The organism is Rhodanobacter sp. A1T4, assembly GCF_014207185.1.
GTDB lineage: Bacteria > Pseudomonadota > Gammaproteobacteria > Xanthomonadales > Rhodanobacteraceae > Rhodanobacter.
This window is the reverse complement of record NZ_JACHCP010000006.1, coordinates 57,065-114,735: the sequence shown is the minus strand read 5'-3', so window position 1 is coordinate 114,735 and position 57,671 is coordinate 57,065. Positions and strand designations below refer to the sequence as shown.

Genomic DNA, 57,671 nt, shown 5'->3' with positions numbered 1-57,671 from the left:
ATGCAACAAGTCAGCGGTATCGGTCCAGCTGGCCGGTTGCTGCAGAATTTCACGCACAGTGTCGGCGTAACCACGCTCCCGCTGTTCCGCCAGCGGGAGCGCAAGCAGCGTTCTCAGCCCGGCCAAATCTTTCGTTTTATTGTTTAATATTGACATTTCGCCAGATACAATTGAATGTGAAAGCATATAACCACTGAATCGAGAGTATTCGAAATGAAACAAAACTTACAAGAGGTTTCGAACGCCGCCAGCCCACTTTCCCGGCTTGCCCTGTCCCACGGCAAGCGCACCCGCCTGTGGCGGTTGTTGTACGGCCATGGTCCACGCAATGGCAGCCTGCTTGTATTACCGCTCGATCAGGGCCTGGAACACGGACCGACGGATTTCTTTCCGAACCCGCCGGCAGTCGACCCGGAGTACCAGTTCCGTCTCGCCGTCGAAGGCAATTTTTCCGCCATCGCGCTGGGTATCGGCCTCGCCGAAAAGTACATGGGCGAATACTGCGGGCGGATACCGTTGATCCTCAAGCTCAATGGCAAGACCAACATCCCCGACGACGGCGAAGCCACATCGCCGCTGTTCGCCTCGGTCGAGGATGCGGTGCGCATCGGCGCCGATGCCGTTGGCTACACCATGTATGTCGGCTCACCGCGCCAGCATGACGAATTCCGCCAATTCGAAAAGGTGCGCCAGGACTGTGAGCGTTACGGCATGCCACTGGTGCTGTGGTCGTACCCGCGCGGCAGCGCCGTCAATGCCAAGGGTGGCACCAATACCCTGTATGCACAGGACTACGCCGCACGCGTCGCATTGGAACTGGGCGCCGATATCGTCAAGCTGCACGAGCCCAACGACAGCACCGCCAATGTGCCTGCACCGTATAACCAGTTGCAGGAAGATGCCGCCGCGCGCTGCGCACGCGTCGTGCGTTCGGCAGGTCGTACCATGGTGCTGTTCTCCGGCGGCGTAAAAGACGATAACGATGAGGCCGTGCTGCGCCAGGTCGAGTTCTACATGCAGTCCGGTGCCAGCGGCGTGATGTTTGGCCGCAACATGTGGCTACGTCCGTTCGAGCAGGCGCTGGCGCTCGTGCGGCAGGTGCACGACATCATGGCGAAGTACCCACGCTGACCTGACTCCCATTCCCTACGGAGAGCAGAACGAACTCCGGTGAACCGAGACGACACCGCATGAACTATCGCAACGCCTGCCTCTGCTGCGCGCCGCCCACCGGCGCCGGCACGGTGCGCATCGAAAGCAGCAAGAATCCGCTGCAGACGCAAGTGGATTCTGGCAAGAGCGAGCTGCGGCTGGCGGACTTCCAGCCACGCAGCATGCTGCATGTGCCGAAGACGCGGATCGAGCGTCCGCGCTTTCCGGTGATCGACATGCATACGCACCTGACCTGGTCGAGCAACGTGCGCAATGGCATCTCGGTGGGTGAGGAAATCACCCTGTTCGCCCAACCCCAGGACCTGCTGCCGGTGATGGACCGCAAGGGCATACGCACGCTGGTGAATCTCACCGGCGGTGTCGGCGCAGGTCTGGAAGAAAGCATCCGCAGCTTCGATCATGTCGCGCCGGGACGCTTTCTCACGTTGACCGAACCGTCCTTCGCCTGCTTCCCCGAGCCGAACTACGCGCAACTGCAGGCTGACGCGATCGCGCATGCCAAACGTGTCGGTGCGCGTGGCCTGAAACTGCTGAAGACGCTGGGTCTCTATCTGCGCGAACGGATCGATGAAGGTCCGCTGGTGGCGGTGGACGACCGCCGCTTCGATCCGATGTGGGAGGCATGTGCCGCACTTGATATGCCCGTCTTTCTGCACGTCTCCGATCCGGAGGCATTTTTTCTGCCCACCGACGCGACCAACGAACGCTACGAAGAACTGAGCAACCATCCGGACTGGTCGTTCTATGGCCCGAGCTTTCCCAGCAACGCGGAGTTGCTCGCCGCGCGTGACCGGCTGATCGCGCGCCATCCAAAAACCACGTTCGCGCTGCTGCATGTCGGCAACAACGCCGAGAACCTCGCCGCCGTCGCCGCCTGCCTGGATCGCTTTCCGAACACGGTGATCGACATCAGCGCGCGCATCGGTGAGCTTGGCCGCCAGCCACGCACCGCCAAGCGCTTCTTCGACCGCTATCAGGACCGCATCCTGTTCGGCACCGATGCCGTGCCCTCGCCGTACGGTGATGATGTGCCACAGCAGTTGTTCGGCGACGAACTCTACGAGATCTATTACCGCTTCCTGGAAACCGAAGACGAGTATTTCGACTACGCACCGTCATCCACGCCACCGCAGGGGCGCTGGTCGATCTACGGACTGAATCTCGCGGAGGACGTGCTGCGCAAGGTATATCATGACAACGCCGCCCGACTTCTGCATATCTAAGAGCCTGTCCATGATCTCCCCGTACCTCGCGTTGTCATCGAGCGGTCGTCAGGTGATAGGGCGTGGTGCCGGCTTGCCTGGCTGGCAAGCCAAGCCGCGCGCTGCCGCCTGGCGGCCGCTCGGTGACAACCCTCCGGGCCGGGGCTGTTTGCCCCCATCCCTGCGTCATCACTCAGTCGTGGACCGACGTCCACTCCTTCGTTCTTCCTTGGTCTGCGCGCAAACAGCTCCCGGCGCGAGGCACGGGGAGATCTTGAACAGGCTCTAACCATGAGTGAAACCCCCACTGCCTCGCCGCGACTACTGGTTGAAGAACGCCGCCGCCTGATCGTCGAACTGGTGGAACAACAGGGACGGGCCACAGTGGATGAATTGGCGACCCGCTTTGGCACCTCGGCCGTCACTATCCGCACCGACCTCGACACGCTGGCGCGCAGTTCGGCAATCGCCCGTTCGCATGGCGGTGCGCTGCCGGTCTCGGCGGCGACGAATGACACGCCGCTCAACATCAAGGAAACCCGCTGGCACGCGCAGAAGCTGCGCATCGGTCAGGCCGCGGCAGGAATGATCCAGGACGGCGAAACGATCATCCTCGATTCCGGCTCCACCACGGTGGAGATTGCACGGCAGATCCGTCAGATGAAGTTCGAGTCGCTGACCGTGATCACCAATGCACTGAATATCGCGATGGAGCTGTCCGGGCTGCCGCAGATCCGCGTGATGATGCTGGGCGGCCTGCTGCGGCAAACCTCGTATTCGCTGGTCGGTCCGGATGCCGAGCAGGCATTGGCGAAACTTTCCGCCGACCGATTGTTTCTCGGCGTCGACGGACTCGATCCCGAAGTAGGCGTGACCACACCGGACCCGCTTGAAGCCGCATTGAATGCACTGATGATCCGCGTCTCGCGCCAGACCATCGCCGTGCTCGATGCCAGCAAGCTCGGCCAGCGCAGCCTGTCCGTAATCACCCCGGTGCGGAACCTGCACGTGGTGATCACCGACAACAGCGCCGCTGCCGAAACCGTCGAGACATTGCGTGCTGCCGGCGTGCAGGTTGTGCTGGTGTGACACTCGTGCGGCTGACTGCCGACCGCGCATCCCCGGCACAGCGTGGACAACTCCCGATCAGAACGCCAGCTTGTAACTCACCATGGCCATATTTCCGTCCTGGTACTGGTCGTAGTCCTTTTCGAGATCCAGCTGCAGGCTGGATTTCTGCGAAAAGCTCCAGTTGAGCGAAGTGGCGGCTACGCCACCGTAACGTGACAGACCGATACCTCCCACCGGGGCCCATTGCGTCAGCCCGGTGAAGCTGGCATCCGGTATCTCGCCATGCATGGCGAGGGCACTCTGCCACAGCAGCCGGGTCTGCAAGGTCAACGCGGTGCCGTCATCCAGCAACCAGCGATGCATGGCACGCATACCCACGCCGGCCTGCCAGCGTTCGATGTTCTGCGCATCGGACATCAGGCCGAAACCATCCGCACCGCCCTCGTTGAAGCCGTCACTCTGGATCTGTGCGTATTGCAGGTTCACATAGGGGGTCAGCTGCATACCGCCGAGCGTGAAACGGTAACCACTCTCGCCATAGGCCAGACCGTAGCGGCCATTGCTCAGGCTGGACACTCTGGAAAATTCATCGCCGAGCTCGAGTTCGCGCTGCATGTTCTCGCGATAAGTGCCGATGCCGAAACGCCCCATCGTGTACCAGTTTCCGTTGACCACGCCACCATAGAGCATGCCTTCCAACGCGTGACTGTTGCCCTGGTCGCCACTTTCGACGAGCCGGCCCAACCCCTGGCTCTGACTCACGGCATAACCCAGCACGCCATTCAGGCCGAAGCGAATGTCCTCGCCGACCATGATGCCGCTCAGGTCATAACCGACATCGCTGTAACCGCTACGCGACATGCTGCCCTGGGAGCCGAGGTTCTGCGTCCAGCCGCCACCCAGCCTGGGTGCGTCGAGCAACTGATCGAAGCGACTGGACAAGGCCTCGGTGCCGGCGTCGATCGCCTGGAACGTCATCGCCGCACTGGCCGCATGCAACTGGCCGGATAGAGTGCTGAGCGAATTTTGCGCGGTAGCCAGCGTGGCCGATTGCTGCAGGCTCGCAGCACCAGCGAAAAAACCGCTGGCGACTGCCGTGGAAGTCGGCGTCAGCGTGCCCTGCGTGATCTGGCTGTTGAGTTGACCGAACGCGCTCTGCACGCGCTGCGCAGCGGCGTACGAGGCCGCCGTGTAACTCGCGCCTTGTATCGCCGTGACATTTACCTGCTGCACATTGAGCCACGCATCGTTGGCGTCGTAATTGAGCGTGGCGGTCAACATCACATTGGACGCCGTGTTCAGTGCCGAGAACGTACCGGTGAGACCGCCAGCGGCGGTCAGCACATCGGTATGCGAGTTGACGACATAGCCCGTGTTCGTGCCGGTCACGAACAGATCGCCACCGCTCAGGTTGGCTGTGCCGGTGACATTCAGCGCCGAGCCCAGCGACACCGCCAGCCGACCAGCACCCTGCTGGATATAGTTGCCGCCCACGGTGACGTTGCTGCCGCTGACGCCCAACACACCGGCATTGGTCACGCTGCCACCGATGGTCTGGGTGCCGCTCACCGTGGCGCCGGCGCTGATGCTTACGCTGGATGCCAGCGACTGGGCGGTGAGTGTGCCGCCCTGCACCTGGGTCATGCCGGTATAGCTCGATGGTTGGGTCAGATTGAGCGTGCCACTGCCCTGCTTGATCAGGCCGCCAGCACCGGAAATCGGGTTGTTCCAGCTGGAACTGCCGCTGAAGCTGACCGTGACATCACCCCAGTTGAATTGCTCGGGACCATTCACCGCTTTGCCGACATCCAGCTCGCCATAACCGAAGGTCGTATTCGGCTGCGAGCCGCCGAGCGGATCAGCCGTGCCAAGCAGGGTCTGGCGCACCAGATCATTGGTGAAGTACGGATAGGCCTGCCACACCAGTGCCGCCGCACCGGACACCTGCGGAGCAGCCAGTGACGTGCCCTCCACGATGTAATAGCTCGGGTTGGTGGTACTGGCGGTGGTGTCCTTGTCCAGAACGATCACATCGCCCGGCGCTGCCAGGCAGTAGTCCATCGCGATGCCGCACTTGTTTGAGTAGCCTTCCAGCTGGGTCGGGTTATTGCTGTTGACGGCGACGACGGTCAGCCAGCCCTTCGCCAGATCAGGCGCAAGACTGGGCAGTGCAGCGATCGTGCTGGGGTTGGCTTCCGAGTCATTGCCTGCGGCGAACACCACCAGGCCACCCCAGGAATTGACGTATGTGCTGTAGGCCGCGTCGAAAAGCTGCGTGGTGGCCGTATCGGTGGCACTCCACGTTATGCCGCCCCACGAATTGTTCATGATCTTGGCGCCGCCCGCGATCAGGTCAGCACTGACCTGCGGTAGCGGATCAGCCGAGGTGACCGCTGTTGGCGGGGTGGAACCGTTGTCGTCACTCGAGGTGTCATCGATGATGCGCGCCGAGATCAGATCAGCACCCGGCGCAATACCGCCGGGGAATTGTCCGAACGGGGCACCCGCCGCGATCTCCGACACCCAGGTACCGTGACCCACGACATCATCGATGCTGAGGTTGTTGGTGGTCGGGTCGACATAGGTCAATTCCTCCAGCACCCGTCCGGACACCGCCGGATTGGTGGCCATGATGCCGGTATCGACCACGCCAATGGTCACGCCAGCGCCGGTATAGCCCTGATTGTGCGCCGCGTACGTATTGGTGATCGAGAGCTGGGCATCGATCGGTGGCTGCGGCAACGTCGATGACGATGATGATGACGATGGTGGCGTAGTCGGTGCGGTCGACGTGGACTTGACGTTGCTGCCACCTCCGCCGCCGCAGGCGTTCAGGCCAAGCGCGATGGCCACCAGCAACGCCAGTTCACGACGCCGTAACCCGGAATCGAACGTTTTCATGATGTACCCCGTCACCGCACCCCAATCCTGGTATCGCGTGCGCGCCGGGCACACCGCGATGCCTCCCTGCGCGCATCTTGACACAACGAAAATCCAATGAAACACCGCGCAAGTCACATCCTGCGCCGAATCACCACCGTTTGCCGTGGTTTACGGCGGACTGCGATAATCCCGGGGCTATATGTCAGGCGTTCGCGCCCCTACTGTCTTCAAGTGGAGTTACCCATGTCGGATGTCAGCGTCGTCATCGTCGGTGCCAAGCGCACGGCCATCGGCTCCTTCCTCGGCCAGTTCACCGGTGTGCCCACGCCGAAGCTCGGCGCCACGGCCATCCGTGCTGCGCTGGAACAATCCGGTGTCGCGCCTGCCGATGTCAGCGAAGTGATCATGGGCTGCGTGCTGCCAGCCAATCTCGGCCAGGCACCCGCGCGTCAGGCCTCACTGGAAGCCGGCCTGCCCTTTGGCACCGGCGCCACCACGATCAACAAAGTGTGCGGTTCGGGCATGAAGGCGATCATGCTGGGTAATGACCTGATCAAGGCCGGCTCGGCCAGCATCGTGGTAGCCGGCGGCATGGAGTCGATGACCAACGCCCCGCACATGGTCAACGCGCGCACCGGCATTCGCTACGGCGACGGCCAGCTAGTCGATCACATGGCGTGGGATGGCCTGACCAATCCCTACGACGGCAAGGCGATGGGCGTGTTCGGCGAACTGTGCGCCGACAAGTATCACTTTACCCGCGAAGAGCAGGACGCCTACGCGATCGAATCGGTGAAGCGCGCGCAGGCTGCGCAGCAGAGCGGCGCGTTTGCCGACGAAATCGTGCCGGTCACGGTGGCTGGCCGCAAGGGCGACGTCGTGGTGGATACCGACGAGCAGCCCGGCCGCTCGGATATCACCAAGATCCCGACCCTGCGCCCGGCCTTCCGCAAGGAAAACGGCACCATCACCGCGGCCAGCTCGTCGAGCATTTCCGACGGCGCTGCCGCCGTGGTGCTGCTGTCGGGCGACGAGGCAAAAACGCGTGGACTGAAGCCGCTGGCGCGCATCGTGGCGCATGCCACGCACTCGCAGACGCCGGAGTGGTTCACCACAGCGCCAGTCGGCGCCATCCAGAAAGTGCTGGAGAAGGCCGGCTGGAACGTGGGCGATGTCGACCTGTTCGAAATCAACGAAGCGTTTGCCGTGGTCGCGATGACACCGATGCGCGAACTGGGTATTTCGCACGACAAGATCAACGTCAACGGCGGTGCCTGTGCGCTCGGTCATCCGATCGGTGCCAGCGGTGCACGTCTGGTCGTGACCCTGCTGCACGCGTTGAAGAGCCGCGGCCTGAAACGCGGCATCGCTACATTGTGTATCGGTGGTGGTGAAGCGACAGCTGTCGCTGTGGAACGCATCGACTGAACTAACCTGGCTATCTGAAAAGCGCTGAGCATCTACACAGCTATCAAATAAACAGACTTTCAATGTGCACCCCGGCTTCACCATAAAAAAGTGGCATCGTCACGGCTTACCGGCTAAAACTACGCGCGCCCTACCAAAGGCCTTCCATTGCAATCAGGAGATTCACCCATGAAATTGACGCGCCCCCTTCTCGCCGCTGCGCTCGTTGCGTTGATGGCAGCATGCAGCAACAGCGCGCAGGATTCCGCTCAAGAAGCGCAGAAGTCAGCCGACGCTGCCCAACAGGCTTCGGATCAGGCACAGCAGGCTGCCGCCTCGGCACCGACCCCGACGACCCAGCAGGCTGCCGACCAGGCCAAGACCTCGGCTGACGCCGCCGGTCAGGCCGCCGACCAGGCTCAACAGGCCGCTGCTGCGGCTTCGTCAAATACACCAGCCAACAGCAACTCAGCGATGTCGATGTCCATGTCGAAGGATGCCGCTTCCAACGCCGCCTCGCAGGCTGACAAGGCTGCGCAAGCTGCCAAGGACGCCGCCAGCAATGCGAAAGACGCTGCAAAGGACGCTTCCAAAGGCAATTGATTCTCGCCATTGGTCCTTGCAGTAGTGATAAAAAACGGCCGCGTAGTGCGGCCGTTTTTTATGCGCGATCCGCCGAACGATCAAGACAATCCCGATCCATGGCCGGCGCCGGTTATCATCGGCGACTGATCAGTGATGGCACTGAATGATGAGCCTGTTTCTATGACCATGATCGTTTCGCAGATCGATCCACGCTCGGCCGAGTTCCAGGCCAGCGCTTCGCAGTTGCGCGCCGTGACCGACGATCTGCACCGCGAACTGTCGCGCAGCGCCGAAGGTGGTGGTACGAAAGCCCGTGAGAAACACGAAGCACGCGGCAAACTACTGCCACGCGAACGCATCCGCGCCCTGCTCGATCCCGGCTCGCCGTTCCTCGAACTCTCGGCGCTGGCCGCGCATGGCATGTATGACGATGCCGCACCCGCTGCGGGCGTTATTACTGGCATCGGTCGGGTCAACGGCATCGAAGTCGTGGTGGTCGCCAACGATGCCACCGTCAAGGGCGGCACCTACTTTCCCATGACGGTGAAAAAGCATCTGCGCGCGCAGGAAGTGGCTCTGGAAAATCATCTGCCGTGCGTCTATCTGGTCGATTCCGGTGGCGCGTTCCTGCCACTGCAGGACGAGGTATTTCCGGACCGCGAGCACTTCGGCCGCATCTTCTACAACCAGGCACGCATGTCAGCGCTGAACATTCCGCAGATCGCCGTGGTGATGGGCTCATGCACCGCCGGTGGTGCCTACGTGCCTGCGATGAGCGACGAAACCATCATCGTGCGCGAGCAGGGCACGATTTTCCTCGGCGGACCGCCGCTGGTGAAAGCTGCCACGGGTGAAGTGGTCGATGCGGAAACGCTGGGCGGTGCGGACGTCCATACGTCCATCTCCGGTGTCGCCGATCATTACGCCGAGAACGATGCGCATGCGCTGTCGATCGCGCGTGACATCGTCGCCAGTCTCAACCGGAAAAAGACCATTCCGCTCGCGCTGCGCGCGCCAAGCGAACCGAAGTACGCTGCCGACGAACTCTATGGCGTGATTCCGCAGGACACGCGCAAACCATTCGATATCCGCGAAGTGATCGCGCGCATCGTCGATGGCTCCGAGCTGCACGAGTTCAAGGCGCGCTATGGCAAGACCCTGGTCTGCGGCTTCGCGCACATTCATGGTTACCCGGTCGGCATCATTGCCAATAACGGCATCCTGTTTGCCGAGTCTGCGCTCAAGGGTGCGCACTTCATCGAACTATGCAATCAGCGCAATGTGCCACTGGTGTTTCTGCAGAACATCACCGGCTTCATGGTCGGCAAGAAATACGAGCAGGCCGGTATCGCCAAGGACGGCGCGAAAATGGTCACCGCCGTGGCCTGCTCGCATGTGCCGAAATTCACCGTGGTGATCGGCGGCAGCTTCGGCGCCGGCAACTACGCAATGTGCGGCCGTGCTTACGGCGCGCGCTTCCTGTGGATGTGGCCGAACGCACGTATCTCGGTGATGGGCGGCGAACAGGCGTCAAGCGTGCTGGCCACCGTCAAGCGTGACGGCATCGAAGCCGCCGGCAAGACCTGGACGGCCGAGGAGGAAGAAGCCTTCAAGGCGCCGATCCGCGAGCAGTACGAGCGACAGGGTCACCCTTATTACGCCAGTGCGCGGCTGTGGGACGACGGCATCATCGACCCCGCCGACACCCGCCGCATACTCGGCCTGGCGATCTCCGCCTCGCTCAACGCGCCAATCGAGCCGCAGCGTTTCGGCGTATTCCGCATGTAGCAGCTGGTCGTGAAAAGACCGGCATTATTGTGCCTTTCAAATACTAGGAGTAGCGTGCTGGAGGTAACGAATATAACCAAGGACTGGAGAGTCATGAACAAATTCGTAGCCGTTATCCGCGATTTGTTTTTCCTGACAGCTGCGCTCGTTACGCCTGTCTTCGGCCAAGCGCTTCCCGAGGGTCTGGACCTTTCGAAATACAACACGGCAGCCGGCCCAAATGGCAGTCCACCGGCATTCACAGCAGACACACCGTTAGCCGATGGACGGCCCGGCCAGTACTATTTCAATATCGGTGCTTATGCCTTTACACATAACGATTATGCGTTTGCCGTGCAGATGTATGAGGTTTCTGCGTCTTGGGCGTACAAACCCGCCGAATATAATCTCGCCGTAATGTACGCACTAGGTCAGGGTACGGCGGTCGATCTCCCTCGCGCGATGGCATGGATGAGGCTGGCTGCCGAGCGAAAAAATCCGAAATACCTGAAGGCACAGGCGCTGGTCGAGGCGAACCTCAAGCCAGGCGATTCGAGCAAGGCGGATGCGATCCTGAAAGAACTCGAACCCACATACGGCGACAAATCGGCATTGCGCCGTGCCAAAAATCGTTGGGCCCAAGTCCAGTCGGCAACAACAGGCTCGCACACCGGTCATACGATTGGGCCTTTGAATGTCGGCGATCCGAAAGGAATCCATACGGATGGCTCGCTCGCTTACCAGGAGCTTTTGGCAAGTGACAATCCCTACAACACCGGCACGGTTTCGGTCGGAGCACTAACTCCGGTCAAATCGGACGACATTCAGACGTCCAAAAAATCGGATTCAAACGCACAACCAAATGCGGATCATCCGCCACCCTAACCGTCTCAGCAGACGCAGCGCGCCACACCCGTTGACTCGGCAAGCAAGTCGCCTGATCCGCCGACCAAATCGATCAGCGACCGATCAATCACGCGGCTCTTCATTACGCAGACGCACATCGTTAGGCAGCATGTCGACGCGTTCGATACTGGCATCACGCTGGGATTCGAAGAAGCGCTGCACGTGCTGGCAAACGTTCATCGTATTTTCGCGGGCGATGGCCGAGACCAGGAACCACGGCTCGGTCCAGCCTAGTTCGGCGATGATCTGTTCGGCGACTTCCTTGCGCTCGTCCTCGTCCAGCATGTCGGCCTTGTTCAAGACCAGCCAGCGCGGACGCTCGAGCAGCTCGGGGTTGAACTTGGCCAGCTCCTGCTCGATCGCCCGGACTTGCCCGGCCACGTCGATGCCGTCGACCGGTGCGATGTCGACCAGATGCAGCAACAGGCTGGTACGCGCCACGTGGCGCAGAAACTGGATACCCAGGCCGGCGCCATCGGCAGCACCTTCGATCAGGCCCGGGATGTCGGCGATCACGAAGCTCTGATCGACGCCGAGGCTGACCACGCCAAGATTCGGCACCAGCGTGGTGAACGGATAATCCGCTACCCGCGGCGTCGCCGCGGATACGGCGCGAATGAAGGTGGACTTGCCGGCATTCGGAAAGCCGAGCAGGCCAACGTCGGCCAGCAGACGCAGCTCCAGCTTCAACTCGCGTGCTTCGCCCGGCGTGCCCGGCGTGGACTTGCGCGGCGCCCGATTCACCGAGGTCTTGAAATGGATATTACCCAGGCCGCCCTTGCCGCCCTGCGCCACCAGCATGCGCTGGCCGTGATTGGTGAGATCGCCGATCACCTCGTCGGTGTCGACGTTGGTAATCATGGTGCCGACTGGCACGCGGATCGTCGTGTCATCGCCACCCTTGCCGTACATCTGGCTGCCCATGCCGTTCTCGCCGCGCTTGGCCTTGAAGCTGCGCTGATGGCGGAAGTCGACCAGCGTGTTCAGACCCTCGTCGGCGACCAGCCAGACGGAACCGCCGAAGCCGCCATCGCCGCCATCCGGACCGCCAAACGGGATGAATTTTTCGCGGCGAAAGCTGATGCAGCCATTGCCACCGTCACCGGCAAGAACTTTGATATTGGCTTCGTCGACAAATTTCATGGGTTTTGCTCGGGAGACGGGGGAACGGAAAAATCATAGGGCAAACCGGGCTACGGCCTTTACCGTTCCCTGTCGTCCATTTTCAACTGCAGCAACAAAAAACCCCGCCGAAGCGGGGCCTTCGTTGCCGCGTCGTTGAGGCTTAAGCCTGAACGACGTCGACGAAGCGGCGATTCTTGTTGCCGCGAACCTTGAACTGCACTGTGCCATCAACCAGCGCGAACAGCGTGTGGTCGCGACCGAGGCCAACGCCGGTACCCGGATGGAACTGGGTGCCACGCTGACGGATGATGATATTGCCTGCTTCGATAGCCTGGCCGCCGTAAATCTTCACGCCCAGGTATTTCGGGTTCGAATCGCGACCGTTGCGGCTGGAACCTACGCCTTTTTTATGTGCCATGACTTAGTTGCTCCAGATGCTCAGGCGTTGATGCCCGTGATTTCGATTTCGGTGAAATGCTGGCGATGTCCCTGCTGACGCTTGTAATGCTTGCGTCGGCGAAACTTGATGATGCGAATCTTGTCGGCCCGGCCATGCTTGCGAATGGTGGCGCTGACGGTGACTCCATCAACCAGCGGTGCGCCCACAACAACCGACTCACCGATGCCATGCATCAGCACCTGGTCGAAGTTGAAGGTCGCGCCTTCTTCGGCGTTCAGCAACTCCACGCGCAGGACATCGCCCTGCTGTACGCGGTACTGCTTGCCACCGGTCTTGATGACTGCGTAACTCATCGTATTGCCCTTCTTTAGTTATTCTCTTGGGTACCGCCATAGCCTAATTGCGGCTTGGCGAACCGCGGATTATAACGACCTGAGCGCGCGCTGGTCAAATACTGACCACCATCCCGCATGGACCACCCTACGCCGCGTTCAGGTGCCCTGACTGGCTGGCGCGGTTTTCTGGTTGTCGGATGCGGGTTTTTGCGTTGTGGTGTGGGGTTTGGTCGCGGTCTTGGCGGGCGTCGTGGCCTTGGCAGGCACACCTTTCTTGGCCGGGACGGCCTTTTTGGCAGGCACAGCCTTCTTTTTCGTGGTGGTGTGCTTTTTGACCGGCACATGCCCGTGCCGCCTGGAGGATGCGGCGTGCTCCGGGACAGCCACGGGAGCCACCGCCGCAGGCACAGCCTCATCGCTTGAACTTGAATCGGCCGAGGCTGTGGAGGCGCTGGACGCCGGGTTTCCCGCGAAGGCGGTCGCCGGGCAACGGCCATCGGTACCCAACGTGCCTGCCTGCACCAGCTTGGAGATCATTTGCTGGGTGTGCTCATGACCCCACTGCTGGCCGGCCTGATTCGCCTCGGCCAACGCCAGCGGCATTTCGGTGAGTACTTTTTGACCCAAGGGAGAGCTGTAGAACTTCACCATGCCATCCACCTCGTCCGCGGTGAAATGCTTCTGGTAGACCGGCACGAGACGACCGATAAAGTCCTTGCTGCTGTTCTCGTCGATATAGCGCTGCCAGTAGTTGGATGACACGCAGGGCAACGCCTGCTGCATGCTGGTGGCAACCTGCGCATTCATCTGACTCAGTGACTTGCCCAGTCCGATCACGTCCATCAGCTGGCGGACCTGCTGTTCGGTGGGTTGCGCAGCAAATGCCGGCGCGATGGTCGCTGCCAGCAAAATGCCGACGATCAAGCCGAGCCGCTTGCGCATTGCCATCTATCTACCTTCCGTTCGAAGCAACTGACTGAAATTAGCTTCACATAGTAACCAGATACACCGGCCGGGCCACAAACCGCAGCTGACTGGCGGACGTCAGGGCCCGATTGACGCAGCCATCGAAGCGTCTGCGCGAGGCTGCCAGGCGCATCCAGCAACTGTCCCAAGCTTGCGACAACGAGTTCGGCACATGGCATGCACGGAAGCCATCACACAGGTTGTTATAGTTCCTGTTCACCCCAAAATCCGAGCGTCATGGACACCATCAAAATCCGCGGCGCACGCACGCACAATCTCAAGAACATCGACATCGATCTGCCGCGCGACAAGTTGATCGTGATCACCGGGTTATCCGGCTCCGGTAAATCCTCGCTGGCATTCGACACCATCTACGCCGAAGGCCAGCGGCGGTATGTCGAGTCGCTATCGGCCTATGCACGGCAGTTTCTGTCGATCATGGAGAAGCCCGACGTCGACCATATCGAGGGCCTGTCGCCGGCGATCTCGATCGAACAGAAATCCACCTCGCACAACCCTCGCTCCACCGTCGGCACGATCACCGAGGTGTACGACTACCTGCGCCTGCTTTTTGCTCGCGTGGGTACGCCGCGCTGCCCCGACCACGGCATTCCGCTGGAAGCCCAGACGGTGAGCCAGATGGTCGATGCGACGCTGGCAATGGATGGCGAGAAGCGATACATGCTGCTGGCGCCGGTGATCCGCGAGCGCAAGGGCGAGCATGTGCAGGTGTTCGACCAATTGCGCGCGCAGGGGTTCGTACGCGCCCGCGTCGACGGCGTGGTCTACGACCTCGACGCCGTGCCGCCACTGACGCTGCGCCAGAAGCACACCATCGAAGCGGTGATCGATCGCTTCCGCCCGCGCGACGACATCAAGCAGCGGCTGGCCGAGTCGTTCGAGACGGCGCTGCGGCTGGGCGATGGGCTGGTGATCGTCGTGGATATGGATGCGGCGGTAGGAAGTGCCGGAACAGCTGACAACAAGCCAAAAGAGCAGATGCTCTCCTCGCGCTACTCCTGCCCGGTCTGCGATTACTCGCTACCCGAACTGGAGCCGCGCCTTTTCTCCTTCAACTCGCCAGTCGGCGCCTGCCCGGATTGCGATGGCTTGGGCGTGACCCAGGTGTTCGATCCCGCGCGCGTGGTCGGGCATCCCGAGCTGAGCCTGGCCGGCGGCGCGGTGCGCGGCTGGGATCGGCGCAATGCGCATTACTTCCAGCTGATTCTGTCGCTGGCGGCGCACTATAAATTCGATGTCGACGCGCCGTGGAAGTTGCTGTCGGCAGATGTGCAGAAGGCCATCCTGTTCGGTAGCGACAAGGAAAAAATCGCGTTCCGTTACATCACCGAGCGCGGCGGCAAGGTCACCCGCGAACATGCCTTCGAGGGCATCCTGCCGAACCTCGATCGACGCTACAAGGAAACCGAATCGTCCGCGGTGCGCGAGGAACTGGCCAAGTACATCAGCGATCAGCCCTGCCCTACTTGCGAAGGACAGCGCCTCAATCGCTCGGCGCGCAATGTGTTCGTCGCCGACCACGCGCTGCCGTCGCTGACCCATCGCTCGATCGACGACACACTGACTTTTTTCGAGACGCTGACGCTGGCCGGCTGGCGCGGTGAGATTGCCGCGAAGATCGTCAAGGAAATCCGCGAGCGACTGACCTTTCTCAACGATGTCGGCCTCAACTACCTCACCCTGGATCGCCAGGCCGATACGTTGTCCGGCGGCGAGGCACAACGGATCCGGCTGGCGTCGCAGATTGGCGCCGGCCTGGTCGGTGTGATGTATGTACTCGACGAGCCATCGATCGGCCTGCACCAGCGCGACAACGAGCGCCTGCTCGGCACGCTGACGCGACTGCGCGACCTCGGCAATACGGTGATCGTGGTTGAGCACGACGAAGACGCCATCCGCATGGCCGACCACGTACTCGATATCGGACCGGGTGCGGGCGTGCACGGCGGCGAAGTGGTCGCACAGGGCACCATGAAAGACCTGCTCGCGTCGCCGCGCTCGGTCACCGGCCAGTTCCTGTCCGGCAAGCGCGCGATCGAAGTGCCGAAGGAACGCCGCCAGCCGATCGACAAGGATTCCTGGCTGCATCTGAAGGGCGCCAGCGGCAACAATCTGAGGAACGTCGACCTGGCAATTCCGGCCGGGCTGTTCACCTGCGTCACGGGAGTATCGGGTTCGGGCAAGTCGACCCTGATCAACGACACGCTGTTTTCGTTGGCCGCCGCCGAACTCAACGGCGCCGGCACACAGGCTGCACCGTATAAATCGATCGAAGGCATGGACCTGTTCGACAAGGTGGTCGATATCGACCAGTCGCCGATCGGCCGGACGCCGCGCTCCAACCCGGCCACCTACACCGGACTGTTCACGCCGCTGCGCGAGATGTTCGCGCAGGTACCGGAAGCACGTTCGCGCGGTTACACCGCAGGCCGCTTCAGCTTCAACGTGCGCGGCGGCCGCTGCGAAGCCTGCGAAGGCGACGGCATGATCAAGGTGGAGATGCATTTCCTGCCCGACGTCTACGTGCCGTGCGACGTCTGCGCCGGCAAGCGCTACAACCGCGAGACGCTGGCGATTCTGTACAAGGGCCACACCATCGCCGATGTGCTGAACATGACGGTGGAGGATGCGCTGAAGTTGTTCGAGAACGTGCCGACCATCGCGCGCAAGCTCGATACGCTGCGCGCCGTCGGCCTCGATTACATCAAGCTCGGCCAAAGCGCGACCACGCTATCCGGCGGCGAAGCGCAGCGCGTCAAGTTGTCGAAGGAGCTATCCAAGCGCGACACTGGCCGCACGCTGTACATCCTCGATGAGCCAACCACCGGCCTGCACTTCCACGATATCGAGCAACTACTCGACGTGCTGCACCAGCTGGTCGACCAGGGCAACACCGTGGTGGTGATCGAGCACAACCTCGACGTGATCAAGACGGCCGACTGGATCGTCGATCTCGGCCCCGAGGGTGGCGCCGGCGGTGGTCAAATCCTCGTTGCCGGCACGCCGGAAACTGTCGCCGCGACCGCCAGTTCGCACACCGGCCATTTCCTCGCGCCGCATCTTAAATCGCACAAGGCCAACAAGGCAGCGCGGGCACCGGGAGCCGAGAAGCGGGTCAAGGCGGCGACCAAGCACATTGCGTCCGCCGACAAGCATCATCCGCTACCGCGGAAGAAGCGCTCGTGAGTACATCGATGGATGGATCGGGCGCGCCGTTTGCCGGTAGGTAACTGCGGGGGCAAGCACGCCTGCCTTATATCCTCTTGCGTCTGCGTTTGACCACTGGCGCAGCATGCGCATGCCGACGATGTGACTCACAGCCTTGCCGGATCGATCACGACATAGCGAATGCGCTGGCGCTTCCAGGTGTAGAGGATATGCACCAGGCCATCGCGCGTCTGGATCACCGCAGGATAGGAGAACTCCGCGCCCCGCTCGTTCTCCAGAGTAAGCGCGCGCGCCCAGTGCTCACCGTCGCGCGACAGGGCCAGCGCCAACTGACCGCGACCATCCCACCAGTCCTTGCCGTGATCCGTGGGGTTGTAGACAAGCAGGGCACGGCCGTCCGCCAGCGACACCGCGTCGATACCCGAATTCGGATTGGCCAGCTCCAGCAGATGCAACGCTGACCAGTGCCTGCCGCCATCGCTGGACCATGTGCTGAACACACGGTTCTGACGCGTGCGACCGATCGCCTGCAGCTGCTCGCCAGACCAGCGCAGCAGGCTGGGCTGGATCGCCTCGATATGTTCCGGATTCGGCACCGCGCTGGCCAACGTCCACTGCTCGCCTCCGTCGATGGAGCGCTCGAACTGGATGCGCCAAGACCCGTCTTCGCGACTGGAGGGACTGACAATGCTGCCATCCGCGAGCTGCACCGGTTTGTTCTTGATCGGCCCCAGCACGCCGTCGGCAAGCCTGCGCGCATCGCTCCAGTGGACGCCCTGATCGGTCGAGGTTTTCAGCATGCCCCACCAGTGCTGCGGATCGGGGCCGACCTTGTAGAACAGCATCAGCGGCCCGTGCCTCGGCAGAAACAGTACCGGATTCCAGCATGGCAGGCGCTCGCCGCTGGCCTGTACACCATTGGCCACCTCGACCGGCGGCGTCCATTGCCCCGCCAGCTTGCGCGACAGCCAGATACCCACGCCGGGGTCGCGCTCGTGCCTGCCGCCGAACCATGCGGCGACCAGCGCGTCCGGTGTCTGCACGATGGTCGCCGCATGACTCTGCGGCGTGGTCGGCAAAGCAGCGATGAACTCACGCAGCTGCACCGCATTTGAGGCAGCATGCAACCGGAAAACCGAAAAAGCGAGCAGCAAGAATCCCCACCGGACCACCCTGCGATCCGGTCGATAAAAGTCGGACTTTTTCATTGACATGGTCGCTATATGGAACCTCTAATGGATGACATCGAATAGACGTTTTTACGTCCAAATATAAAAACCACCAAGAGCACCGCATGAAAACTGCCAGCGATCGAACCCATCGCCACCGCCGCTTGCGCCACCGCCTTCTGACGAGCGCACTCGCCTGCGCTTTCATCTGGACCAGCGCAGCGACGGCGGAGAACTTCACCGACATCACGCCATCGCCGCAGCAAACGCATTGGCAAGACCTCGAATTCGGCGTGATCGTGCACTTCGGCACCAACACCTTTCTCGACCGCGAGTGGGGGGACGGCAGCGCCAGTCCGAGCGTGTTCAATCCCGACCACGTCGATCCCGAGCAGTGGGCGAAGGCAGCCAAAGCGGCGGGCGCGCGTTATCTGGTGCTGGTGGCCAAGCACCACGATGGATTCGCGCTGTGGCCAACCGGCAAGAGCGACTACTCGGTGAAGAACAGCCCATGGATGCACGGTAAGGGCGACCTGGTGCGCATGACCGAAGAAGCAGTGCGCCGACAGGGTATGGAATTCGGCATCTATCTCTCGCCGTGGGACCGGCACGAGCCAGCCTACAAGAACTCCGGCGCCTACGACGCCTACTATGCCGGACAGGTGGAGGAGCTGGTGCAGCCCTACGGTCCGCTGGTCGAATGGTGGTTGGACGGCGCCGGCAGTGCAGGACACATCTACGACTTCAAGAAGTACATCGAAACGTTGCGCACCTACCAACCCAACGCCATGGTGTTTGCCGACGTGGGCCTGTTCGCTTATGGCGACATCCGCTGGGTGGGCCAGGAAGACGGCCGCATCCACGGGGAGAACTGGAACGTGATCGACCGCCACGGCGAACTGCGCTGGCGCCCGGTGGAGGTGGATACCCCGCTGCACAAGCTGCAATGGTTCTGGCATCCGGACAGCGACCAGACGCTCAAGAGCGTCGCCGAACTGATGGACATCTGGGAGAACAGCGTTGGCCTGGGCGGCCAGCTGATGCTGGGCCTGGCGCCCAACCGGCACGGTCTGCTGCCCGAGGCAGACGTGGCCCGGCTGAAAGCGTTCGGCGAAGCGCTGCGGGCACGCTACGGCAACGACAGGGATCTGGCTCGCCAACACCTGTCCACCGATGCCAACACCGCCGCCGCTCTGGACGACGATGGCGACACGTTCTGGTCGGCGCCGGAAGGTTCGCATCACGCCCTGTTGGAGGTGGACTTTGCCCAGCCGGTGACCTTCAACCACAGCATGACCACGGAGTGGCTCAGTGCCGGCCAGCAGGTACAAAAGTACGCCGTGCAGGCATGGGTCGACGGCGCCTGGAAAACTGTGGCGCAGGCCGAGGCGATCGGCCACATGAAGATCGATCGCTTCGCGCCGGTGACCACGAACAAGGTGCGCCTGAACATTCTTTCCAGCACCGGCACCGCACACATCCGCGACTTCAAGCTGTTCGACGTGACCGACCCGGCCACGCCCTGAGCGAGGAGGTCCGGAAAACATCGGACGCATGCCGCGTCGCCGAAGGCTGGCGCGGCATGACGGTATCCAATGACAGCGGGCGGGCAGCACGCGTCAGTGCGCTGGCGATGACCACACCGGCTGCACCGAACCACTTACCCGTGCGCCGTGTCGGGTCTGCAGATCGAAAATCACCAGGGTGTTGTCGCCGCGATCGAGCCATGGCGACGGCAAATACAGCGAACGCTGCGGACCGATATCCCAGATCCGGCCGAGGTTACGGCCATCGACCCAAGCGACGCCCTTGCCGAACGTGCTGACGTCGAGATACGTGTCGGCCGGCTGCTCGACGCGAAAGTGCGCTCGATGGAAGGCGGGCCCTTCGACCGGGACGCTGGTCCAGCCGCGCAGCGTATCGGGCGAACGCATCGGCAGCGGATAGACCTGCCAGCCGTTCAGCCGTTTGCCGTCGAGCCAGACCGGATCGACCAACCCGGCGCGGCCGTCGGCCAGATGCGGACCGTAATTGATGCGCCCGGTATTCTCCACCAGGATATCCAGCGTATGCGTGCCGTCGCCGACTGTAATCGGCAGCGTCTCCTGCTTGAGACGGCGATCGACCGTGCCCACGGGCTGGCGATCCAGATACACCGCCGCATAGTCACGCACCTCGCCCAGATACAGCAGGCCCTTGGCCGGCCCGCTCAGCTGGGTGCGGTAGAGGATGTAACCGTAGTCCTGGCCGAACTGTTCCATCGGTGCCGGCTGGTCGACACGGATCGGCGCGGGCAGGTTGTCCCACAGCGAGGCCGACTCGCCCAGTGTAATCGCCGGCAGCGTCATGAACGGCGTAGGCGCTGGCAGTGGCGGCGAAGTGCGGCCGGTTGCCTTGGCAATCACGTCGCGGAACAGATTGAACTTGGGCGTGGGCCGGCCAGCCTCATCCAGCACGGCGTCGTAGTCGTAGCTGGTGGTCTGGGCCGCGTAATGGTCGGCGGGGCTGCCCTGATAGTTGGCGCCATTCATGAAGCCGAAGCTGGTGCCACCCTCGAACATGTACAGGCTTACCGAATAACCCCGCGCCAGCATCCAGGCCAGCTCGCCGGCCTGTTGGGCGGCATCGGTATGGGCATGTTCGCCGCCCCAGGCATCGAACCAGCCGGCCCAGTATTCCCCGGCCATGCGCGGCTGACCGGGGCGAAAGGCGGCGAGTTTGGCGAACGCGCTCTTGGCCTCGCCGGGCGCGAAATTGATCACCGCCAGCATGCCCGGCAGCGCGTCGTTGGCCAGCATGTCGGCGCCGTCGGAGGTGAACATCAGATCCTGGCCAAGGCCAGCGCGAATCAGCGCGCGGTGGATATCCTCCATGTAGTCGCGATCGTTGCCGTAGGAGCCGTATTCATTCTCCACCTGCACCGCGATGATCGGCCCGCCACGCGCCGCCATCAACGGTGCCAGTTGCTGTCCCAGGCGCTGCAAATAGGCGTCCGCCGCCGCGAGGTAAGCCGGGTCCTGCGTACGCACCCGCAAGTGCGGATCGGCGAACAGCCATGCTGGAAAACCGCCCGCCTCCCACTCGGCGCAGACATAGGGGCCGGGCCGCAGGATTACATTCAGGCCCTCGGCCTGCGCCATCCGGACAAAGGCCACCACATCGTTGGGTCCGCTGAAATCAAAATGGCCGCGCTGCGGTTCCACCGCGTTCCAGAACACGTAAGTTTCGATGGTGTTCAAACCCATCGCGCGCGCCTTGCGCAGGCGGTCGCGCCAGTACTGGGGTGGAACGCGCTGGAAGTGGATCGCGCCGGAAATGATCTGATAGGGCTTGCCCGCGCGAACGAAGTGATGACCCTGGATGGTGATTGGCCCTGCGCTGGACACCACCGTTGCTGCGCAAACGCTGCCGGCTATCGCCAGCAGCAGCGCGCCGATCTTCAGGCGGCGCAACAACGCGCTGATGTGTGCTCCCATCATGCGAACTCTCCAAACGATGGCGGTGCGTCGCCCACGGCCGCGCCGTAAGTCTTGTTGGGCTCGGCGCCCATCTCAGCGAACGACACCGGCATGCCCGTCGGGGCCTTGCCTGCCGCTGCTGGCGCGATACCCAGAGCGCCCAGCGCCGGGGACGCACCGGCCAGACTCATCCACTTGAGCATGTCGCGACATGTCGGCATCGACCTACTCTCCCTATCGCTCAATGCACCAGCGGTTGCCGGCCGGTGATACTGAAATCGGCGCTGACTCCCGCGCCGAACCCGGGCTGACCACCACCGATGAAAACACCATACGTCCCCGCTTCGACGGCGCGCTCGCCGTCGGCATCCACCGTGCTCAGAGCCCGCGGCGACAGCTCGAACATCACGTGACGATGCTCGCCCGCGGCCAGATGCACGCGCTCAAAGCCGACCAGGGCGTGACGCGGCGCCAACGGCGTCTGCGGTGGCACCAGATACGCCTGAACGACCTCGTCGCCGTCGCGACGGCCGTCGTTGCGCACGTCGACACCGACCGTGAGCGGCCGGCCAGCCGCAAGCGACGATGCGGAAAGGACCGGCGTGGTGTAGGCAAAGTGCGTATAGCTCAGCCCGTAACCGAACGGGTACAGCGGCGTGCCCTGGAAATAACGGTAAGTGCGGCCCTTCGTGGCATAACTGGTGTACGGAGGCAGATCGCGGCTGGAACGATAAAACGTCACCGGCAAGCGGCCGCCGGGGTTGTAATCGCCGGCCAGGGTCTGCGCGATGGCGGTACCGCCCTGCGCGCCCGGATACCACGCCGCGACGATCGCGTCGGCGTGCTGCTGCGCCCAGTTCAGCGCCACCGCGCTACCGGACATCAGCACCACGATCAGCGGCTTGCCGCTGGCAGCAACGCGTTCGAGCAGCGCATCCTGCTCGGGTGGCAGACCGATCTGGGTACGGTCACCGCCATCGAAACCCGGAACGTCGATCTGCAACTCCTCGCCTTCCACATCCGGCGACAATCCAACGAAGGCGACCACCGCATCGGCCTTGGCCACCGCGGCCTGCGCCTCGGTCAGCTGTGTCGCCGCCGGCGCCAGCCACTGCAACCGGATGCCCTGATCCTGCCCGCTGTGCACCAGCTCCAGGCGAATCGCATGCGGCCGGGTATCGGCAAAGTGGATCGGTAGCTGCAGTTGGCTGTCATTGCCGTGATCGTCCAGCACGGGCTTGCCATCGACAAAAAGTCGTACCGGATCGTGTCCGGCGCAGTCGAAACAGCGGTCCACATGTATCGCCAGGGTGTAGTCGCCGGGGCCTGGCGGCAGCAACTGGCCGGTCCAGCGCACCGCGTAGCGATCGGCATGCAGGCCCTGGATCGGGGCGACATGATCCCAGTCGAAATCGATCCGGCGATCGGTGCGCAGCGCCTGCGGCGGGCCACTGAAATCGGTGTTGTCGAAATAGCTGCCGGCAAGGCCGATGTCGCCATGCGTGTCGCGCAATGCCGTCTCGGGAATCGGTATCAGCACCCCGGCGGCGATCGGCGCGCCCTGCGCGTAGCTCACGCGATCCGCACCGAAGCGCGCGCGCAACCCTTGCAGCGGCGTCACCGGCGCGCTGGCGGTGCCGTGATAGTTCGCTTCCAGTGTCTCCAGCGTATCGGCATTGGGGCCGATCACCGCCAGTCGCATGCCGGCGTGCAGTGGCAACGTGCCGTGCGCGTTCTTCAGCAGCACCATCGACTCCAGCGCGGCGCGCAGCGCGAGCTGCCTATCGGCCGGCGTGTCGACCTGCTCGGCATCGATGCTCTGGTACGGGCTATTGGGCTCGGGTGCCAGTTCGCCCAGCCGGTAGCGCGCGCTGAACAATCGGATCAAGGCACGGTCGATCACCGTCGTGTCGAGATGGCCCTGCTGCACCGCGCGGTCAAGGTCGGCGTAGGCATAGCCGCAATCCAGGTCGGTGCCGGCGCGGATGGCGGCAGCCGACGACTGCGCGTTGTCGGGCTTGAAATAGTGGAACTTGGTCATGTCGTCGACGGCATCGCAGTCGGACACGACATAGCCGCGAAAGCCCCAGTCCGTCCGCAGCCGCTGGTCGAGCAGCCACGGGTCGGCGCAGACCGGCGTGCCATGCAGAGCGTTGTAGGCACACATCACCGAATCGGCGTGGCCATCGACGATGGCGGCACGGAACGCCGGCAGATAGGTCGCTTCCAGATCGTGCGGCGAAACGTCGACGTCGAAGCCGTGCCGCCCCGCCTCCGGCCCGCTGTGTACGGCCAGGTGCTTGGGCGTGGCGATGGCGCGCGGATGGGCCGGATCGTCGCCCTGGATGCCGCCGATGAAAGCCACCGCGAGCCGGCCGGTGAGGAACGGATCCTCGCCGTACGTCTCCTGGCCGCGGCCCCAGCGAGGGTCGCGAAAGATATTGACGTTCGGCGACCAGATCGTCAGTCCCTGGTAGCGGGCGTGGTCATGGCCGGCACCGATGGCGTTGAAGCGCGCGCGGGCCTCTGTCGACACCACCGTGCCCACGTCGTGCAGCAGCGGCGGATTCCAGCTGGCCGCCAGCGCGATGGCCTGCGGAAACACTGTGGCATAGCCGCCGCGGGCCAACCCATGCAGCCCCTCGCCCCACCAGTCGTAGGCCGGCACGCCCAGGCGCGCGATGGCCGGTGCGCCGCTCTGGGTCTGCGCCACTTTCTCGGCCAGCGTCATCCGGGCCACCAGTGCTGCAGCGCGCGCCTGTTCGCGATCCGGCGACGGCGTCTCGGCGGCACGAGCCACGCCGATAGATACCAGTCCCAGCGCGCAGACCAGCGCGTATGCGCACCCACCGCGCGCGTTCAGCGAGGCACGGCGGATGCACGCCATCATTGCGGCGCCCCGGCGGCCATCACATCGCCCAGGCTGGTCACGCTCAGCGCATGCTGCAAGGCATCGAGCGACGCCTTGCTTTGTACCGTGAGTGTGACGGTCTCGCCCGGCAGCAGGTTGAACGCATTATCGGAAAGCTCGGCATCGAGATCGCCGAAGGACACCCACACATCGCGCGCCAGCGAGCCGGCGGTGAGCGTGAGCCGGTAGCCGTCCAGCGCTGGCGCCAGGGTGGCCTGGATATCCGCTGGCGGCAGCGACAGCTGGTGCGGCTGATCGAAGAACACCAGGTTGCGCGACACCGTGCGTTCGCCGTCGAGCCACTCGAACACCGCGAAGGTCGCGTGCGGATCGGCGCCGTGCAGCAACTGCGCGTCGGTATAGCTAGCCACCTGGGTGCTGGACAGCGGGGCTACGGTGATCTCGCCAGCGGCCTGCGACAATACCTTGCCGTCGAACGACATCAGCCGCATACGCCAGTGCGCCGGTATCGCCGTGGTGCGATCGGACACCAGCGACACCGTGGTGGTGCCGTTATTGCGCAAGGCAGCCAGCAGCTGCGGTGCGTAGAAACGACGCGCGTGGAACTGTAGCGCCTTCCAGCGCCCGAAATAGTCGATGCTCGACCACGACGCGCCCGGCCATACATCGTTGAGCTGCCAGTAGAGCGAGCCCATGGCCTGCGGCCGCGAAGCGCGCAGGTGCTCGGCGGCAAGCTGGATGCCGTCTGCCTGCATCACCTGGCTGAGATAGACGAAAGACGCGAAGTTTTTCGGCTCACCGTAGGCACGCCGGATGTACAGCAGCAGACGTTGGTTGCCGTTGCCGCTGTCGTATTTCTGGTGCGCGCGCATCACCGCCGATTCCGGTTGGCGGTCGTGCGGATCGGTGAACGCATCGATGGTACGCATCACCGGGAACGACTGCAGGCCGTACTCGGACTGGAAACGCGGCGTGATGTTGAGATATTCCTCCACCGGCTTGGCCTGGCCCGACCACACGTCCCAGTAGTGGTAATCGCCGTCATCGGGCACGTTCGCCGCGCCGTCGTAATCGGTGCTGGGCGTACTGGCCCAATAGGGCACGTCCGGCGCGTAGCGCGTGACCACGTTGCGCAGCACGTTGCCGAACAGGTTGACCATGCCGGTGACGATGCGCTCGCGCTCGTCGGGACTGATCGCCTTCTTGAACGCCTGCCGGTCGGGCCAGGACTCCCAGCCGGTCTGCACCTCGTTGTTGCCCGCCCACAGCACAATGCTCGGATGGTCGCGCAATCGCCGGACCTGCTCGATCGCCTCCGCGCGGGTGTTCTCGCGGTAGGCCACGTCGTACGGCGGGATCGCACCGCCGAACATGAAGTCCTGCCAGATCATCAGGCCGAGCCGGTCGGCCATGGCGTAGAACGCATCGGACTGGTAGTAGCCGCCACCCCAGATGCGCAGCATGTTCATGTTGGCATCGCGTGCGGACTCGAGTACGCGGCGCATCTGCGCTTCAGTCGCCCGCGTGGGGAAACTGTCGAACGGAATCAGGTTGGCACCCTTGGCGAAAATGGGGATGCCGTTGACCACAAACTCGAAGCTCTTGCCCCAGACGTCGGTGCGTCGCCGCAGCTCCACCGTGCGCAGGCCGGTGCTGTGCTCCGCCCGATAGAGCTCACCCGCGCTGTCGCGCAAGGTGGCGCGGAAGGTGTACATGTCCTGGGCGCCGTAGCCGGCCGGGTACCATAGACGCGGCTGCTCGATACGCAGCGGCAGGCTCAGTGTCTGGGTACCCGGATCGATCGTCACCTCCCGCGTGATGCGGGCCACGCTACTGCCGTCGGGACCGATCGCCTCGACCGTGGCCTGCAGCGGCACGCCGACATCAGCCTGCACCTCCAGTTGCACATCGACCTGCGCGGCCTCTCTGGAAACGTCGGTCTGCGCGACGTGGAAATCCGCCACGCGCAGCGTGTCCCAGCTGTCCAGATGGACGTGCTGCCAGATGCCTTCGGTAACGATGCGCGGACCCCAGTCCCAGCCATACTGGTATTGCGCCTTGCGGATGTAATTGGCGGTCTGCTTGCCCTTGGGCTCGTCGCCAAAGGCGGAGTCGAACTCGCCCGGCAAGGCGTATGGCTGCTTGAGCAGCCACGGCTGCAGCCGCTTGATCGGTGAATACAGGCGCACTTCCAGCGTGTTGCTGCCAGTGTGCAGTTCGGTCTTGGCCGGGATGCTCCAGCGGCGAAACATATTGTCCGCGCTGATCAGCTTGTGGCCGTTGAGATAGACCTCGGCAAACGTATCCAGGCCGTCGAACACCAGCTCCAGGTGATCGCGCGACAGCGTGGCGCGATCCACCTGGAAAGTCGTTCGGTACTGCCAGTCGGCCAGCCCCGCCCACTGGATCGCCGCCTCGTTGTCGCGCACGAACGGATCGCTAACCAACCCGGCATCCAGCAGATCGGTCTGCACCGTGCCCGGAACTGTCGCCGGCCGCCAATGAGTGGTATCCGGGTGCGCCCTGGCCTCATTGTCGCCGGGGGCAAGCCGGAACTGCCAGCCCTGGTCGAGCGACTGCGAGCCAAGCGGCGCATGCCCGGCCAGACTGGGAAACGCCGCTGGTAGCAGCAGGGCACCGAACAGGAACCCGCGAAGGCGGCCGGCATGCGCGCGCACCCGGAGTTGAGCAAACATCATGGCGTAGGCTTCCCTGGCAGGTCTGAGGTCGCGTGTTTTTTTGCTGCAGTAATCAACTGCACCGTGCCGATGGCATAGAGCGGGCCATCCGACGGCGCCGTAAAGCGCATGCACAGATCGTGATCGCCGCTTTGCGCAGGCATGGCGCCGGACAAGCTCATGCGCGCGCCCGGTGCCTTGCCTGCCGGTAGCGGCAGGCGGACAAGCACCGGGCCGTCGCAGCGGTCCAGCCGCACTTCGAGTTCGCCATGGGCGGTGGTTGCCGGATAGCTGATCACTTTGACCTGATCGTGCGCCAGACCGAAGTTGCGTGGCAGGCGCGCCGCGTCGACACGGATCGCCGCGATACCGTCCAGCCGTGCGGCTGGATAGATCTTGCACGCGCGGAAGATATCGGCGTTGTACACCGGCGTGTCGGGCGCACCAAGATCCGGCAGCAACGGCAGGCGCAGACCGCTGTCGCCATCGGGACACGGCACCAGCTCGCTGCTCGGCAACGTGCGCAGCGCCGCGTCATCGAGTACGCGGCTGCGCACGGCGGCCAGCACCGTACCATCGGCGGCAAACGGCTGCGCACGCACGGTGGCTGGCAGGCTCAGCGCGATCGGGCCGACGTAGCGCGGCGAGGCCAGCGTCGGAATGCTGCCATCGGTGGTGTAGTGGACCTGACCGTCGTCAACCTGGTTGGCCAAGCTCACCCGCGCCTTGCCGCTGGACAGCGCGACATTGGCACCGCCATCGAGTGTGATGTTCACCGCATACGCGCTGTCGGCGAACGGGATATCCAGCGCCCTATAGCGCCGCAGCTGCGCCGGCATGCGCGCCAGGAAGCTGTGCCAGTCGCGCACTGCGGGTGCCGACCAAGCCACCTCCGCCAGTGCATCGATGCGCGGAAACAACGCGTGCTCGATATGCCAGGCCGAGGGCAGATACTCCGACCATAGCGTCGCCTCGGTGCCAAGTACGTGGCCGGCCTGGTCGGCGGTCAGCGAGCGGTCGATCGGATCGAACGCGTAGACCGTCTTCAGCGGCAGCACGTCGTAGCGGCCGTTGGGCTCGTCGGCGCGGTCACTCTGCAGGTGATCGAAGTACAGCGCACCGCCCGGCGCGAGCACCACGTCGTGACCCATCCTGGCCGCGTCGATGGCGCCCTGGGTGCCGCGCCAGGACATCACCGACGCGCTGGCCGGCAGGCCTCCCTCGAGAATCTCGTCCCAACCGATCAGCCGACGACCATGCTTGTCCAGGTAGCGGCCGATCTGATCGATGAACCAGCTCTGCATCGCGTTTTCGTCCTTGATGCCAAGCTGCTTCATCTGCGCCTGCACGGCGGACGAAGCTTTCCACTGATCCTTGATCGCCTCATCGCCGCCGACGTGGATATAGGTCGAGGGAAACAGCGCCATCACCTCGTCGAGCACGTTCTTGATAAACCCGAGGCTGTTGGCATCGGTGGCGTACAGGTATGGATTGACGCCCCAGTCGACCGATACCGCAGGACGCTCGCCGGTGACGCCGATGCGCTGTGGATACGAGGCTACCGCCGCCTGCGCGTGCCCGGGCATGTCCAGCTCCGGCACCACCGTGATGTGCCGCGCTGTCGCGTAGGCGACGATGTCGCGCACCTGTGCTTGGGTGTAGAAGCCGCCGTAGCGGTTGGGTTCGCCGTGGGTGCCGGCGCCCGGCGGCGTGCGCCACGCACCGATCGCGGTGAGTTCGGGATAGCGCTTGATCTGCAGCCGCCAGCCTTGGTCGTCCGTGAGATGCCAGTGGAAAACGTTGAGCTTGTGTTCGGCCATCGCGTCCAGCATCTGCTTGACCGTATCGACACTCTGAAAATGCCGGGCCGAGTCGAGCATCAAACCGCGCCAGCCGAACCGCGGCCAGTCACGCATACTCAATTCGGGCACGCTGACCGCACCGCGGTGATCGTCCGGCGTCAACAGCTGCCACAGGGTCATGGCGCCGTAGAACAGACCTGCCCCGCTGCGCGCGGAAAGGCGAATGCCGTTGTGGCCCACTTCCAGCGCATAGCCTTCGGACTGGATAACCGGCGCGTTGGGGTCCAGGGCGATACGGATCGCACGTGGCGATGCGGCCGGCTCCTGCCGCACCGTCAGCAGCAGACCACGGGTGCGCCCGAGCAGTTCGGCCAGCTGATGCGCGGCATTCAGCGCTTCGGCGTCATCAGCAGGCACGGAGAGCGTCGTGTCGGTCGTCACCTCGAAGCGACCATCATGACGCTCGATCTGTGCCGGCAGCGGAATCAGCGGCAGCAACCCCGCCTGATCCGCGAACGTCATGGCGGGTATCGCCAGCCACGCAAGCGCCCATCCGATGCTGACCAGCGCACGGCTCATAGCCATCCGCCGCGTCTCAACGCTTCACGATGGGCAGGGCATCCCAAATCTTCGGATCCTCGGCCCCCAGCACCCACGAACAGAAACCCTCCAGACCGTACTGGTTCACCAATTGCAGGCGGTCATTGAAACTGCGTGCGTCGGGCATGAATACCCATTCGCGCATATCGTCGCGATAAAAGTAATACCAGGACTCGTGCTCGACCGGGTCCCACTGGATCTGCGCGCCCTGCTCCCTGGCCAGCGGAAACGATGCGTCGGCATCGATATAGTCGGCGCTGATGTTGGAGGCCTCGGTGCCATCCGCTTTCACCGGGTCGCCGGTGAACCAGCGGTAGCCGTACAGCGCGATACCCAGCGACAGTTTCTCTTTGGGTACAAATTTCAATGCATATTCGAGGTGCTTGAGCATCCACGGCATGCCGTCGACCGGGCCCGGCGTAGTCCAGCGTGTGCTCTGGTCGTACGTCATCAGGCAGATCAGGTCGGCATACTTGCCCAGTGCCGCCAGATCGTAGGCGCCACGCCAGTACTGCCACATCCACTTGGAGAACGGCCCCTCGCCGGCGTGGCCTGGTGCATTGGGTACCACCGCGATCGACAGTTTCAGGCCGTGCTTGTGTAGCGCCTCCGCCGTTTGCTTGGCCATCAAGCTATAGGCGTCGCGGTCGGTCCACGAGATGCTCTCGAAATCAAACTGGAACCCGACGTAGCCGTGCTCCGTGGCCTGCTGCAGCAACGACCCGATCATCTGCTGCTTGGCCGTCTCGTCATGCAGCAGCTCGTGGAAACCCTTGCGGCCGGCGGTCATCGAGAGAATCGGCATCACCGGCAAATGGTGCTGCCTGGCGAGGTTGAGGACGAAGTCGTTGGGCGCGCCGTTGACCAACCCCTCCGCATCGACGCCATACCAGGTGGGCACCAGCAGGCCGATCTTGTCGACGTGGGCCACCATGGAGTCGACCGACTTCTGCGTGCTCATCAGGTAGAACAACGCGGCCGGTTCGGCGTGCACGGCACTGCTCAAAAGCATGCTGGCGAGCAGCCATCCGAGGAGTCGTTTCATGGCTGATCCTTGGCGCTGGAATCGAGGCCGGGCATCGCGATGCGCAGCACATACGCGGATTCCCCCGCCGGCTTGCCGGGCAGGCTGACGTGCAGTCCGTCGGACTGCTGGGTCGTCTTGAGCGTCTTGCCGTCGGCGAGCAAGGTGACCGCACCGACATGGTCGGACGGTTTGATCGAATGGATCACCGCCTCGGCGTTTTTCGGCCAGCCCAGCTCGATGGCGTACAACGCGCCCGGCCTGGTGGTGAAGCGGAAGTCCTCGGCGGTATACGGCTTGGTCCTGGTGTCCTGGAAGCTTCCGCTCGCCACCTCGGTGGGACCTTCGCCGTATACCCGCCACGGCCGGGTATCGTAGATCGCCTGACCGTTGACCTTCAGCCAGCGACCGATCGCCAGCAGGATGTCGCGTTCTGCTTCGGGAATGGTGCCGTCGGCACGCGGCCCGATATTGAGCATCAGGTTGCCGTTCTTGCTGACCACATCGGCCAGCAGATGGATCAGGACAGTGGGCGACTTATAGGTATCGCCTTCCACATAGCCCCAGGAGTTGTCGCTGACCGACGTGTCGGTCTGCCAGTGGCGCGCCTGGATACCGGACAGTTGGCCACGCTCGATGTCGAGCACGCCTGCGCCCTCGGGAAAATCGCCGAGCTTGTAATTCACCACCACGCCATCGCGCTTCGTGCCCTGGTTGTAGTAGTAGGCGAGCATCTTCGGCAGGGTGTTGCGAAAGGTGGGATGACCGATCCACCAGTCGAAATAGATCATGTCCGGGTGGTAGTCATCGATGAGTTCGGCGGTGCGCGCAAGCCAGTCATCCAGCCATGCCTGCGAGACATAGGTCCAGTCTTCGGCGAGCTTCTGGTCATCCTCGGACAGGTGGTTCTCGGCCGGGCCGTACAGGCTGGCATAGCGCGGATCGTTGACGTCCGAATCGATATGCCGGCCACCGTCGAAAAACCAGTCATGTTCGGCGCGATGGGACGACACGCCAAAACGCAGGCCCTGCGCGCGCACGGCCTTTTCCAGCAGCCCGATGATGTCCTTGTGGGGCCCCATCTTGGCGGCGGTCCATTCCGACAGCTTGGAGTCGTACATGGCGAAGCCGTCATGGTGTTCGGCGACCGGCACCACGTAGCGCGCGCCGGCCGCCTTGAACAGCGTCGCCCAGGCAGCCGGATCGAAGCGCTGGGCCTTGAACATCGGGATGAAGTCCTTGTAGCCGAACGTCGACTGCGGTCCATACGTCGCGATGTGATGGGCGTAATCTGTGCTTCCCTTCTGGTACATCTGGCGCGGGTACCACTCGCTGCCGAACGCGGGCACCGAATACACGCCCCAATGGATGAAGATGCCGAACTTGGCGTTGTCGTACCAACCTGGGGATCGGTACGTTTCCAGCGACGCCCAGTCAGCGTGGAACGGGCCGTCGTCCATATGCTCGGCGACCCGATTGAGAATGGCGCTGCGCTGAGGCGCATATGTCGCAGTAGCCTTCTGCCAGGCCATATCGGCCTGATGCGGCGTGAGCGTATCGGCGGTCGGCACCGTGGGCGACACCGCCGCAGCGGCCGCTACCGCGCTGGCGCAGAGCGACTCGACGCAGAGCAGGCCGATCAGGGCGGCGAGAAAAGTCCTCGTGGGCTTCATGGGGGTGATGTCTCCGTGCTTGACTGGTAGTGGGCGCTAACGAAGCGCACCGCGTGGAAGGAGCGACGCAGACTATTCACGCACACTCCGGTGGAAGCATCACTATTGATTGGCAACTGCGCATCGTCGATCGCGGCAGCGGGTTTCCAGTTGCTGTGCAGGGCGCACGGCATGGCCAGGTCCGGCAGGCGATCGCCACGACCAGCACAGGCATCGTGCATGATCCCTGCGAGCAGAAAAAACACCAGAAAAGTGCAAACTCGCCTCGGCATCGTTCAATCACCCATCATGTCCAGCCAATCCCTGACCATCGTGCCGCAACGGCAACCAGCGATGGCCTTGCAAAAAAAAGCCACCGGCGACGGGTGCCTTGGGAGAAAAACATCCGCCGTCAGTGGTGACGCACTTGCTACATCAAAGCTTGAACTTGGTGTTTATTGGGGCACGGCAACGCCCTGTGTGACCGGCACAGTCACCCTCCCCTCACTTGCCTGGCTGTAGCTCCCCCCTACCACCAGGTACGACCGGGTCTGCGGCCCTTGCAGCGTCGGCGCGCGTATTCAAAAACCAGCTGGCGGCGCCGATGACACCCAGCTGGCCGTGATCCACCACATAAATCGGAATTTTGTTGAGTAGCGGGCGCATCACACCCTTGTCCAGAAAGCGATCGACGAGATTGCTCGCGCGCATGAAAGCGGTGATTTGCGAGAGAAAGCCGCCGGCCAGATAAACGCCACCGGTCGCTCCATACAACAAAGCAAGATCGGCGGCGAAAGATCCCAGCCAGCCGCAGAACAGCGAGAGCGCCTCATGCGACAAGGATTGCGTATCGGTCAGAGCCTCGGCGGAAATCTCCGCCGACGTCTTGAGCGCGGGATAGCGATCGCGCAAGGCGCACAAGGCAACGTAGAGGCGGTAGAGACCCGGGCCGCAAAGCACCGCTTCGTAAGGCACATGACTATCGGCCCAGTCCAGACATGCCAGCACCTGCTGCTCCAGCCCGGTGCGCGCAGCCAGCTGCATCTGGCCAGCCTCGGTAGCCAGCACCCGCGACGGCTGGCCGGGAAGTCGTACGGCCGCGCCGAGCCCCGTACCGGGCCCAATGATCACCACCGGACCCTGCGCCGAAGAATGAGACTGCGCCGGCTTGAGGGTAGTCGTGTTGCCTTCGTTGAGATGCGCCGTGGCGTAGGCGAGCGCTTCGAAATCGTTGAGCAGGCTGACCTGATCCATCTGCAGGGCGGCCGCCATTTGGGCGGGCATGATCGGCCAGGCCAGATTTTTGTTGACCACCATGCCGGCATGCTCATAGCCGGCGGACGCCAGCACCATGTCGCGAGGCCGCACGCCAGCCTCATTGCAAAAGCATCGAACAATATCTTCGAGATGCGGGTGATCGGCACAGCGGTACGTGCGGTAATCCAGCAACTCGGGCGCCCCGTCACCCGCCTTGCGCGCTACCAGCGCAACTCGGGCATGCGTACCGCCGACATCGGCCGCGAGGAAGGCATGCAGCCCCGCATCATCACCGGGCTGCGCAGCCAAGTTCTGCCATGACTGCCGCAGGGACGGCTCAAACGGGCCGGCCGCGTGCCCTACTGGCACTTTGCCCGCCATGACTCGCCCTGCCGCCAACTCAGCCAGAGCCGCACCACCTTGATGTCTTGTCGAGCCCCGCGTATCCACTCGCCACCCCACGAATGCCCGTCTTGCCTTGACTGACTTTGCCAACTGCTCAAGGAGTGCCGAAGCGACCTTTGTTCATTAGCAAACTTGATGTTTATATGTAACCGAGGTGTAAATTAGACCTTCTCCAGCCGTATCGCAAGAAAAAAGTTCACGGTAGTTTCCGCAAAACTTACGATTACATATGAACTTAAAGTTTATCTGTACACATATAAGGCAATTGCGCCATCATGCGCGAAAAGCTTGATGACAGGCCGCTCGGGATGACGACGGCACAGTTCGGGGAACGACTCATGGCAGTATCCGATGCGGCATCCAGTGCAGGCGCAACCACGATGGGCGCGGCGAAGATCGAGATCTCCCGGCTCTCCTTTGGCGGCGCACCGGTGGGCAATCTCTACGCGTCGGTAGACGAAGACACCGCGATCGCTGCGATTGCGCAGGCCCACCAGCAAGGCATCCGACACTTCGATACCGCTCCCTACTACGGCTACGGCTTGAGCGAACAGCGGCTGGGCACGGCGCTGGCGACGCTCGATCGTGACAGCTACACGTTGTCCACCAAGGTAGGGCGCCTCATCGAGAACCATACTGGCCGTGTCGACCGTGCCGACGGATTCGCGGTCGACCATCGCGGCGTCCGCTTCGATTACAGCCGCGATGGCGTACTGCGATCGATCGAGGCCAGCCTGGCACGCCTGGGAACCGATCACGTCGAGCTGCTCCTGCTACACGACGTCGGCGCGCTGACCCACGGCGCGCGGCATCGTGAGATCTTGCAACAGGCGCTGGACGAAGCCTTGCCGACCATGGCGGAGCTACGCAGCCAGGGCGTTTGTCACGCGATTGGCCTCGGCGTCAACGAGGAAGCGGTTTGTCTTGACGTGATGCGGCACTTTCCGCTCGACGCGATCATGCTTGCCGGGCGTTACACCTTGTTTGAACAGCAGGACAGTCGCGCCGTGATGGCCGAGGCCCGCGCGCGAGGCGTGACGATCCTGGCTGCAGGCCCCTACAACTCCGGCCTGCTGGGCGGCACGGATGGCCCAGGCCAGTTCTACAACTACCGTCCCGCCGAGCAGGAAACACTCCTCCGGGCACGGCGTTTCTATGAAATCTGCGCGGATGTCGGAGTGGATGTCGGTGCGGTGGCCCTGCAGTTCCCGCTGGCCCATCCGGCGGTGGCGAGCGTGGTCTGCGGCCTGCGTTCACCCGCCGAGGTAGACAGCGCAGTCGATCGCATGGGTACGCACCTGCCGGTGGCGATCTGGCCGGCGTTGCGCGAGGCCGGGCTGCTCTGCGCCGATGTGCCTACGCCATGACGATGGTCGACGCACACCAGCATTACTGGCGGCCTGACCGCGGCGATTATGGCTGGCTGGCGCAAGCACCGGCGTCACTGCGGCGCAGCTTTCTGCCGGACGATCTGCGAGCGCAGCGGCTGGCCGCCGGCGTCTACTACAGCGTGCTGGTACAGGCGGCGCCGAGCGAGCATGAAACGCGCTATCTGTTCGAGTTGGCCCGCACCGACCCCAGCGTGCTGGGCGTGGTCGGCTGGGTCGACATGGCGGCGGATGACGCCTGCTCGCACATCGAGAACCTGATGCGAGACGGTGCCGGCCTGCTACGCGGCATACGCCCGATGGCACAGGACATTGCCGACCCGCAATGGTTGGCCAGGCCAGTCCTCGATCGTGCTTTTGACTGCCTGCAGGCGCACTGCCTCACCTTCGATGCGCTGGTCACCACTACCCAGTTGCCAGCGCTGCACCAGCGCCTGCGACGCCAGCGCAGCCTGCGCGCCGTACTCGATCATGCGGCAAAGCCGCCGATCGTCGATGGCGACCATGGGCAATGGTTCAGCTGGATCGACGAGCTGGCGCAGCTGCCCGAATTGCACTGCAAGCTCTCCGGCCTGCTCACCCTGCTCGATGCCGGCACCAGTGAAACCGTGATCGAACCCTACGTCGAACGACTCTTCGAAAGCTTCGGCGCGGGGCGGCTGCTGTGGGGTAGCGACTGGCCGGTATTGACCACTCACGCCGATTACGGCCACTGGCTTCAGCTGGCCCTGAGCCTGACCACGCAATTCGCACCAGGCCGGCAGGCCGAGGTGTTCAGCGCCAACGCCATCCGCTTCTACGGACTGGACGTGGCGCCCGCCCTTTCTTGTGCCCCGGAGACCCAACCATGACCACCGTGCATCGTATGCCTACGTTTTCATCGCCGTGCCGAGCGCGCGCATGAAAGGCCGGCTACACGGCAAAACCGCACTGATCACCGCAGCCGGTGCCGGCATCGGCCGCGCCACCGCGCTGGCGTTCGCCGCGGCCGGCGCGCGCGTGCTGGCGACGGATATCGATCCGTCGGCGCTGGCAAGTCTTGCGAGCGAGCACCCGGCTATCGCCACCGCACCGCTCGACGTAACCGACACCGCTGCCATCACGGCGCTGGTCGACGGTGCGGGCGCGCTGGACGTGCTGTTCAACTGCGCGGGGTACGTCCATGCCGGCACCATCCTCGACACCGACGAGGCCAGCTGGCAGCGCTCCTTCGCAATCAACGTCGACAGCATGTTCCGACTGTGCCGAGCTGTACTACCGGGAATGCTCGAACGCGGCGGCGGCAGCATCGTCAACATGTCCTCGGTGGCATCAAGCATCAAGGGCGTGCCCAACCGCTTCGCCTACGGCGCGAGCAAGGCTGCGGTCATCGGTCTGACCCGCTCCATCGCTGCCGACTTCGTCGCCCGTGGCGTGCGCTGCAACGCGATCTGCCCCGGCACGGTCAGGAGCCCGTCGCTGGAACAACGCGTACGCGCAATGGGCGGCGACGAGGCGGCGGTCTGGCGCAGCTTCACCGAACGCCAGCCGATGGGTCGGCTTGGCGATCCCCATGAAATCGCGGCGCTTGCGCTGTATCTGGCCTCCGACGAGTCCTCTTTCACCACCGGCACCGTCCATGTCGTGGACGGCGGCTGGTCGAACTGACGGAACCCTTAAGCTTATGAAACTACTGCGCTACGGCAACCCCGGCCAGGAACGGCCTGGCATGCTCGACGCCGACGGCCGCCTGCGCGACCTGTCGGCATTCGTCGCCGACATCGACGAGCAGGCCCTCAGCCGCCACGGCTTGAGCCAACTTGCCGCGCTCGACCCTGGCAGTCTACCGATCGTTGCCGATTCAGATTCAGTGCGTCTCGGCGCGCCCGTGGCTCGGGTCAGCAAGATCATCTGCGTCGGCATGAACTACGCCGATCACGCAGCCGAAACCAACGCACCGGTACCCGAGCAGCCGGTGCTCTTCATGAAAGCAACCACCGCCATCGTGGGCGCCAATGACGACGTGATAATTCCTCGCGGCTCGGTGAAAACCGACTGGGAGGTAGAACTCGGTATCGTCATCGGCGAGGTGACGCGCGACGTGTCCAAAGCCGAGGCCTTGAACCATGTTGCCGGCTACCTGGTGGTCAACGACGTGTCCGAGCGGGCGTTCCAGCTCGAGCACGGCGGCCAGTGGGACAAAGGCAAGGGCTGCGATACCTTCGGCCCGCTCGGCCCCTGGCTGGTAACGAAGGACGAGGTGCCCGACCCGCAGAATCTCGACCTCTGGCTGGAGGTCAACGGCCATCGCTACCAGCGCGGCAACACCCGCACCATGGTGTTCGGCGCCGCCCATCTGGTGAGCTATATCAGCCGCTACATGACCTTGCTGCCCGGTGACGTCATCAGCTCCGGTACGCCGGCCGGCGTCGGGCTGGGCCTGCATCCGCCAACTTACCTCAAACCCGGCGACGTGATGGAACTGGGCATCGCGGGACTGGGGCGGCAGCGCCAGCGTGTCGTGGCCCATCCCGCCGATGCGCGCTGAGCGCTCTTACCTTACTGATCAGTTTATGCGGCACGATGGAGGCCCAATCGCCATGGCGAAAATTACAGTGCTGGAGACGCACGATATTCGTTTCCCGACTTCCCGTGCATTGGACGGATCGGATGCGATGAACCCGGATCCCGACTACTCCGCGGCGTACGTCGTGCTGCGCACGGACGACGACGGCGAACTCAGCGGCCACGGCCTGGTCTTCACCATCGGGCGCGGCAACGACGTGCAGACCTCGGCACTGGAGGCGCTGCGCCACCTGGTGGTGGGGCTGTCTGTGGATGAGGTGGTCAGCGACCTGGGCACATTTGCGCGGCGGCTTACCAGCGACTCTCAGCTGCGCTGGCTGGGGCCGGAAAAAGGCGTGATGCACATGGCCATCGGCGCCGTGATCAATGCCGCCTGGGACTTGGCGGCACGCAGGGCCGGCAAGCCCCTGTGGCGTTTCATCGCCGACATGACGCCGGAGCAGCTGGTATCGCAGATCGACTTTCGCTACATCAGCGACGCGCTCTCGCCCGACGAGGCACTGGCCATGCTCAGGGCCGCCGAGCCGCACAAGCCCGCACGCATCAGGCAACTGCTGACTGAAGGCTACCCGGCCTATACCACCTCACCCGGCTGGCTCGGCTACTCCGACGAGAAGCTGCAGCGGCTGGCCCGCGAGGCCGTCGCCGAAGGGTTTCGCACGATCAAATTGAAGGTGGGCTCCAACCTCGACGACGACATCCGCCGCTGCCGGTTGGCGCGCGCCGCGGTCGGCCCGGATGTCGCCATCGCGATCGATGCCAATCAGCGCTGGGACATTCCGGCGGCGATCGATTGGCTGCGCCGATTGAAGGAGTTTGACGTCGCCTGGATCGAGGAACCGACCAGCCCGGACGATATCCTGGGACATGCCGCGATTCGGCAGAACATCGCGCCGATGCCGGTCTCTACCGGCGAACACACGCACAATCGGGTGATGTTCAAGCAGCTGTTCCAGGCGCAGGCAGTGGACCTGGTACAGATTGACGCCGCGCGCGTGGGCGGCGTCAATGAAAACCTGGCGATTCTTCTGCTTGCCGCGAAATACGACATCCGGGTCTTCCCGCATGCCGGTGGCGTCGGTCTGTGCGAACTGGTACAGCATCTGGCGATGGCCGATTTCATCGCCATCACCGGTAAAAAGGAGGATCGCGCCATCGAATTCGTCGATCACCTGCACGAGCACTTCATCGATCCGGTGACGATTCGGGACGGTCGCTATATGGCGCCGGTCACGCCCGGCTTCTCGGCACAGATGCATGCCACCTCGATGGCCGCGCATGCTTTCCCCGAGGGGCGGGTGTGGCGCGATCTCTCGTTGGTTGCCAACGCCTGACCGTATGCGCGAGCCCATCACCAACATCATGGATCTGCGCGAACTCGCTCGCCAGCGCGTGCCGCGCGCGTTTTTCGAGTACGCCGATCGCGGCTCATACGAGGAAACCACGCTGCGCGAAAATCGCGCCGCTTTCGGTCGCCTGCAACTGCGCCAGCGGGTGATGGAGAACGTCGACGAACGTTCCCTGGCCACCGAGATCGTTGGCCAGTCCGTAAGCATGCCGCTGGCGATCGCACCGACCGGCCTGACCGGGCTGCAGCACGGCAGTGGCGAAATTCACGGCGCACGCGCTGCCGCGAAAGCGGGCATCCCGTTCTGCCTGAGCACGATGTCCATCTGTTCGATCGAGCAGGTGCACGCGGCCACCGATTCACCCTTCTGGTTTCAGATCTACGTGATGCGCGATCGCGGTTTCACTCGCGAACTGATTCAGCGCGCTGTCGCCGCCAAATGTTCCGCGCTGATGCTCACCGCCGACCTGACGGTCCAGGGCCAGCGGCATCGCGAGATCAAGAACGGGCTCTCGGTGCCACCAAAGATCACCCTGCGCAATCTGTTCGATATCGCCAGCAAGCCGCGATGGGCGTGGGACGTCTTGCGCGCGCCGAGCCGCTCATTCGGCAATCTCGAGGGACGCATCGGCGGCGCTGACAGCCTCACCACGCTGGCACAGTGGATCGCCAGCCAGTTCGATCCGACTCTGAGCTGGCACGATCTTGGCTGGATCCGTGAGCTATGGCCGGGCAAGCTGATCATCAAGGGAATCATGGATGCCGGCGACGCACGCCTCGCTGCCGAGCACTGCGTGGATGCGATCGTGGTGTCGAACCACGGCGGTCGCCAGCTCGACGGCGCGCCGGCCACCATCGATGTACTCGCAGACATCGTCGATGCCGTCGCGGGCTCCACCGAGGTGCTTTTCGACAGCGGCATCACCAGCGGACAGGACTTGCTGAAAGCGCTCGCACTCGGCGCGCGGGCGGGACTGATCGGCAAGGCATTCCTGTATGGCTTGGGCGCTGGCGGCGAAGCCGGCGTGACTCAGGCGATCGAGATCATCCGCCGCGAACTCAGCGTCAGCATGGCTCTCACCGGGCAGGGCGACGCACGCCACATCGATCCAGCGGTGATCTGGCGCCGCTGAGAATCCCTTTACGGTCTACGGTCTGTGTGTAGCCCGTGCCGGCTCATTCGCCACACTGCCGCAGGCTGAAGATGCGTGCCATAGGCACCCACTTCTGACCCGCCGATGCCCACGGCAGCGCCTGCTGGAAGTGCTCCATCATCTGCTCCCAGGCATGCACGCGGGGATCGGCGGCATCGGCGGCGGCCTTGGCAACCGGGTCGAATGCCGGACCCACCTCCATCGCCATGACCAGCCGATTGCCGGTGCGGAAGATTTCCATGTCGTCAATACCCGCGGCGCGGATCGAGGCGACGATCTCCGGCCATATGCGGTCGGGCTGGTGCCACTGCTCGTACTCGCGGATGGCCGCTTCGTCGTCGCGCAAATCCAGCGCGAAATACAGCCTCATGCGCGATCCACCTGGCGGCCGTGGCGGATGGCAAACAGCAGGATCAGCACGAAACAAATGCCTGGCACCAGCATGGCGTGAGCGATACCGGCCAGATCGGAGGCCGCGCCCATCGCAGCCGTCAGCACGGCGCCACCGATGATGGCCATCACCAGCACCGAGGCGCCGAACTTGCGCTCGTTGTCGTTGCGCCCCTCCACACCCATGGCGAAGATGGTGGGATACATCACCGACATGAAGAAGCTGCAGGCAACCAGGGCATACACCCCGACCGCGCCAGGCAGGCATACCGCGATGCCGGTCAGTGCAATGTTGATCAGTGCAAATGCCGCCAGCAACCGCGCGGGCCGGACGTATTTCATCAGCGCGGCGCCGGCAAACCGACCGACCATGAAACACACCAGGGAGGCGGTGAGAAAGTTGGCCGCAAGGCGTGCCGTGGTCCCCGGCATGGTCGCCTGGACATAACGAATGAGGTAACTCCACACACTCACCTGGGCACCCACGTAAAAGAACTGCGCGGCGACGGCGGCCATGAAACGGCCGTCGCCCAGCAAGCGCACCGGCACGCCAGCGTGCGCGTCATCGTCAATTGCTGGCGGGCGGGCGTTGGGGAATCGGGTGACCGCGATCAGCGCCGCCCAACCGATAACCACCAGACCAATGATCAGATAAGGCCACTGCACCGCGGCGGCCTCGGAGACCGCGTAGGCATGGTGTTCGGCAGCAGACATTGTGGCGAGCTGCGCCGGCGTGTGTTCTGTGCCGGAGAAGATGAAGAACTGACCGATCAGCACGCCACTGATGGAACCCAGCGGATTGAACGCCTGCGCGAGATTGAGCCGGGCAGTCGCCGACTCGGCAGGGCCCAGCAAGGTTACGAGTGGGTTGGCCGACGTCTCCAGAAACGCCAGTCCAGCGGCAATCACGAACAGCGCCAGCAGGAAGTTGTTGTAATTGGCCGAGGCCGCAGCAGGCCAAAACAGCAGCGCACCGATGCCGTAGAGCAGCAGACCGAACACAATCGCGCCCTTGTAGCCGAATCGACGCATGAACAGGCCGGCCGGTACCGCCACCAGGAAATAGCCCAGATAGAAGGCGCTCTGCACGAGCCCGGCCTGCAGATCGGAGAGGGTGAAGGCCGCCTTGAAATGGGCAACCAGGACGTCGTTAAGGTTGTTCGCCACCCCCCACATGAAGAACAAGCTGACGACCAGGGCCAGCGCCAAGCCACCGGTCGCAGCCTTCCGGACGGCCGACGCCGACCCCATCGTTTCACTCGCCTGCGGCATGCCTTGCTCCAGATAATAAACAGGCTGTCATGCTAAAGAATGACAGCCAGGACTATTCTGTGCACATATGAAACAAATATTCACCAGCATGACAAGATGCAGCGCAGCATACGTTCCCCGCTCAGCGCACATCTGCGTAAACTGACCGGGTTTTTGGCTCAATCCTCGGCTCGAATTGTCCCTTCTTCACCTCACACCAGCGACGACCATGCCCAAGGCTCCGCCCAAATATCGCGCTCCCGCCCTGGACAAGGGCCTGGACATCATCGAGTTGCTCGCCAGTGCCCATGCACCACTGAGCATTGCGGACATTTCCGACGGCGTGGGGCGATCCAGAGGCGAAATATTCCGCATGCTGCAGGTGCTGGAAGAACGCGATTACATCAGCCGGGGCGACGGCGACGCGGGCTACTCGATCACGCCGCGGCTGTTTCGATTGGGCATGGAACAGCCACCGGTCAAAAGTGCCGTGGAAACGGCCCTGCCGATCATGCATCGACTGGCCGACCAGATCGACCAGTCGTGCCACCTGGTGGTGCCATCGGGCGACCAGATCGTGGTAATCGCCCGCGTCGACCCACCTGGCGACGTGGGCCTGGTAGTGCGCATCGGGCACCGCAGACCGATGGCCCAGTCAGCCTCCGGCCATGTGCTGCTGAGCTGGCAGAGTGACCCTATCCGCGAGCATTGGCTGGGCATCATCGCCGAGAGCGAGCCGAACCTTGATCGCAAGAAGCTCCTGAAGTCCATCCTGCTGATCCGCGCGCAGGGATACGCCAGTCATGCGAGCCGCGAAGTGGATGGGGTAACCGATCTGTCCGCGCCCATCATGGAACACGACCGCGCGGTCTGTGCGTTGACCGTGCCATTTATCGAACGCCGTACCGCCTCCAAGACGATCGACTTCACGCTGAAGTACCTGCAGCAGGCCACGACGGATATCTCGCACGCCCTGCTGTACGGTTCCGACGCCAAGTAGCGGCTGATCGCCCGCTCTCTCACGGGCGGGTTACAGGCCATTTTCGCGGACCTTTGCAAGAAGGCCGATGATCAGCGAAGGCCAGCGTGCGGTAGCGATGCTGTCGATCAATCCGGCCAATCGCAAAGTGGTTTCCTCACCGCGTTCCGAACGGACGGCGTTCACGCGTCGTCGTTATGATGAGCGTCGGCTTTCTCGAGGGAGTCCACCCGATGTTTTCAGCGCACCGCACCATCCTTGGCCTTGCCATCGCCGGTTTCGTCGGCGTGTCCGGCATCAGCCCCGCTCATGCCGCCGATGGCAGCGAGCTCACCCTTTATCGCAGCGACGACGCATCGCTGTATGCCAGCAGCGGCGACGGCAATATCGACGGCGGCTATGCCGTTGTGCGAGAGCAGCGTGCGTTGATGCTCACGGCCGGCACGCACGATGTGGTGATTGGCGATCTGCCGACGTCGCTGGATGCCGAAGCCCTGGCCTTGGGCTTTCCAGGCGGTGATGCCAAGGTGCTCTCGCAACGCCTGCTGTTGGCGCAGGGACAGAGCGCGGCATTGACCGGCCTTACAGGTCACACGGTTGAGGTGCTCGGCAGCAGCGGCCAGCCGCTGGCCAGCGGCACCCTGCTGCGCGCCGGTGACGGCTTGCTGATCCGCGATAGCGCCGGCAACACGACCTTGGTCACCAGCTATGCCGGCGTGCGCACCACGGGCACGGACTTCCCCAGCGGATCGAGCCTGAGTCTGCGCATAGACGCATCGCGCTCGGGGTCTGCCAACGCCGTACTCAGCTATCCCACGTCCGGCCTCGGTTGGCGTGCGGCCTATGTGGCTATATTGCAACCGGGCAACACATGCCGCATGCAGTTCGAATCACATGCCAGCATCGCCAACCGCAGCGGTCGTGACTGGAAAGACAGCAAGCTCACCCTGATCGCCGGCGAACCGAATTTCGCCAAAGCATCCGCACCGCGACCGATGATGATGAAAGCCGCCCGCGTCATGGCCAGTGCTGAGGCGATGCCGGAGCAATCCACCCTGGCCGACTACAGGAGCTATACCCTGCCTGGCGCCATCGACCTGCCCGATGGCAGCGTGAGCCAGGTACCGCTGTATGCCACACGCACGATGGATTGCGAGCGTACCGCGCTGTTCGAAAGCGGCAACAGCTACCAACCACCGCAGCCAGTACTTAACGAGGATCTGAACCAAGACAGCGGCAATGCCATCATCAGCACGTTGAAGCTGCGCGCTTTCGACAGCCTGCCCGCCGGCTACCTGCGCGTGCTGACGGCGGACAAGAACGGTACGCCACAATTCATCGGCGAAGGCCGCATCAACGACACGCCCAAAGGCAGCGATGCCAGCATCACGCTGGGCACCGCGTTCGACTTGCGCGCCGAGCGCACGCGGACGCATTTCAGCGTCGACAAAGCAGGCCGAACACTGGACGAGGCATTCCGCATTGTCGTGAGCAACGCCGGCGACAGCCCCCGCACCGTAACCGTGCGCGAGCATCCCAACCGCTGGCGCCAGTGGACGCTTGCTTCGTCCAGCATCAAGCCCAGCCAGCAGACCACCGACACGCTGGAGTTCAAACTGGAAGTGCCGGCCAATGGCAAGGCCACCCTTGACTATGCCGTGCATTACTCCTGGACAGCCAACGATCAGCCACAATAGGCAATCACCTTAGGAGTTGGCCATGCTCAACCTGATCTCTCACGACGCCACGGCAGGCGGCATCATCAGCGAAATCCAGATGGCCCGGCCGCCGGTCAATGCGCTGAATCTGGACATGCTGCGCGCGCTGCATGCGGCCGTCGATGAGAGCATTGCCAAAGGCGCACGCGGTATCGTGCTGTCGGGCGCACCGGGAATGTTCTCCGCTGGCGCCGACGTGCCTTCGCTGCTTGGTATTGACCGCGCCGGCGTGCACGAATTCTGGCGGGAATTCTTTGCGGTCTGCGCTGTACTCGCGCGCTCACCGGTACCGGTCGCGGCATCCATCACCGGGCACAGTCCGGCGGGCGGCGCGGTGCTTTCTCTGTTCTGCGATTACCGAGTGATGGCGGAAGGCCCGTTCAAGATCGGCCTCAACGAAGTGCGCGTGGGCTTGCCCGTGCCCGAAAACATCCAGATGGCGCTGCGCCGTGTCGTCGGCGCCTACCGGGCCGAGCGGCTGCTGGTTTCAGGGGCGATGATCGATGCTGCCGAGGCGCTAGCCTGCGGCTTTGTCGACGAAACGACCGGCGTGGACCAAGTCACTGTGCGTGCGCTCCACTGGTTGAACGAACTGCTCGCCCTGCCGTCAGAAGCGATGCTCGCCACTCGCGCTATCGCCCGTGCCGATCTTCTCACGACCTATGCCAACCCTGATGCACTGCCGCTGGACGGTTTTATCGAAGGCTTCTTCCGTCCACAAACACAGGCCGTACTGCAGCAGTTGGTGGCACGACTGAAGAGCAAAAGCTGAGGCGAAGTTACCCGCTCAACCTTTCGCCACTGGTCGGGCTGGATCACTGATCCAGCCGCTCCACGATGGCGGATAGAGCCGCGAGCCATGCAGACCGGCATGCTCCATTGCCAGCAGGTTGTGACAGGCAGTCACGCCCGAACCGCACATGTGCACGACGTTCAACGGGTCGGTCGACGAGCCCAGTACGGCGACAAATTCATCGCGCAGCTGGGCCGCCGATTTGAATCGGCCGTCGCTGTCCAGGTTGTCGCCAAACGGGCGGTTCAACGCGCCGGGCACATGACCACCGACGCGATCCAGCGGCTCGACATCACCACGGTAGCGCGGCGCGGCACGGGCATCGAGCAATGCGCCCTTGGCGACCGCATCGGGCAACCGCGTGTGATCCAGCAACAGGCTCGCGTCGAACCGCAGCGATACCTCGCTGGCAGTTCGTGCCGCGGCTACGCCTTTTTCGATCGGCAAACCGGCAGCCTGCCAGGCGGCATAGCCACCATCGAGCACAGCGACGTTTTTTTCACCGACCAGACGCAGCAACCACCACAGCCGGGCAGCAGCCAGCGCACCACCGGCCACGTCGTAACTGACAACCTGCAAGCCAGCCTGCCAACCCCAGCGCGAAAATACCTGGCTTAGCGCGGACTCCAGCGGCAGCGGATGCCGCCCCAGACCCTCGACCTGACGCGAAAGATCGGACAGATCGCGATCGAGGCTGGCGTAAACGGCGCCGGGGATATGACCGTCCAGATATTCACGCTCACCCTTGGCGGGATCGGCAAGATCGAAGCGGCAATCGACGATAAGTACACCGTGCGGCGCAAGTCTGGAGAGACTCTCTGCATCGATCAGCGTGGTCTGTAGGCTCATGCGTGTGCCATACCCATTCGCTGCAGCAGGTTAAGCAACATGGATGCGGTGGCACCCCAGATGCGATGGCCGCCGTACACAAACTCGACCATCGGACGTCGATGGCCACGAAACTCCATCGTATAACGGCGCAGGTTGGATGGCTCCAGCAGGAAGGCGAGCGGCACCTCGAATACTTCGGCCACTTCATCCGGTGCCGGATGCAGTTGCGCGTCGGCCGCAATGCGCGCCACCACTGGCGTGATGACATAGCCACTGATCGTCTCGAAACAATCGAGATAACCCAATGGGGTGACCAAGGCGCGGGCGAGACCGATCTCTTCCTCGCTTTCACGCAATGCAGTGATGATGGCGCTGCCATCTTCCGGATCACTGCGACCACCTGGAAACGCTACCTGGCCGGCGTGCGATTGCAGATGATCGGTACGCACCGTCAGCACGAGCCGGGGCTGCACACCTTCGCGAAATCCGACCAGAACGGCAGCTGGCTGGCGTATCGTCGTACCGAGCAACGCGGTCATGTCGTCGTGATTCCAACCCGGCGCGGTCGGCGGCAAGGACAGCGGATGCAACGCGGCCAGCAGAGGCGCCAGGGCATCATCTTTCATCGCCGTTGTCTGCCGCGTGGGAAGAACATCGCGCATGTAGAACAGTCGCTCGCTGTCGCTCATGTGAGCCCAGCGACCGATTTCCTCACCCGTTCGCTGGCAGCCAACGCACAGACCACGACCGTCCAGTCGGCAGAAACCGATGCAAGGAGTAAGCGGGGCTGCCGAGAGGAGTTTGTAGGCGTTGGACATCGCCTTCATGCTACCACCAGCGGCGCTGTTCATCAGCTCACAACATAGCCATGGTGACCCGAATCAGGGCGTATCCGACTGCGGCTTGATGTCGAGTAACTGGATCTCGAATACCAGTGCCTCGTTTGGGCCGATGCGCGGTAGCGCACCGGTTTCGCCGTAGGCCAGCTGCGGTGGAATAACCACCTTCCAGCGGTCGCCGACGTGCATGCGCGGAAGCACGTCCTGCCAGCCACGGATCATCTTGTCGACCGTAATGGTCGCCGGCGCACCGTGCGCCCAGGTGCTGTCGAACTCGGTGCCGTCGATCAGCATGCCAAGGTAATTCACCACCACGGTGCTGGTTACTCCGGGACTGATCGTGCCGGTACCTTTCTTGATGACCGAATACTGGATGCCCGATGGCAGCTGCACCACGCCGCGCTGCTGGGCGTTTGCCGTCATGAAGCCACTGCTCTTGCGCGCGTTGTCCTCGGCGATATGTTTGTATTCGGTCAGTGCGTTCGCATGCATCTGCTGGGCGAGTAACTGCAACTGTTCATGCATCTGCTGCATCGGAACCGCTGGATGCCGCTTGGCGTAGGCATCCTGAATCGCGCGCTGCAGCGTGGGAATATCCACATCCGGTTTGCCGTCAGCGAACTGGTCGCCGATCTGGTAGCCGATGGCGTAGGAGAGCTTTGCCTTGTCGAGCTTTGCTGATGCGGGCAGAGCATCGGGTGGGCGTCCTTGCGCGCACGCCAAGCCGCTGAGCAGAAACAAGCCCAGCATGATCCAGCGCCAATGTGTTGTGCATTTTTCCATCGAGCCCTTCTCTGTCGTCACGGCCAGCCTGATCATCACAGCCAGCCTGGATGCGACATCGTAAGCGGTTCGCGGCAATCGTGCAGCGATAACGTTCGGGGATAAGAACCTCCCCGGTTACAAAGGTTCCCACTGCTAACATCACGGTTTTGTCTCCATTGGGATTGCTCATGGCCTTTCGCAACCTGGAAATCACTCACCGCAGCGCTGTGCATACGATCATCGTCAATCGCCCGGACAAACTGAATGCGCTGAACCGCGAAACGCTCAATGAGCTGACCATCGCATTTGCGCAGGCGGCGCAGGACGATGGCGTTCGAGTCGTCGTGCTGGCTGGCGCGGGTGAGAAAGCCTTTGTCGCTGGTGCCGATATCGCCGAGATGAACGGCTACACGCCTACGCAGGCGCTGGCATTTTCGCGCACCGGCCAACGTCTGATGAGCTCGATCGAGCGGCTCGGCAAGCCGGTGATCGCGCGAGTCCAGGGATTTGCCCTGGGCGGCGGCATGGAGCTGGCAATGGCCTGCCATTTCCGCGTAGCCAGCGAGAAAGCCAAGTTTGGCCAGCCTGAAATCAATCTCGGCCTGATTCCCGGCTTCGGGGGTACCCAGCGCCTGCTACGGCTGGCAGGCCGCGGCGCCGCACTGGAGCTGTGCCTCACCGGCGCGACGATCAGCGCCCAACGTGCCTATGAACTCGGGATTGTTACCCGCGTAGTTGCGCCCGACGCGCTGGATGAAGCCGTTGTAGCACTGGCCGATCAACTCGCCAACGCTGCACCATTGGCCGCTGCCGGCATTCTCGACGCCGTACTCAGCGGTGGAGAAGCCGCGATCGACCAAGGGCTGGAGTTCGAAACGCAGGGCTTCGCGCTGGCGTTTTCCACGGAAGATATGCGCGAAGGCACATCGGCATTCCTGGAGAGGCGCAAAGCCACGTTCGTAGGGCGCTGAGTCATCGCACGAAGTCTCTATTGCGGGCTTCGTGAGCAGCGATCCATTTTCTCGGAGCCACCAGTCGCCAGGACTGCCATAGCAAATCGTGCAGCATCGACGTATCGGCCGTGGCAAGTTCTATATACGTCCAACCATGTTGACCCCAAGACGGCACCAACGAAAACGTCTCGGGATCGGACAGGGTCAACGCAGCCTGGTCTGCGCTGGACAACTTGACGAGGGCACGCGGCGCTTCGCGATCATGCTTGGATGACTGCTTCGATAACTGGGCAAAGATTTTGCCGCCGACACGAAACGATGGGCTACCGAAATGATCGCGCTCTTCCGCATGAGGCAATGACAACGCGAGTTCGTGCGCCACCTGCCAGGACGTCATGACGTCTGCCTAATTCTGCGCGAGCTTCTGTTGCTCGATGAGTTTTGTCATCGAGCATGTATCACCGATACGACAATCAGTGCGAATGGCCGCCACGGTATTTTTCCTCACCGGCCGTTACACGCAGATCGAGGCGATTTTCCGGCGGTGCCAGCGGACATGTGGCGTACGGCGTAAACGCGCACGGTGGGTTGTAGGCCAGATTGAAATCGAGGATCACCTTGCCGTCTTTCGGCAACGGCACGTCCATGAAACGTGCAGCACCGTAGGTTTCCTTGCCGGACGTGCGATCAGCGATGACGAAGAACAGATCGCCACCGGGCTCCTCCTGGTATGGCATCAGCTCGTAGGTGTGGCCGTCGTGCTTGAATACCGCCTTGCCAGGCACATCGACCTTGTCGATAGTGCCGATCACCGAACCGATTTCCATCTTGTGCGCCGGATTGAACGGCACCCAGTCGGCCACGATGTGCCACGACGGATCGATCGGGAAATAGTCGAGGCCGAGAAAATGCTTGCGCGTCTCCGCATCGCTGTCTTTCACGCGCAGCGCCTTGCGGCCATCGCGGTCGATCACGTAGAAGTTGGCATTGCCAAAACTCACCAGCGTTGGATGGGTATCGCCGGTGGCATGCGCGTCGTCGATCAGCGCCGCGCTGGCCACCACCTTGCCGTCGATGGTGGCGCCACTGTCCTTGACCAGCACGATGTGCAGGCTGCCGTCCTTGCCCTCAGTCACCGTGCCCAGATGCGCCGGCCCGGCCTTCAGCACAATGTCGTTGTCGGCGGCTGCGCCGACGCGATTGTCCCCAACCTTCAGCCACTCCAGTCCGATCAGGCTGAGCCAGCCGCTGGGCGCGTTCAGTCGCGCAACGCGCGCCGCACGCAATTGCTGGATCTGTTGCGTGTACGCGGTAGTTGAATCGGGAACATTGGGGGATTCGGCGTGCACGGCAGCAACTCCGGAAAACAGTGCGAGGGCAACAAGGGCGTGACGCAACATGGGGGCAATCCGCATCGGATGGAACGCCGAGTATCGCTGGCGATTTGAGCGCAGCGCAAGCCGCGCGATCAGCGGCCTCGCATGAACAACCGGTCAAGCTCGGTCACGCTCAGCTGCGTCCAGGTGGGTCGACCATGGTTACATTGGCCCGAACGTTCGGTCGCCTCCATCTCGCGCAGCAAGGCGTTCATTTCAGGCATGGTCAGACGCCGGCCCGCGCGCACGGAACCGTGGCAGGCCATGGTCGACAGCAGTTCGTTCTCCAATTCCTGCAACCGGCGTGAACTGCCGTGCTGGGCCAGTTCGGCGAGTACGTCGCGGGTGAGCTGTGCCACATCGGCACCTTCCAGCAATGCCGGGATCCGCCGCACCACCACCCCCGACGGACCGCTGCGTGACAACTCCAGACCCCACTCGGCGAGCGCCTCGGCATGCTCCTCTGCGGCCACGGCTTCCTTGGCGCTCACGGCGATATTCAGCGGCACCAACAGCAGCTGCGAACGCAGGTTGCTACCGGCGCGACCACTCTTCAGCTTCTCGTAGGTGATGCGCTCGTGCGCCGCGTGCATGTCGACCAGCACCAGACCCTGCGCATTCTCGGCCAGCACATAGATGTTCTTCAGTTGCGCAATCGCAAAGCCGAGCGGTGGTGCTTCGCTGTCGTCGTTCGCAGGCAGTGGCGCGTAGGCCACCTCCGAATACCGTGCTGGCTCACCTGTCAGTGCGGCATATTCCGCCAACGGTGCATCGCGCACACCAAGACTCAATCGGCTCTGATTGAAACTGCCCGACCACGCCGACGGCGCAGCGTAGGCGGTCGGCGGGGCAACCGACGTGCTCATCGTCAACGCACCGTCATCCGAATGCGCACTGGATGCCACCTGCCCGGCCCGCGTCTGCGCCAGCGCTTCGTGCAGGGTGCGATAAAGGAAATCATGGACCAGCCGCTGCTCACGGAAGCGCACTTCGTGCTTGGCCGGATGCACATTGACATCCACACCGGCCGGATCGAGCTCGAGATACAGCACGAACGCCGCGTGGCGCCCGTGGAACAGTACGTCGGCATAAGCCTGACGCACCGCGTGGGCAACGATGCGGTCGCGCACCAGCCGACCGTTGACGTAGAAATACTGCGAGTCCGCCTGACCGCGCGACGCGGTCGGCAAACCAACCCAGCCAGACAGATGCAGGCCAGCCGCTGCATGATCGATGCGCAGACTCTGCCCTGGAAATTCGTCACCCAGCACTTCGGCAACCCGCTGCAGTGCGGCTTGTTCACTATCGGCGGATTTCCAGATGCGCACCGGCTTGCCGTTATGGCTGAGCCGGAATTCGACGCTGCTGCGCGCCAGTGCCAGCGACTTCAGCAAATCGTCGATATGCGCGAACTCGGTGCGCTCGGCACGCAGAAATTTTCGCCGTGCCGGCACGTTGTGGAACAGATCACGTACTTCGACGCTGGTGCCAGACGGGTGTTGTGCCGGGCGTGCCGCCTGCAGCTTGCCGTTATCCACCTCGATGCGAAATGCCGCGTCCTGTCCGCGCACTCGTGAAGTCATGGCAAAACGTGACACCGACGATACGGACGCCAGCGCCTCACCACGAAAGCCCATGCTGGCGACGTGTTCCAGATCATCGAAACTGCCAATCTTGCTGGTCGCGTGCGACGCCACCGCCAACGGCAGTTCGTCGACACGGATACCGTCGCCATCATCGCGCACCCGGATCAACCGCGAGCCGCCGGCTTCGATATCCACTTCGATACGGCTGGCGCCAGCATCGAGGCTGTTCTCCACCAGCTCTTTGACCACCGAGGAAGGCCGTTCGATGACCTCACCGGCAGCAATTTGATTGATGAGTTCGGGGGGCAGCAGGCGGATGATCGACATCCGTCAAGCTTAAGCGAGCGGCGAGCGGCATGAAAGCGGCGACGTCGGTTACTACCTTATTGGGTCAAAGGCCCGCTTCCGCTGAAGCGGCTTCAGCTTGTCGGAATGGCCAGCATGGTGCCAGCGCGCACGCTGTTGCTGCTGATCTGGTTGGCGCTTTTCAGCGAGCTGACGCTGACGCCGTACTGGTTGGCAATGCTGCGCAGGCTTTCGCCCGGGCCAACACGATGCATATCGCGCGCCTTGACATACGAACGTGGCTTGTCGCTGCTGGCCTGGGAGGTCCCGCTATCGTCATCGGCATCCGCCAGTGCCATGGCCGATTTGTCAGGCCCGCCGGTCGATGCGAGATCGCCACCATTGCGACGTGCGGCCTGCGCCGCAAACCAGGTTCCCGGGGGGGGCGTGGATTCAAAATAATTCTTGACGCCGCTCATCACCGCGGCAGCGAGTTGATCCTGATGGTCGGGGTCGCGCAGCTTGCGCTCCTCGGATGGATTGCTGATAAAGGCGGTCTCGACCAGGATCGACGGCACATCCGGTGACCGCAGCACCACAAAGTTGGCCTGCTCGACGTAGCCACGATGGGTCGGGCCAAGCATGCCCAGCGCCCTGAGCACGTTGCCGGCAATCGTGTCACTTGCCTGAATAGCCCAGCTCTGCTGCAAATCCATCAATACCTTAGCCAGATCGTCACTCTTGTCATCCAGCGTGGTGCCACCGATCAGTTCGGCGTTTTCGCGATCGGCTAGAAAGCGAGCCGCCTCGTTGGTCTTGCCACGCGGCGACAGCACCCACACCGATGAACCCTTGGCATCGTCGCTGGTGTAAGAGTCTGCGTGGATCGAAATGAACAGGTCGGCCTTGTTGTCGCGGGCGATCTTGAAGCGCTGTGTCAGCTCGATGAAATAGTCGCCGTCTCGGGTCAGCACGGCCTTCATGCCCGGCTGGCGGTTGATCAGTCCGGCCAGATCGCGGGCAACCGCCAGCGTGACGTTCTTTTCCAGCGTGCCGCCCGGGCCATGCGCGCCCTGATCCTTGCCACCATGACCTGCATCGATCGCCACTACTACCTTGCGCTGGCCACCGAGCATGACAGCTGCGTCACGGGCGGACGTGCCGCTGTTGCGTGAGCTGCGAGAGGTCCGAACGGGAGTAGGAACCGCGGGCGGCTCCGGCTCGCTGAGCACGTCGGCCGAGACAGTCTTCGCCGCAACGGTCGAATCATCGCTCGGCACTTGCTCCGCGACCACCGCGCTGTGCGGCATCACCGGTCCGGTCGGTGCCGTACCGGGATACAGATCCAGCACAAGGCGATAATCCGAACCGCTGGTCGGCTTCAGAACAAAACTTTTCAAACGGCTGTTCGGATCGATCTTGGCCGTCAGCTGCAACCGGCCACCCCGCTGCCCGTGAGTCATGCCGTGAAACAGGCCATGCCCGGCGGGATCGGCGAAACCATCGGCGACCTTGCTATCAGCGAGGTCGACCATGAGTTGATCGCCCGATTGGGTGACCTTGTAGTCCAACGGACCAGCGGCATCGATAACCAGGCGGGTGTACTCGGGGCCAGCCCAGACACGAGCACCCTTGAGATCAGCAGCGTGAGTCAGGCAAAGCGGCGCGGCCGCCATAATCGCGACTGCGAATCCACCCATCTTGTTCAGGTATGCCCTCATAAGCCGCATTGAAGCGCAGTCCCTGCGCGAATGCAACAGCATTTTTCTTTGTTTATCCGTAACCTGCAGGCTATCCGTCAGGCCATATCAAGTTATCGATTGCAAGCCACGCATTACGAAAGGATCGTTGCCCGAGAATGTTTACGGCGAAACTCAAGGAAAATCAGCGCTTAAGCTTTTCTGCCGCGGTCATACGCCGTCGAACTTCGTCCAGTTCAGCTGCTCCAGCAGCCGCTCGCCACGCGCCGTGAGCGCATGCGCCCTTGCGTGCCGACCATCACCGGCATAGACCAGATGCCATTCCAGGTCAGCCGCCGGCAAGGCGCCGACGCCGCGCTCGGGCCACTCCACCAGCACCAGCGCTGCCGGATCGCTCAGCGCATCCAAACCTAGCCACTCCAGTTCGCCGGGATCTGCGATCCGATACAGATCCAGATGCCACGCGGGCCGCCCTCTTGCGACATAGCCTTCGATCAGACTGTAAGTGGGGCTCTTGACGCGCTCGCCGACGCCCAGCGCCGTCAGCAAGGCCCGCGCGAAGCTGGTTTTGCCCGCGCCCAAGGGACCGTATAGATAGAACACCATCCCTTCATCGAGCGCGCGGGCCACCCGAACAGCCAGCGCACGGGTGGCGTCCTCGTCAGGCAGCGCCCATTGCGGTTGGCCTCCCAATGTTTCAGACATGGTCATGCTCATGGGCAGACAGGCCGTTGACCAGCGCATGCAGCGCTGGCAGCAGATCCGTGGCCAGCAAACCACGCTCACCCTGTCTGGCAGCATGATCACCTGCCCGCGCATGCAATCCAACGCCCAGACAAGCCGCCTGCCAGGCATCGCAACCCTGTGCGAGCAAAGCCGCGATGATGCCAGTCAGCAGATCGCCCATGCCGCCCGATGCCATGCCGGGGTTGCCCCAAGGACAGACGTCCAGACGTCCGGACGGATCGGCAATCAGGCTTCCCGATCCCTTGAGCACCACCACGGCTTTGTAGCGATGGGCCAACTCGCGCGCGGCGGCAAAGCGATCGCGCTCGATATCTTTTGTCTCTACACCCAGCAAACGCCCCGCTTCGCCGGGATGCGGCGTCAACACAGTCGCCCCAGCGAACTGGCGGTGCTCGCGCGAGAGCAAGTTCAGCCCATCGGCATCGAGTACAAGTGGCTTGTTGGCATCCAGCGCCGTCAGCCACAGCGCATGACCCCATGCACCCTTGCCGAGACCCGGTCCCAGTGCAATCACGCTGGCGCGTTCGAGCAATGGCTCCAGTGTCTGCGGCCCATCGACCTCGTGCGCCATCAGCTCCGGTCGCGCTGCATTTAATGCCGTTATATGCCCCGCCCGCGTGGCCACGCTGACCAGGCCAGCGCCCGTCCGCAAGGCCGACTCACCCGCCATTCTCACCGCGCCAGCCATGCCATGGTCGCCGCCGATCACCAGCACGTGACCGTTGTTGCCTTTATTGGCATAGCGAGGACGCGGCGGCAACGAATCCACTGCCAGCAACTGCGCATCGGGTCGTGCCGCTGCATAGACATCCTCGGGCACACCCAGCGTTGCGACCTCCAATAACCCTGCATAGTCAGCGGACTGGCCAGTGTTCAGCCCGCGCTTGTTGGCAATGAACGTGACCGTGACATCTGCCCGCACCGCTGCGCCAAGCTGCCGACCGCTGTCGGCATTGATGCCTGAGGGCACATCGAGCGCCAGCACGGGGGTATCCATCGCATTGATGCATTCGATCAGCGTCGCAATGGATGACTCCAGAGCACGATTGAGACCAATGCCGTACAGCGCATCCACCTGCACATCGGCGGCAGGCAGTGCGGTGTCGTCCGAACTCCATCGGTGCACTTGGCCGTCATCGGCTTCCCAGGCTGCTCGCGCCAAGGCCGCGTCACCATGCGAGGCGTCGCTCAGTGCGATGATCTGTACCTGCAGTCCCGCCTCGCGTGCCAGCACGCCAAGCAAAAAGCCATCGCCACCGTTATTGCCTGGGCCACAGTAGATACTGATGCGGCGAGCCTCGGGCCAGTGCCGTCGAAGGCTGTTCAAGGCGGCGCTGGCCGCGCGACGCATCAGGTCCGTACCGGAAACCGCCAGCGCGGCAAACGCCTTGCGCTCCAGCACGCGCAACTGCTCGACGGTGTAGAGATCTCGACTGTGAAGGGAATTGGGCATCCGGAATTATAGGCATGACCAACGTCTACAATAGATCGATGTCCGCCGCCGATACCCGTACCTGCTTCGACTACGTCGCGCTTGCTGGTGACATCAAGCGCTGGGCGATCGAGTTGGGTTTTACCGACGCCGGCATCAGCGGCACGGATCTTGGCGACGACGAGCAGCATCTTGAACGTTGGCTCGACGATGGCCATCACGGCGAAATGGAATACATGGCGCGCCACGGTGCCAAACGCAGCCGCCCAGCCGAACTGGAACCGGGTACACAGCGCGTGATCTCCGTGCGGATGGATTACATCCCGCCCGGTACGGCCAACGCGTGGGGCGTGATCGAAGATGCTGAAGCGGGCTATGTGGCGCGTTATGCACTGGGTCGCGACTATCACAAACTGATGCGCAACCGGCTGCAGAAGCTGGCCGAACGCATCCACGACGTGGTCGGCGATTTCGGCTATCGCGCCTACGTCGATTCGGCGCCGGTGCTGGAAAAGGCGCTGGCACGCAACGCCGGGCTGGGCTGGATCGGCAAGCACACCGTGCTGATCAACAAACGCGCCGGTTCGTATTTCTTTCTCGGCGAGCTGTATACCGATCTACCGCTGCCGGTAGATCCACCGGCCAGCGCGCACTGTGGCAGCTGCAATCGCTGCATCGACATCTGCCCGACCCAGGCGATCGTCGGCCCGTACCGGCTCGATGCACGGCGCTGCATCTCCTACCTCACCATCGAGCTCAAAGGCAGCATACCCGAGGAACTGCGCGCGCCGATGGGCAACCGCATTTTTGGTTGCGACGACTGCCAGCTGATCTGCCCCTGGAACAAGTTCGCCCAGGAAACGACCGAACCGGATTTCGCACCACGTCACAGCCTCGATGGCGCAAAACTGGTCGATCTGTTCGGCTGGAGCGAGGATGAATTCCTCAAACGCACCGAAGGCATGGCGATCCGCCGCACCGGCTACGAGGGATGGCTGCGCAATATCGCCGTGGCGCTGGGTAATGCGCCGAAATCAGACACGGTCACCGCCGCGCTGCAAGCGCGCGCGACTCATGATTCCGAGGTGGTGCGCGAACACGTGCAGTGGGCGCTCACCAGACATCAGGGCTGAATGGAGCCCTGCGCCGAAAGGCTTTAGGCGGCTGCCATCTGCTTGGGAATGGACCGATTGGTATGCGAGATGCGGTTATGCGCATCGGCGTAGACCAGTGTGGGCTGGAATTTCTCCAGCTCGGCTTCGCTGAGCTGGGCGAAGGCGGCGATGATGATCAGGTCACCGGGCTGAGCGCGATGGGCGGCGCTGCCGTTGACCGAAATGATGCCCGAACCTTCCTCGGCGCGCAGTGCATACGTGACAAATCGCTTGCCGTTGTTGATGTTCCAGGCATGGATCTGCTCGTACTCGCGAATGCCGGAGGCATCGAGCAACACGCCGTCGATCGCGATCGAGCCTTCGTAGTGAAGCTCGGCGTGCGTGACGGTGACCCGGTGGATCTTGGCCTTGAGCATGTTCAGGTGCATGACGTACTTCCCGCAGGAACGGCCTGCGTAACGGGTAATTATCGAAGCCCGGAGGCTTCGCCGCAACTCTGCGGCAACCTGGCCCTTACGTAGGGGCGCTTT

Annotated in this window: 50 protein-coding genes (2 of these 50 running past the window's edge); 21 read left to right on the top strand and 29 right to left on the bottom strand. The window is 63.1% G+C overall.

What is annotated here, in order from left to right; translation table 11 throughout:
- Window positions 1–126 carry the 5' end (the start) of a tagatose-6-phosphate ketose isomerase gene (locus tag HDE80_RS13375; RefSeq protein ID WP_255483745.1) on the bottom strand. Its footprint begins 1,044 nt before the window's first position, so 126 of the gene's 1,170 nt are visible here — the first part of the coding sequence; it begins with the start codon at window positions 124–126; the stop codon falls past the left edge of the window.
- Between the two features lie 87 nt (window positions 127–213).
- On the opposite strand from HDE80_RS13375, the gene HDE80_RS13370 reads away from it, so the two are divergent.
- The 3 genes from HDE80_RS13370 to agaR all read left to right on the top strand — a co-directional run bounded on the left by HDE80_RS13370 (window position 214) and on the right by agaR (window position 3,464).
- Complete coding sequence (locus tag HDE80_RS13370) at window positions 214–1,131, top strand: fructose-bisphosphate aldolase (protein WP_184671639.1); 918 nt, start codon at window positions 214–216, stop codon at window positions 1,129–1,131.
- 59 nt (window positions 1,132–1,190) lie between these two features.
- Window positions 1,191–2,396 carry an amidohydrolase family protein gene (locus HDE80_RS13365; RefSeq protein ID WP_184671637.1) on the top strand — a complete coding sequence of 402 codons (1,206 nt, stop codon included), beginning with the start codon at window positions 1,191–1,193 and terminating at the stop codon, window positions 2,394–2,396.
- Window positions 2,397–2,666: 270 nt separating this feature from the next.
- Window positions 2,667–3,464 (top strand): transcriptional repressor AgaR, encoded by a 798-nt coding sequence (gene agaR / locus HDE80_RS13360; protein WP_184671635.1) that lies wholly within the window; start codon window positions 2,667–2,669, stop codon window positions 3,462–3,464.
- Between the two features lie 57 nt (window positions 3,465–3,521).
- On the opposite strand, the gene HDE80_RS13355 is transcribed toward agaR, so the two are convergent.
- Window positions 3,522–6,347: a S8 family serine peptidase gene (locus HDE80_RS13355; protein ID WP_184671633.1), complete on the bottom strand. Its 2,826-nt coding sequence runs from the start codon at window positions 6,345–6,347 to the stop codon at window positions 3,522–3,524.
- Between the two features lie 225 nt (window positions 6,348–6,572).
- On the opposite strand from HDE80_RS13355, the gene HDE80_RS13350 reads away from it, so the two are divergent.
- The 4 genes from HDE80_RS13350 (at window position 6,573) to HDE80_RS13335 (ending at window position 10,973) form a co-directional block, all read left to right on the top strand.
- A complete protein-coding gene (locus HDE80_RS13350) occupies window positions 6,573–7,757 on the top strand; it encodes an acetyl-CoA C-acyltransferase (RefSeq protein WP_184671631.1) in 1,185 nt (394 codons plus the stop codon).
- A gap of 168 nt (window positions 7,758–7,925) precedes the next feature.
- Complete coding sequence (locus HDE80_RS13345; protein WP_184601266.1) at window positions 7,926–8,339, top strand: hypothetical protein; 414 nt, start codon at window positions 7,926–7,928, stop codon at window positions 8,337–8,339.
- Between the two features lie 162 nt (window positions 8,340–8,501).
- Window positions 8,502–10,109, top strand: a complete 1,608-nt coding sequence (locus tag HDE80_RS13340; protein ID WP_184671629.1) for a carboxyl transferase domain-containing protein — start codon at window positions 8,502–8,504, stop codon at window positions 10,107–10,109.
- Window positions 10,110–10,202: 93 nt separating this feature from the next.
- A complete protein-coding gene (locus HDE80_RS13335) occupies window positions 10,203–10,973 on the top strand; it encodes a sel1 repeat family protein (RefSeq protein WP_184671627.1) in 771 nt (256 codons plus the stop codon).
- 84 nt (window positions 10,974–11,057) lie between these two features.
- Here HDE80_RS13335 and cgtA read toward each other — a convergent pair whose 3' ends face one another.
- The 4 genes from cgtA to HDE80_RS22035 form a co-directional block, all read right to left on the bottom strand.
- Window positions 11,058–12,137, bottom strand: coding sequence for an Obg family GTPase CgtA (cgtA, locus tag HDE80_RS13330; RefSeq protein WP_184671625.1), 1,080 nt, complete (start codon window positions 12,135–12,137; stop codon window positions 11,058–11,060).
- Between the two features lie 142 nt (window positions 12,138–12,279).
- Complete coding sequence (rpmA, locus tag HDE80_RS13325; RefSeq protein WP_184601269.1) at window positions 12,280–12,537, bottom strand: 50S ribosomal protein L27; 258 nt, start codon at window positions 12,535–12,537, stop codon at window positions 12,280–12,282.
- Window positions 12,538–12,557: 20 nt separating this feature from the next.
- A complete protein-coding gene (rplU, locus tag HDE80_RS13320; protein ID WP_179477175.1) occupies window positions 12,558–12,872 on the bottom strand; it encodes a 50S ribosomal protein L21 in 315 nt (104 codons plus the stop codon).
- Window positions 12,873–13,010: 138 nt separating this feature from the next.
- Window positions 13,011–13,802 carry a DUF2059 domain-containing protein gene (locus tag HDE80_RS22035; protein WP_221437570.1) on the bottom strand — a complete coding sequence of 264 codons (792 nt, stop codon included), beginning with the start codon at window positions 13,800–13,802 and terminating at the stop codon, window positions 13,011–13,013.
- A 255-nt stretch (window positions 13,803–14,057) separates the two neighbouring features.
- Here HDE80_RS22035 and uvrA point away from each other — a divergent pair, with 255 nt between their 5' ends.
- Window positions 14,058–17,027 carry an excinuclease ABC subunit UvrA gene (gene uvrA, locus HDE80_RS13310; protein WP_184671624.1) on the top strand — a complete coding sequence of 990 codons (2,970 nt, stop codon included), beginning with the start codon at window positions 14,058–14,060 and terminating at the stop codon, window positions 17,025–17,027.
- A 128-nt stretch (window positions 17,028–17,155) separates the two neighbouring features.
- Here uvrA and HDE80_RS13305 read toward each other — a convergent pair whose 3' ends face one another.
- Window positions 17,156–18,217 (bottom strand): sialidase family protein, encoded by a 1,062-nt coding sequence (locus tag HDE80_RS13305; RefSeq protein WP_184671623.1) that lies wholly within the window; start codon window positions 18,215–18,217, stop codon window positions 17,156–17,158.
- 86 nt (window positions 18,218–18,303) lie between these two features.
- On the opposite strand from HDE80_RS13305, the gene HDE80_RS13300 reads away from it, so the two are divergent.
- Window positions 18,304–19,704, top strand: a complete 1,401-nt coding sequence (locus HDE80_RS13300) for an alpha-L-fucosidase (protein WP_184671622.1) — start codon at window positions 18,304–18,306, stop codon at window positions 19,702–19,704.
- A gap of 93 nt (window positions 19,705–19,797) precedes the next feature.
- Here the strand turns inward: HDE80_RS13300 and HDE80_RS13295 are convergent, their stop codons facing one another.
- The 7 genes from HDE80_RS13295 to HDE80_RS13265 form a co-directional block, all read right to left on the bottom strand.
- Complete coding sequence (locus tag HDE80_RS13295) at window positions 19,798–21,654, bottom strand: beta-galactosidase family protein (protein ID WP_184672164.1); 1,857 nt, start codon at window positions 21,652–21,654, stop codon at window positions 19,798–19,800.
- Window positions 21,654–21,857, bottom strand: a complete 204-nt coding sequence (locus tag HDE80_RS13290; RefSeq protein ID WP_184671621.1) for a hypothetical protein — start codon at window positions 21,855–21,857, stop codon at window positions 21,654–21,656. Before HDE80_RS13290 ends, HDE80_RS13295 begins: the two co-directional genes overlap by 1 nt.
- Window positions 21,858–21,877: 20 nt before the next feature.
- A complete protein-coding gene (locus HDE80_RS13285) occupies window positions 21,878–24,523 on the bottom strand; it encodes a glycoside hydrolase family 3 protein (RefSeq protein WP_184671620.1) in 2,646 nt (881 codons plus the stop codon).
- Entirely contained in the window at window positions 24,523–27,207 is a 2,685-nt protein-coding gene (locus HDE80_RS13280) for a glycoside hydrolase family 2 protein (protein ID WP_184671619.1), read from the bottom strand. The genes HDE80_RS13285 and HDE80_RS13280 overlap by 1 nt, the downstream gene beginning before the upstream one ends.
- The gene (locus HDE80_RS13275; protein WP_255483790.1) at window positions 27,204–29,510 is read right to left on the bottom strand and encodes a family 20 glycosylhydrolase; all 2,307 of its coding nucleotides are present in this window, start codon (window positions 29,508–29,510) and stop codon (window positions 27,204–27,206) included. Before HDE80_RS13275 ends, HDE80_RS13280 begins: the two co-directional genes overlap by 4 nt.
- Window positions 29,511–29,583: 73 nt before the next feature.
- Window positions 29,584–30,633, bottom strand: a complete 1,050-nt coding sequence (locus HDE80_RS13270; RefSeq protein ID WP_184671615.1) for a glycosyl hydrolase family 18 protein — start codon at window positions 30,631–30,633, stop codon at window positions 29,584–29,586.
- Window positions 30,630–32,285, bottom strand: coding sequence for an alpha-L-fucosidase (locus HDE80_RS13265; protein WP_184671613.1), 1,656 nt, complete (start codon window positions 32,283–32,285; stop codon window positions 30,630–30,632). Before HDE80_RS13265 ends, HDE80_RS13270 begins: the two co-directional genes overlap by 4 nt.
- Window positions 32,286–32,504: 219 nt before the next feature.
- On the opposite strand from HDE80_RS13265, the gene HDE80_RS13260 reads away from it, so the two are divergent.
- Window positions 32,505–32,786: a hypothetical protein gene (locus HDE80_RS13260; protein WP_184671611.1), complete on the top strand. Its 282-nt coding sequence runs from the start codon at window positions 32,505–32,507 to the stop codon at window positions 32,784–32,786.
- Here the strand turns inward: HDE80_RS13260 and HDE80_RS13255 are convergent.
- Window positions 32,769–33,902 (bottom strand): glucokinase, encoded by a 1,134-nt coding sequence (locus HDE80_RS13255; protein WP_184671609.1) that lies wholly within the window; start codon window positions 33,900–33,902, stop codon window positions 32,769–32,771. The genes HDE80_RS13260 and HDE80_RS13255 overlap by 18 nt on opposite strands.
- A gap of 362 nt (window positions 33,903–34,264) precedes the next feature.
- On the opposite strand from HDE80_RS13255, the gene HDE80_RS13250 reads away from it, so the two are divergent.
- The 6 genes from HDE80_RS13250 to HDE80_RS13225 are packed head-to-tail and all read left to right on the top strand — an operon-like array spanning window position 34,265 to window position 40,360.
- A complete protein-coding gene (locus tag HDE80_RS13250; protein WP_184671607.1) occupies window positions 34,265–35,293 on the top strand; it encodes an aldo/keto reductase in 1,029 nt (342 codons plus the stop codon).
- Window positions 35,290–36,165, top strand: coding sequence for an amidohydrolase family protein (locus tag HDE80_RS13245; RefSeq protein ID WP_184671605.1), 876 nt, complete (start codon window positions 35,290–35,292; stop codon window positions 36,163–36,165). The genes HDE80_RS13250 and HDE80_RS13245 overlap by 4 nt, the downstream gene beginning before the upstream one ends.
- Before the next feature lie 49 nt (window positions 36,166–36,214).
- On the top strand, window positions 36,215–36,961 hold the full coding sequence (locus HDE80_RS13240; RefSeq protein ID WP_184671604.1) for an SDR family oxidoreductase: 747 nt from the start codon (window positions 36,215–36,217) through the stop codon (window positions 36,959–36,961).
- Between the two features lie 16 nt (window positions 36,962–36,977).
- Complete coding sequence (locus HDE80_RS13235; RefSeq protein ID WP_184671602.1) at window positions 36,978–37,841, top strand: fumarylacetoacetate hydrolase family protein; 864 nt, start codon at window positions 36,978–36,980, stop codon at window positions 37,839–37,841.
- 52 nt (window positions 37,842–37,893) lie between these two features.
- Entirely contained in the window at window positions 37,894–39,213 is a 1,320-nt protein-coding gene (locus tag HDE80_RS13230) for an L-fuconate dehydratase (protein ID WP_184672162.1), read from the top strand.
- A 4-nt stretch (window positions 39,214–39,217) separates the two neighbouring features.
- Entirely contained in the window at window positions 39,218–40,360 is a 1,143-nt protein-coding gene (locus HDE80_RS13225; RefSeq protein ID WP_184671600.1) for an alpha-hydroxy acid oxidase, read from the top strand.
- Between the two features lie 43 nt (window positions 40,361–40,403).
- Here the strand turns inward: HDE80_RS13225 and HDE80_RS13220 are convergent, their stop codons facing one another.
- On the bottom strand, window positions 40,404–40,751 hold the full coding sequence (locus HDE80_RS13220) for an L-rhamnose mutarotase (protein ID WP_184671598.1): 348 nt from the start codon (window positions 40,749–40,751) through the stop codon (window positions 40,404–40,406).
- On the bottom strand, window positions 40,748–42,022 hold the full coding sequence (gene fucP / locus HDE80_RS13215; protein WP_184672161.1) for an L-fucose:H+ symporter permease: 1,275 nt from the start codon (window positions 42,020–42,022) through the stop codon (window positions 40,748–40,750). The genes HDE80_RS13220 and fucP overlap by 4 nt, the downstream gene beginning before the upstream one ends.
- Before the next feature lie 229 nt (window positions 42,023–42,251).
- Here fucP and HDE80_RS13210 point away from each other — a divergent pair, with 229 nt between their 5' ends.
- Window positions 42,252–43,022, top strand: a complete 771-nt coding sequence (locus HDE80_RS13210) for an IclR family transcriptional regulator (protein WP_184671596.1) — start codon at window positions 42,252–42,254, stop codon at window positions 43,020–43,022.
- Between the two features lie 30 nt (window positions 43,023–43,052).
- Here the strand turns inward: HDE80_RS13210 and HDE80_RS22200 are convergent, their stop codons facing one another.
- Window positions 43,053–43,187, bottom strand: a complete 135-nt coding sequence (locus HDE80_RS22200; protein ID WP_255483743.1) for a hypothetical protein — start codon at window positions 43,185–43,187, stop codon at window positions 43,053–43,055.
- Between the two features lie 47 nt (window positions 43,188–43,234).
- Here HDE80_RS22200 and HDE80_RS13205 point away from each other — a divergent pair, with 47 nt between their 5' ends.
- Together HDE80_RS13205 and HDE80_RS13200 are read left to right on the top strand one after the other, a co-directional pair.
- A complete protein-coding gene (locus tag HDE80_RS13205; protein ID WP_184671594.1) occupies window positions 43,235–44,698 on the top strand; it encodes a DUF4139 domain-containing protein in 1,464 nt (487 codons plus the stop codon).
- Window positions 44,699–44,720: 22 nt separating this feature from the next.
- The gene (locus tag HDE80_RS13200) at window positions 44,721–45,491 is read left to right on the top strand and encodes an enoyl-CoA hydratase/isomerase family protein (protein ID WP_184671592.1); all 771 of its coding nucleotides are present in this window, start codon (window positions 44,721–44,723) and stop codon (window positions 45,489–45,491) included.
- Between the two features lie 15 nt (window positions 45,492–45,506).
- Here HDE80_RS13200 and HDE80_RS13195 read toward each other — a convergent pair whose 3' ends face one another.
- Genes HDE80_RS13195 through HDE80_RS13185 form a run of 3 tightly spaced genes read right to left on the bottom strand, consistent with a single transcriptional unit; the run spans window position 45,507 to window position 47,965 of the window.
- Complete coding sequence (locus HDE80_RS13195) at window positions 45,507–46,361, bottom strand: sulfurtransferase (protein WP_184671590.1); 855 nt, start codon at window positions 46,359–46,361, stop codon at window positions 45,507–45,509.
- On the bottom strand, window positions 46,358–47,170 hold the full coding sequence (locus tag HDE80_RS13190; protein WP_184671588.1) for a CoA pyrophosphatase: 813 nt from the start codon (window positions 47,168–47,170) through the stop codon (window positions 46,358–46,360). Before HDE80_RS13190 ends, HDE80_RS13195 begins: the two co-directional genes overlap by 4 nt.
- A gap of 54 nt (window positions 47,171–47,224) precedes the next feature.
- A complete protein-coding gene (locus tag HDE80_RS13185) occupies window positions 47,225–47,965 on the bottom strand; it encodes an FKBP-type peptidyl-prolyl cis-trans isomerase (RefSeq protein WP_184671586.1) in 741 nt (246 codons plus the stop codon).
- Between the two features lie 170 nt (window positions 47,966–48,135).
- Between HDE80_RS13185 and HDE80_RS13180 the strand changes: the two genes are divergently transcribed.
- A complete protein-coding gene (locus HDE80_RS13180; RefSeq protein ID WP_184671584.1) occupies window positions 48,136–48,918 on the top strand; it encodes an enoyl-CoA hydratase-related protein in 783 nt (260 codons plus the stop codon).
- Window position 48,919: 1 nt separating this feature from the next.
- On the opposite strand, the gene HDE80_RS13175 is transcribed toward HDE80_RS13180, so the two are convergent.
- From HDE80_RS13175 to HDE80_RS13150, 6 genes are all read right to left on the bottom strand, one after another.
- A complete protein-coding gene (locus tag HDE80_RS13175; protein ID WP_184671582.1) occupies window positions 48,920–49,297 on the bottom strand; it encodes an MmcQ/YjbR family DNA-binding protein in 378 nt (125 codons plus the stop codon).
- Window positions 49,298–49,373: 76 nt separating this feature from the next.
- On the bottom strand, window positions 49,374–50,300 hold the full coding sequence (locus tag HDE80_RS13170; RefSeq protein ID WP_184671581.1) for a DUF1684 domain-containing protein: 927 nt from the start codon (window positions 50,298–50,300) through the stop codon (window positions 49,374–49,376).
- Between the two features lie 68 nt (window positions 50,301–50,368).
- The gene (mutL, locus tag HDE80_RS13165; protein WP_184601295.1) at window positions 50,369–52,189 is read right to left on the bottom strand and encodes a DNA mismatch repair endonuclease MutL; all 1,821 of its coding nucleotides are present in this window, start codon (window positions 52,187–52,189) and stop codon (window positions 50,369–50,371) included.
- 92 nt (window positions 52,190–52,281) lie between these two features.
- Window positions 52,282–53,823, bottom strand: a complete 1,542-nt coding sequence (locus HDE80_RS13160; protein WP_255483742.1) for an N-acetylmuramoyl-L-alanine amidase — start codon at window positions 53,821–53,823, stop codon at window positions 52,282–52,284.
- 234 nt (window positions 53,824–54,057) lie between these two features.
- Window positions 54,058–54,558, bottom strand: coding sequence for a tRNA (adenosine(37)-N6)-threonylcarbamoyltransferase complex ATPase subunit type 1 TsaE (tsaE, locus tag HDE80_RS13155; RefSeq protein WP_184671577.1), 501 nt, complete (start codon window positions 54,556–54,558; stop codon window positions 54,058–54,060).
- Window positions 54,545–56,047, bottom strand: coding sequence for an NAD(P)H-hydrate dehydratase (locus tag HDE80_RS13150; protein WP_184671575.1), 1,503 nt, complete (start codon window positions 56,045–56,047; stop codon window positions 54,545–54,547). Before HDE80_RS13150 ends, tsaE begins: the two co-directional genes overlap by 14 nt.
- 14 nt (window positions 56,048–56,061) lie before the next feature.
- On the opposite strand from HDE80_RS13150, the gene queG reads away from it, so the two are divergent.
- Window positions 56,062–57,159, top strand: a complete 1,098-nt coding sequence (gene queG, locus HDE80_RS13145; RefSeq protein WP_184671573.1) for a tRNA epoxyqueuosine(34) reductase QueG — start codon at window positions 56,062–56,064, stop codon at window positions 57,157–57,159.
- A 23-nt stretch (window positions 57,160–57,182) separates the two neighbouring features.
- On the opposite strand, the gene panD is transcribed toward queG, so the two are convergent.
- Complete coding sequence (panD, locus tag HDE80_RS13140) at window positions 57,183–57,569, bottom strand: aspartate 1-decarboxylase (RefSeq protein ID WP_184601300.1); 387 nt, start codon at window positions 57,567–57,569, stop codon at window positions 57,183–57,185.
- Between the two features lie 100 nt (window positions 57,570–57,669).
- A protein-coding gene (gene panC / locus HDE80_RS13135) for a pantoate--beta-alanine ligase (protein WP_184671572.1) crosses the window boundary here: on the bottom strand, window positions 57,670–57,671 show a 2-nt sliver of it. Its footprint extends 844 nt past the window's final position; a 2-nt sliver of its 846-nt coding sequence is all that appears in the window; the start codon falls outside the window, past its right edge — the gene reads right to left on this strand; its stop codon straddles the right edge of the window (only 2 of its three bases are visible, at window positions 57,670–57,671).

Bases quoted from the DNA above. Each gene is read 5' to 3' on its own strand.
- HDE80_RS13370 (WP_184671639.1), top strand. From the start codon at position 214: ATGAAACAAAACTTACAAGAGGTTTCGAACGCCGCCAGCCCACTTTCC.
- HDE80_RS13365 (WP_184671637.1), top strand. From the start codon at position 1,191: ATGAACTATCGCAACGCCTGCCTCTGCTGCGCGCCGCCCACCGGCGCC.
- agaR (WP_184671635.1), top strand. From the start codon at position 2,667: ATGAGTGAAACCCCCACTGCCTCGCCGCGACTACTGGTTGAAGAACGC.
- HDE80_RS13355 (WP_184671633.1), bottom strand. From the start codon at position 6,347: ATGAAAACGTTCGATTCCGGGTTACGGCGTCGTGAACTGGCGTTGCTG.
- HDE80_RS13350 (WP_184671631.1), top strand. From the start codon at position 6,573: ATGTCGGATGTCAGCGTCGTCATCGTCGGTGCCAAGCGCACGGCCATC.
- HDE80_RS13345 (WP_184601266.1), top strand. From the start codon at position 7,926: ATGAAATTGACGCGCCCCCTTCTCGCCGCTGCGCTCGTTGCGTTGATG.
- HDE80_RS13340 (WP_184671629.1), top strand. From the start codon at position 8,502: ATGACCATGATCGTTTCGCAGATCGATCCACGCTCGGCCGAGTTCCAG.
- HDE80_RS13335 (WP_184671627.1), top strand. From the start codon at position 10,203: ATGAACAAATTCGTAGCCGTTATCCGCGATTTGTTTTTCCTGACAGCT.
- cgtA (WP_184671625.1), bottom strand. From the start codon at position 12,137: ATGAAATTTGTCGACGAAGCCAATATCAAAGTTCTTGCCGGTGACGGT.
- rpmA (WP_184601269.1), bottom strand. From the start codon at position 12,537: ATGGCACATAAAAAAGGCGTAGGTTCCAGCCGCAACGGTCGCGATTCG.
- rplU (WP_179477175.1), bottom strand. From the start codon at position 12,872: ATGAGTTACGCAGTCATCAAGACCGGTGGCAAGCAGTACCGCGTACAG.
- HDE80_RS22035 (WP_221437570.1), bottom strand. From the start codon at position 13,802: ATGGCAATGCGCAAGCGGCTCGGCTTGATCGTCGGCATTTTGCTGGCA.
- uvrA (WP_184671624.1), top strand. From the start codon at position 14,058: ATGGACACCATCAAAATCCGCGGCGCACGCACGCACAATCTCAAGAAC.
- HDE80_RS13305 (WP_184671623.1), bottom strand. From the start codon at position 18,217: ATGAAAAAGTCCGACTTTTATCGACCGGATCGCAGGGTGGTCCGGTGG.
- HDE80_RS13300 (WP_184671622.1), top strand. From the start codon at position 18,304: ATGAAAACTGCCAGCGATCGAACCCATCGCCACCGCCGCTTGCGCCAC.
- HDE80_RS13295 (WP_184672164.1), bottom strand. From the start codon at position 21,654: ATGGGAGCACACATCAGCGCGTTGTTGCGCCGCCTGAAGATCGGCGCG.
- HDE80_RS13290 (WP_184671621.1), bottom strand. From the start codon at position 21,857: ATGCCGACATGTCGCGACATGCTCAAGTGGATGAGTCTGGCCGGTGCG.
- HDE80_RS13285 (WP_184671620.1), bottom strand. From the start codon at position 24,523: ATGGCGTGCATCCGCCGTGCCTCGCTGAACGCGCGCGGTGGGTGCGCA.
- HDE80_RS13280 (WP_184671619.1), bottom strand. From the start codon at position 27,207: ATGATGTTTGCTCAACTCCGGGTGCGCGCGCATGCCGGCCGCCTTCGC.
- HDE80_RS13275 (WP_255483790.1), bottom strand. From the start codon at position 29,510: ATGACGTTCGCGGATCAGGCGGGGTTGCTGCCGCTGATTCCGCTGCCG.
- HDE80_RS13270 (WP_184671615.1), bottom strand. From the start codon at position 30,633: ATGAAACGACTCCTCGGATGGCTGCTCGCCAGCATGCTTTTGAGCAGT.
- HDE80_RS13265 (WP_184671613.1), bottom strand. From the start codon at position 32,285: ATGAAGCCCACGAGGACTTTTCTCGCCGCCCTGATCGGCCTGCTCTGC.
- HDE80_RS13260 (WP_184671611.1), top strand. From the start codon at position 32,505: ATGATCCCTGCGAGCAGAAAAAACACCAGAAAAGTGCAAACTCGCCTC.
- HDE80_RS13255 (WP_184671609.1), bottom strand. From the start codon at position 33,902: ATGGCGGGCAAAGTGCCAGTAGGGCACGCGGCCGGCCCGTTTGAGCCG.
- HDE80_RS13250 (WP_184671607.1), top strand. From the start codon at position 34,265: ATGGCAGTATCCGATGCGGCATCCAGTGCAGGCGCAACCACGATGGGC.
- HDE80_RS13245 (WP_184671605.1), top strand. From the start codon at position 35,290: ATGACGATGGTCGACGCACACCAGCATTACTGGCGGCCTGACCGCGGC.
- HDE80_RS13240 (WP_184671604.1), top strand. From the start codon at position 36,215: ATGAAAGGCCGGCTACACGGCAAAACCGCACTGATCACCGCAGCCGGT.
- HDE80_RS13235 (WP_184671602.1), top strand. From the start codon at position 36,978: ATGAAACTACTGCGCTACGGCAACCCCGGCCAGGAACGGCCTGGCATG.
- HDE80_RS13230 (WP_184672162.1), top strand. From the start codon at position 37,894: ATGGCGAAAATTACAGTGCTGGAGACGCACGATATTCGTTTCCCGACT.
- HDE80_RS13225 (WP_184671600.1), top strand. From the start codon at position 39,218: ATGCGCGAGCCCATCACCAACATCATGGATCTGCGCGAACTCGCTCGC.
- HDE80_RS13220 (WP_184671598.1), bottom strand. From the start codon at position 40,751: ATGAGGCTGTATTTCGCGCTGGATTTGCGCGACGACGAAGCGGCCATC.
- fucP (WP_184672161.1), bottom strand. From the start codon at position 42,022: ATGGGGTCGGCGTCGGCCGTCCGGAAGGCTGCGACCGGTGGCTTGGCG.
- HDE80_RS13210 (WP_184671596.1), top strand. From the start codon at position 42,252: ATGCCCAAGGCTCCGCCCAAATATCGCGCTCCCGCCCTGGACAAGGGC.
- HDE80_RS13205 (WP_184671594.1), top strand. From the start codon at position 43,235: ATGTTTTCAGCGCACCGCACCATCCTTGGCCTTGCCATCGCCGGTTTC.
- HDE80_RS13200 (WP_184671592.1), top strand. From the start codon at position 44,721: ATGCTCAACCTGATCTCTCACGACGCCACGGCAGGCGGCATCATCAGC.
- HDE80_RS13195 (WP_184671590.1), bottom strand. From the start codon at position 46,361: ATGAGCCTACAGACCACGCTGATCGATGCAGAGAGTCTCTCCAGACTT.
- HDE80_RS13190 (WP_184671588.1), bottom strand. From the start codon at position 47,170: ATGAAGGCGATGTCCAACGCCTACAAACTCCTCTCGGCAGCCCCGCTT.
- HDE80_RS13185 (WP_184671586.1), bottom strand. From the start codon at position 47,965: ATGGAAAAATGCACAACACATTGGCGCTGGATCATGCTGGGCTTGTTT.
- HDE80_RS13180 (WP_184671584.1), top strand. From the start codon at position 48,136: ATGGCCTTTCGCAACCTGGAAATCACTCACCGCAGCGCTGTGCATACG.
- HDE80_RS13175 (WP_184671582.1), bottom strand. From the start codon at position 49,297: ATGACGTCCTGGCAGGTGGCGCACGAACTCGCGTTGTCATTGCCTCAT.
- HDE80_RS13170 (WP_184671581.1), bottom strand. From the start codon at position 50,300: ATGTTGCGTCACGCCCTTGTTGCCCTCGCACTGTTTTCCGGAGTTGCT.
- mutL (WP_184601295.1), bottom strand. From the start codon at position 52,189: ATGTCGATCATCCGCCTGCTGCCCCCCGAACTCATCAATCAAATTGCT.
- HDE80_RS13160 (WP_255483742.1), bottom strand. From the start codon at position 53,823: ATGGCGGCCGCGCCGCTTTGCCTGACTCACGCTGCTGATCTCAAGGGT.
- tsaE (WP_184671577.1), bottom strand. From the start codon at position 54,558: ATGACCATGTCTGAAACATTGGGAGGCCAACCGCAATGGGCGCTGCCT.
- HDE80_RS13150 (WP_184671575.1), bottom strand. From the start codon at position 56,047: ATGCCCAATTCCCTTCACAGTCGAGATCTCTACACCGTCGAGCAGTTG.
- queG (WP_184671573.1), top strand. From the start codon at position 56,062: ATGACCAACGTCTACAATAGATCGATGTCCGCCGCCGATACCCGTACC.
- panD (WP_184601300.1), bottom strand. From the start codon at position 57,569: ATGCACCTGAACATGCTCAAGGCCAAGATCCACCGGGTCACCGTCACG.